The 57,671-nt window shown below is 73.0% G+C and carries 44 protein-coding genes and 1 riboswitch (2 of these 45 running past the window's edge); of the genes, 30 read left to right on the forward strand and 14 right to left on the reverse strand.

Going from position 1 to position 57,671, the window contains the following annotated elements; translation table 11 throughout:
* The 3 genes in view from ACIODU_RS06615 to ACIODU_RS06625 are tightly spaced (at most 59 nt apart) and all read left to right on the forward strand, a layout consistent with a single transcriptional unit that may run on beyond the window.
* Positions 1–1,282 carry the 3' portion of a bifunctional aldolase/short-chain dehydrogenase gene (locus tag ACIODU_RS06615; RefSeq protein ID WP_401764649.1) on the forward strand. Its footprint begins 770 nt before the window's first position, so 1,282 of the gene's 2,052 nt are visible here — the last part of the coding sequence; its start codon lies off the left edge, out of view; its stop codon occupies positions 1,280–1,282.
* Positions 1,283–1,303: 21 nt separating this feature from the next.
* Positions 1,304–2,815, forward strand: a complete 1,512-nt coding sequence (locus ACIODU_RS06620) for a rhamnulokinase family protein (RefSeq protein ID WP_401764651.1) — start codon at positions 1,304–1,306, stop codon at positions 2,813–2,815.
* A 59-nt stretch (positions 2,816–2,874) separates the two neighbouring features.
* Positions 2,875–3,897: a LacI family DNA-binding transcriptional regulator gene (locus ACIODU_RS06625; protein ID WP_356419979.1), complete on the forward strand. Its 1,023-nt coding sequence runs from the start codon at positions 2,875–2,877 to the stop codon at positions 3,895–3,897.
* 53 nt (positions 3,898–3,950) lie between these two features.
* Here ACIODU_RS06625 and ACIODU_RS06630 read toward each other — a convergent pair whose 3' ends face one another.
* Complete coding sequence (locus ACIODU_RS06630; protein ID WP_401764653.1) at positions 3,951–6,290, reverse strand: SpoIIE family protein phosphatase; 2,340 nt, start codon at positions 6,288–6,290, stop codon at positions 3,951–3,953.
* 364 nt (positions 6,291–6,654) lie between these two features.
* A complete protein-coding gene (locus ACIODU_RS06635) occupies positions 6,655–7,302 on the reverse strand; it encodes a nitroreductase family protein (protein ID WP_401764656.1) in 648 nt (215 codons plus the stop codon).
* Between the two features lie 158 nt (positions 7,303–7,460).
* On the opposite strand from ACIODU_RS06635, the gene ACIODU_RS06640 reads away from it, so the two are divergent.
* From ACIODU_RS06640 to ACIODU_RS06655, 4 genes are all read left to right on the forward strand, one after another.
* A complete protein-coding gene (locus tag ACIODU_RS06640) occupies positions 7,461–7,955 on the forward strand; it encodes a MarR family winged helix-turn-helix transcriptional regulator (protein ID WP_401764658.1) in 495 nt (164 codons plus the stop codon).
* 134 nt (positions 7,956–8,089) lie between these two features.
* Positions 8,090–9,457, forward strand: a complete 1,368-nt coding sequence (locus ACIODU_RS06645) for a ferric reductase-like transmembrane domain-containing protein (RefSeq protein ID WP_401764959.1) — start codon at positions 8,090–8,092, stop codon at positions 9,455–9,457.
* 10 nt (positions 9,458–9,467) lie between these two features.
* On the forward strand, positions 9,468–10,076 hold the full coding sequence (locus ACIODU_RS06650) for an FMN-binding protein (RefSeq protein ID WP_401764661.1): 609 nt from the start codon (positions 9,468–9,470) through the stop codon (positions 10,074–10,076).
* Entirely contained in the window at positions 10,076–10,870 is a 795-nt protein-coding gene (locus ACIODU_RS06655; protein WP_401764664.1) for an FAD:protein FMN transferase, read from the forward strand. Before ACIODU_RS06650 ends, ACIODU_RS06655 begins: the two co-directional genes overlap by 1 nt.
* A gap of 45 nt (positions 10,871–10,915) precedes the next feature.
* Here ACIODU_RS06655 and ACIODU_RS06660 read toward each other — a convergent pair whose 3' ends face one another.
* Positions 10,916–11,869, reverse strand: a complete 954-nt coding sequence (locus ACIODU_RS06660; protein WP_356419961.1) for a helix-turn-helix domain-containing protein — start codon at positions 11,867–11,869, stop codon at positions 10,916–10,918.
* Between the two features lie 205 nt (positions 11,870–12,074).
* Here ACIODU_RS06660 and ACIODU_RS06665 point away from each other — a divergent pair, with 205 nt between their 5' ends.
* Positions 12,075–12,572 (forward strand): DUF2269 family protein, encoded by a 498-nt coding sequence (locus ACIODU_RS06665; protein WP_401764667.1) that lies wholly within the window; start codon positions 12,075–12,077, stop codon positions 12,570–12,572.
* A gap of 44 nt (positions 12,573–12,616) precedes the next feature.
* Here the strand turns inward: ACIODU_RS06665 and bla are convergent, their stop codons facing one another.
* From bla to ACIODU_RS06680, 3 genes are all read right to left on the reverse strand, one after another.
* Positions 12,617–13,498: a class A beta-lactamase gene (gene bla, locus ACIODU_RS06670; RefSeq protein WP_401764962.1), complete on the reverse strand. Its 882-nt coding sequence runs from the start codon at positions 13,496–13,498 to the stop codon at positions 12,617–12,619.
* A 66-nt stretch (positions 13,499–13,564) separates the two neighbouring features.
* On the reverse strand, positions 13,565–14,605 hold the full coding sequence (locus ACIODU_RS06675; protein WP_401764670.1) for an LLM class flavin-dependent oxidoreductase: 1,041 nt from the start codon (positions 14,603–14,605) through the stop codon (positions 13,565–13,567).
* Between the two features lie 99 nt (positions 14,606–14,704).
* Complete coding sequence (locus ACIODU_RS06680) at positions 14,705–15,610, reverse strand: aldo/keto reductase (protein ID WP_401764673.1); 906 nt, start codon at positions 15,608–15,610, stop codon at positions 14,705–14,707.
* Positions 15,611–15,755: 145 nt separating this feature from the next.
* On the opposite strand from ACIODU_RS06680, the gene ACIODU_RS06685 reads away from it, so the two are divergent.
* The 3 genes from ACIODU_RS06685 to ACIODU_RS06695 all read left to right on the forward strand — a co-directional run bounded on the left by ACIODU_RS06685 (position 15,756) and on the right by ACIODU_RS06695 (position 18,355).
* Entirely contained in the window at positions 15,756–16,568 is an 813-nt protein-coding gene (locus ACIODU_RS06685; RefSeq protein ID WP_401764676.1) for an aminoglycoside N(3)-acetyltransferase, read from the forward strand.
* A 153-nt stretch (positions 16,569–16,721) separates the two neighbouring features.
* Positions 16,722–17,549, forward strand: coding sequence for an alpha/beta fold hydrolase (locus tag ACIODU_RS06690; RefSeq protein ID WP_401764677.1), 828 nt, complete (start codon positions 16,722–16,724; stop codon positions 17,547–17,549).
* A 221-nt stretch (positions 17,550–17,770) separates the two neighbouring features.
* A complete protein-coding gene (locus ACIODU_RS06695) occupies positions 17,771–18,355 on the forward strand; it encodes a hypothetical protein (RefSeq protein WP_401764679.1) in 585 nt (194 codons plus the stop codon).
* Positions 18,356–18,646: 291 nt separating this feature from the next.
* Here the strand turns inward: ACIODU_RS06695 and ACIODU_RS06700 are convergent, their stop codons facing one another.
* Positions 18,647–20,332: a SpoIIE family protein phosphatase gene (locus tag ACIODU_RS06700; protein WP_401764682.1), complete on the reverse strand. Its 1,686-nt coding sequence runs from the start codon at positions 20,330–20,332 to the stop codon at positions 18,647–18,649.
* 186 nt (positions 20,333–20,518) lie between these two features.
* Between ACIODU_RS06700 and ACIODU_RS06705 the strand changes: the two genes are divergently transcribed.
* The 3 genes from ACIODU_RS06705 to ACIODU_RS06715 all read left to right on the forward strand — a co-directional run bounded on the left by ACIODU_RS06705 (position 20,519) and on the right by ACIODU_RS06715 (position 26,615).
* Positions 20,519–21,481 carry an ATP-dependent DNA ligase gene (locus tag ACIODU_RS06705; protein ID WP_401764684.1) on the forward strand — a complete coding sequence of 321 codons (963 nt, stop codon included), beginning with the start codon at positions 20,519–20,521 and terminating at the stop codon, positions 21,479–21,481.
* Between the two features lie 196 nt (positions 21,482–21,677).
* The gene (locus ACIODU_RS06710; RefSeq protein WP_401764965.1) at positions 21,678–25,460 is read left to right on the forward strand and encodes a S8 family peptidase; all 3,783 of its coding nucleotides are present in this window, start codon (positions 21,678–21,680) and stop codon (positions 25,458–25,460) included.
* A 135-nt stretch (positions 25,461–25,595) separates the two neighbouring features.
* Positions 25,596–26,615 carry a LuxR C-terminal-related transcriptional regulator gene (locus ACIODU_RS06715; RefSeq protein WP_401764687.1) on the forward strand — a complete coding sequence of 340 codons (1,020 nt, stop codon included), beginning with the start codon at positions 25,596–25,598 and terminating at the stop codon, positions 26,613–26,615.
* A gap of 7 nt (positions 26,616–26,622) precedes the next feature.
* On the opposite strand, the gene ACIODU_RS06720 is transcribed toward ACIODU_RS06715, so the two are convergent.
* The 3 genes from ACIODU_RS06720 to ACIODU_RS06730 form a co-directional block, all read right to left on the reverse strand.
* Positions 26,623–29,055 carry a SpoIIE family protein phosphatase gene (locus ACIODU_RS06720; RefSeq protein WP_401764690.1) on the reverse strand — a complete coding sequence of 811 codons (2,433 nt, stop codon included), beginning with the start codon at positions 29,053–29,055 and terminating at the stop codon, positions 26,623–26,625.
* 184 nt (positions 29,056–29,239) lie between these two features.
* The gene (locus tag ACIODU_RS06725) at positions 29,240–29,368 is read right to left on the reverse strand and encodes a hypothetical protein (RefSeq protein ID WP_401764693.1); all 129 of its coding nucleotides are present in this window, start codon (positions 29,366–29,368) and stop codon (positions 29,240–29,242) included.
* 23 nt (positions 29,369–29,391) lie between these two features.
* Positions 29,392–30,381, reverse strand: a complete 990-nt coding sequence (locus ACIODU_RS06730; protein WP_401764696.1) for a lytic polysaccharide monooxygenase — start codon at positions 30,379–30,381, stop codon at positions 29,392–29,394.
* A gap of 258 nt (positions 30,382–30,639) precedes the next feature.
* On the opposite strand from ACIODU_RS06730, the gene ACIODU_RS06735 reads away from it, so the two are divergent.
* Entirely contained in the window at positions 30,640–30,999 is a 360-nt protein-coding gene (locus tag ACIODU_RS06735) for a PRC-barrel domain containing protein (protein ID WP_356419924.1), read from the forward strand.
* Positions 31,000–31,177: 178 nt separating this feature from the next.
* Positions 31,178–31,693, forward strand: coding sequence for a hypothetical protein (locus ACIODU_RS06740; protein ID WP_401764699.1), 516 nt, complete (start codon positions 31,178–31,180; stop codon positions 31,691–31,693).
* Positions 31,694–31,768: 75 nt separating this feature from the next.
* On the opposite strand, the gene ACIODU_RS06745 is transcribed toward ACIODU_RS06740, so the two are convergent.
* Positions 31,769–32,797 carry a LacI family DNA-binding transcriptional regulator gene (locus ACIODU_RS06745; RefSeq protein ID WP_356419921.1) on the reverse strand — a complete coding sequence of 343 codons (1,029 nt, stop codon included), beginning with the start codon at positions 32,795–32,797 and terminating at the stop codon, positions 31,769–31,771.
* Positions 32,798–33,059: 262 nt separating this feature from the next.
* Between ACIODU_RS06745 and ACIODU_RS06750 the strand changes: the two genes are divergently transcribed.
* The 4 genes from ACIODU_RS06750 to ACIODU_RS06765 are packed head-to-tail and all read left to right on the forward strand — an operon-like array spanning position 33,060 to position 38,778.
* A complete protein-coding gene (locus tag ACIODU_RS06750; protein WP_401764702.1) occupies positions 33,060–34,334 on the forward strand; it encodes an ABC transporter substrate-binding protein in 1,275 nt (424 codons plus the stop codon).
* 42 nt (positions 34,335–34,376) lie between these two features.
* Positions 34,377–35,267 carry a sugar ABC transporter permease gene (locus tag ACIODU_RS06755; RefSeq protein ID WP_345943824.1) on the forward strand — a complete coding sequence of 297 codons (891 nt, stop codon included), beginning with the start codon at positions 34,377–34,379 and terminating at the stop codon, positions 35,265–35,267.
* Positions 35,264–36,109: a carbohydrate ABC transporter permease gene (locus ACIODU_RS06760; protein ID WP_356419912.1), complete on the forward strand. Its 846-nt coding sequence runs from the start codon at positions 35,264–35,266 to the stop codon at positions 36,107–36,109. The genes ACIODU_RS06755 and ACIODU_RS06760 overlap by 4 nt, the downstream gene beginning before the upstream one ends.
* Positions 36,106–38,778 (forward strand): laminin G domain-containing protein, encoded by a 2,673-nt coding sequence (locus ACIODU_RS06765; protein WP_401764706.1) that lies wholly within the window; start codon positions 36,106–36,108, stop codon positions 38,776–38,778. The genes ACIODU_RS06760 and ACIODU_RS06765 overlap by 4 nt, the downstream gene beginning before the upstream one ends.
* 46 nt (positions 38,779–38,824) lie before the next feature.
* Here ACIODU_RS06765 and ACIODU_RS06770 read toward each other — a convergent pair whose 3' ends face one another.
* A complete protein-coding gene (locus ACIODU_RS06770) occupies positions 38,825–39,376 on the reverse strand; it encodes an RNA polymerase sigma factor (protein WP_356419907.1) in 552 nt (183 codons plus the stop codon).
* 43 nt (positions 39,377–39,419) lie between these two features.
* Between ACIODU_RS06770 and ACIODU_RS06775 the strand changes: the two genes are divergently transcribed.
* Positions 39,420–40,808 carry a serine/threonine-protein kinase gene (locus ACIODU_RS06775; protein WP_356419904.1) on the forward strand — a complete coding sequence of 463 codons (1,389 nt, stop codon included), beginning with the start codon at positions 39,420–39,422 and terminating at the stop codon, positions 40,806–40,808.
* Between the two features lie 175 nt (positions 40,809–40,983).
* Positions 40,984–41,757 (forward strand): DUF4232 domain-containing protein, encoded by a 774-nt coding sequence (locus ACIODU_RS06780; RefSeq protein WP_401764710.1) that lies wholly within the window; start codon positions 40,984–40,986, stop codon positions 41,755–41,757.
* Positions 41,758–41,869: 112 nt separating this feature from the next.
* Here ACIODU_RS06780 and ACIODU_RS06785 read toward each other — a convergent pair whose 3' ends face one another.
* Positions 41,870–45,940: a discoidin domain-containing protein gene (locus tag ACIODU_RS06785; RefSeq protein ID WP_401764712.1), complete on the reverse strand. Its 4,071-nt coding sequence runs from the start codon at positions 45,938–45,940 to the stop codon at positions 41,870–41,872.
* Between the two features lie 272 nt (positions 45,941–46,212).
* Here ACIODU_RS06785 and ACIODU_RS06790 point away from each other — a divergent pair, with 272 nt between their 5' ends.
* From ACIODU_RS06790 to ACIODU_RS06800, 3 genes are all read left to right on the forward strand, one after another.
* A complete protein-coding gene (locus tag ACIODU_RS06790; RefSeq protein WP_401764715.1) occupies positions 46,213–48,558 on the forward strand; it encodes a serine/threonine-protein kinase in 2,346 nt (781 codons plus the stop codon).
* Between the two features lie 151 nt (positions 48,559–48,709).
* Positions 48,710–49,867 carry a S1 family peptidase gene (locus ACIODU_RS06795; RefSeq protein WP_401764717.1) on the forward strand — a complete coding sequence of 386 codons (1,158 nt, stop codon included), beginning with the start codon at positions 48,710–48,712 and terminating at the stop codon, positions 49,865–49,867.
* 116 nt (positions 49,868–49,983) lie between these two features.
* Complete coding sequence (locus tag ACIODU_RS06800; protein WP_401764720.1) at positions 49,984–50,769, forward strand: DUF427 domain-containing protein; 786 nt, start codon at positions 49,984–49,986, stop codon at positions 50,767–50,769.
* 257 nt (positions 50,770–51,026) lie between these two features.
* Here ACIODU_RS06800 and ACIODU_RS06805 read toward each other — a convergent pair whose 3' ends face one another.
* Positions 51,027–52,238 (reverse strand): S8 family peptidase, encoded by a 1,212-nt coding sequence (locus ACIODU_RS06805; protein WP_401764722.1) that lies wholly within the window; start codon positions 52,236–52,238, stop codon positions 51,027–51,029.
* Positions 52,239–52,646: 408 nt separating this feature from the next.
* Positions 52,647–52,760, forward strand: a riboswitch (SAM riboswitch).
* 103 nt (positions 52,761–52,863) lie between these two features.
* On the opposite strand from ACIODU_RS06805, the gene ACIODU_RS06810 reads away from it, so the two are divergent.
* The 5 genes from ACIODU_RS06810 to ACIODU_RS06830 all read left to right on the forward strand — a co-directional run.
* Positions 52,864–52,953, forward strand: coding sequence for a putative leader peptide (locus tag ACIODU_RS06810; RefSeq protein ID WP_356420398.1), 90 nt, complete (start codon positions 52,864–52,866; stop codon positions 52,951–52,953).
* A gap of 205 nt (positions 52,954–53,158) precedes the next feature.
* Positions 53,159–54,364, forward strand: a complete 1,206-nt coding sequence (locus tag ACIODU_RS06815; protein WP_401764724.1) for an LLM class flavin-dependent oxidoreductase — start codon at positions 53,159–53,161, stop codon at positions 54,362–54,364.
* Positions 54,365–54,425: 61 nt separating this feature from the next.
* Positions 54,426–55,820, forward strand: a complete 1,395-nt coding sequence (locus ACIODU_RS06820) for an NtaA/DmoA family FMN-dependent monooxygenase (protein ID WP_401764726.1) — start codon at positions 54,426–54,428, stop codon at positions 55,818–55,820.
* Positions 55,817–56,983 carry an LLM class flavin-dependent oxidoreductase gene (locus tag ACIODU_RS06825; RefSeq protein ID WP_401764729.1) on the forward strand — a complete coding sequence of 389 codons (1,167 nt, stop codon included), beginning with the start codon at positions 55,817–55,819 and terminating at the stop codon, positions 56,981–56,983. The genes ACIODU_RS06820 and ACIODU_RS06825 overlap by 4 nt, the downstream gene beginning before the upstream one ends.
* A 15-nt stretch (positions 56,984–56,998) precedes the next feature.
* Positions 56,999–57,671, forward strand: the 5' portion of a protein-coding gene (locus ACIODU_RS06830) for an LLM class flavin-dependent oxidoreductase (RefSeq protein WP_401764732.1). 461 nt of this gene lie beyond the right edge of the window; the window shows 673 of its 1,134 coding nt (coding positions 1–673); its start codon is at positions 56,999–57,001; its stop codon lies off the right edge, out of view.

Below are 57,671 nucleotides of genomic sequence, written 5' to 3' on the forward strand. Positions count from 1 at the left end.
CCGGCCGCAGGTCGCCCATTACACGGCGACGGACACCGTCCTCGACTTCCTCGCCCGCGCCGAACACCCGAGGCTGGCGGCCCTGGGCACTTCCTGCCCCGACCACTTCCTGCGGACCAAGATCCGCCCGCTCGTCCTCGACCTCCCCGCCGCGACACCGCTGGAACAGGTCAAGGAGCGGCTGACCGCCCTGCACACCGCCTACCGCGAGGAGTACCGGGCGTACTACGAACGGCACGCCACCCCCGCCTCACCGCCCCTGCGCGGCGCCGACCCGGCGATCGTCCTGGTGCCCGGCGTCGGCATGTTCTCCTTCGGCAAGGACAAGCAGACCGCCCGGGTCGCCGGGGAGTTCTACGTCAACGCCATCAACGTGATGCGCGGCGCCGAGTCCGTGTCCTCGTACGCGCCCATCGAGGAGGCCGAGAAGTTCCGCATCGAGTACTGGGAGCTGGAGGAGGCCAAACTGCGCCGGATGCCCCCGCCGAAGCCGCTGGCCGCGCGGGTCGCCCTGGTCACCGGCGCGGGGTCGGGGATCGGCCGGGCCATCGCCCACCGGCTGGTCGCGGAAGGCGCCTGTGTGGTGGTCGCCGACCTGAACGCGGAGGGAGCCGCGACGGTCGCCGGGGAACTGGGCGGCCCCGACCGGGCCGTCGCCGTCACGGTCGACGTCACCGACGAGGAGCAGATCAAGGCGGCCTTCGCCGCCACCGCGCTCGCCTTCGGCGGAGCCGACCTCGTCGTCAACAACGCCGGCATCTCCCTCTCCAAACCACTGCTGGAGACGACCGCGGGGGACTGGGACATCCAGCACGCCATCATGGCGCGCGGCTCCTTCCTCGTCTCCCGCGAAGCGGCGCGGATGATGACGGAACAGGGCCTCGGCGGTGACATCGTCTACATCACCTCCAAGAACGCGGTGTTCGCGGGACCCGACAACATCGCCTACTCCGCGACCAAGGCCGACCAGGCCCACCAGGTCCGGCTGCTCGCCGCCGAACTGGGCGGGCTGGGCATCCGCGTCAACGGCGTCAACCCCGACGGGGTGGTGCGCGGTTCCGGCATCTTCGCGGGCGGCTGGGGGGCCCAGCGCGCGGCGGTCTACGGCGTGCCGGAGGACGAGCTCGGCGAGTTCTACGCCCAGCGCACCCTGCTCAAGCGGGAAGTCCTGCCCGAGCACGTGGCCAACGCGGTCTTCGCGCTGACCGGGGGCGACCTGAGCCACACCACGGGGCTGCACATCCCGGTCGACGCCGGGGTCGCGGCGGCCTTCCTGCGCTGACGTACCAGGAGAGGCCGGCCCGTGCCCGCACCAGAACCGCCCACCTTCGCGGCCGTCGACCTCGGCGCCTCCAGCGGCCGGGTCATGGCCGCCCAGGTCTCCGACCGGGGCGCGGGCACCCTGCGCCTCCACGAGGTCCACCGCTTCCCCAACCGCCCGGTGCGGACGGGGGACACGCTGCACTGGGACATCCTGTCCCTGTACGGCGGTGTGCTGGACGGGCTCCGGTCGGTGGGCGCCCGGACATCGGGCCCCCTCGCGAGTGTCGGCGTCGACTCCTGGGCCGTCGACTACGGCCTCCTCGACGCGTCCGGCGCGCTGCTCGGCAATCCCGTCCACTACCGCGACCCCCGGACCGAAGGCGAGGCGGCGAAGCTCGCGGCCGTCCTCCCGCCCCGCGACCTGTACGAGGCGACCGGCCTGCAACACCTCCCCTTCAACACCGTCTACCAACTCACCGCCGCCCGTGGCAGTTCCGCCCTCGCAGCCGCGCACCGGCTGCTCCTGATCCCGGACCTCGTCGCCTACTGGCTCACCGGTCTGGCCGGCACCGAGATCACCAACGCCTCCACCACCCAGCTCATCGACCCTCGCACCCGCGACTGGTCCCGGCGGGTCGCCGACGCGGCGGGGATCGACCTGGCGCTCTTCGCGCCCCTGCGCGAACCCGGCGACCCGGCGGGGGAGTTGGCGCCCCACGTCCTGGCCGGGACCGGTCTGGCGGGGCCCGTACCGGTGACCGCCGTCGGCTCGCACGACACCGCCTCCGCCGTCGTCGCCGTCCCCGCGTCCGGCGAACGGTTCGCCTACCTCGCCACCGGCACCTGGTCGCTCGCGGGCCTGGAACTGCGTGCCCCGGTGCTCACCGAGGAGAGCCGACAAGCCAACTTCACCAACGAGTTGGGCGTCGACGGCACGGTCCGCTACCTCCGCAACATCATGGGGCTGTGGCTGCTCCAGGAGTGTCTTCGTACGTGGGAGGCCCAGGGAACACCGCAGCGGTTGGACCGCCTTCTGGCCGAGGCGGCCGAAGTCCCCGGGCTGCGCACGCTCGTGGACGCCGGCGACCCGGCGTTCCTCGCCCCCGGTGACATGCCCCGCCGTATCGCCGACGCCTGCCGCCGCGCGGGCGCGCCCGTGCCGGTGACCCCCGCCGAGACCACCCGCTGCGTGCTCGACTCCCTCGCCTACGCCCACCGGCGCGCCCTTGACGACGCCCAGCGGCTCTCGGGCCGTACGGTGGACACGGCGCACCTCGTCGGCGGCGGCGCGCACAACACCCTGCTGTGCCAACTCACCGCGGACGCCTGTGGGTTGCCCGTCGTCGCGGGGCCGGCCGAAGCCGCCGCCCTCGGCAACGTCCTCGTCCAGGCCCGTGCCGCCGGTGCCGTACGGGGCGACCTCACCGACCTGCGGGCCCTGCTGCGCGGGACCCTGGAACCGCGCCGGTACGAGCCGTCCGGCGACCGGGCTGCCTGGGACGACGCCGCACGGCGCTTCCTCGCCGGAGTGCCGCATCTCCCCGCCCCATAGGATGCGAGGCCCCGCCGAGGTTTTGACGAGGTTCCGACGAGACATCCAGGACAGGACACGTGGCCCAGACCGTAGGTATCAAGGACGTGGCCCGCCGGGCCGGGGTCTCGGTGGGTACGGTGTCGAACGTCCTCAACCGCCCCGAGAAGGTGGCGGAGCCGACGCGCGTACGGGTACGGGCCGTCATCGACGAACTCGGCTTCGTCCGCAGCGAGTCCGCCCGGCAGCTCAGGGTCGGCACCAGCCGGATACTGGCGGTCCTGGTCCTCGACATGACCAACCCGTTCTTCGTCGCCATGGCCAGGGGCGCGGAGCGCGCCGCGCGCGAGGCGGGCCTCGGGGTGATGCTCTGCAACAGCGCCGGCAGCGCCTCCGAGGAGGCGGAGTACCTGTCGCTCTTCGCCGAGCAGCGGGTGCGCGGCGTACTGCTGACCCCCGCCGACGCCACCGGGCGCAACGTGCGCGAGTTCGCCCGCCGGCACATCCCCTACGTGCACGTCGACCGTGCCGTGCCCACGGCGGAGGGCTGCTCCGTCTCGGTAGACGACGTGACCGGCGGGGCGCTCGCGGTCCGCCATCTGCTCGCGGCGGGCCACCGCTCGGTGACGTACGTCAGCGGACCCATGGACCTCCCGCAGTGCCGGGACCGCCGCACCGGCGCGCTGGCCGCCCTGCGCGAGGCGGGCCTCCCCGGCGACGCCCTGGGCCATCTGGAGACGGCCCGGCTCGACGTGGCGTCGGGGATCGACGCGGGGGCCCGGCTGCTGGGGCTCGCGGTGCGGCCGACCGCCGTGTTCTGCGCCAACGACCTGCTGGCGCTGGGGGTGCTCCAGGCGATGTACGGGGCCGGGGTGAACGTCCCCGGCGACATGTCGATCGTGGGGTACGACGACATCGAGTTCGCGGCGGCGGCGGTCGTCCCGCTCACGTCCGTACGGCAGCCGGCCGAGCGGATGGGCCGTACGGCGGCGGAGATGCTGCTGGACGAGACCGAGCCGGACCGGGAACACCACACCCACCGGTCGGTCGTGCTCCAGCCGGAACTGGTGGTACGGGGCTCGACGCGACCGCTCGCCCGCTGACGGCCCCGGGACCGGCGGGGTGAGGGCGGCAGGGGGGTGGTTCGCCGGCCCGGTCAGTCGGGCGGCAGGGTCTGCTCCGCCCAGATGGTCTTGCCGCCGCCCGTCTGCCGGCTGCCCCAGCGCCGCGTCAGCTGCGCGACGAGCAGCAGTCCCCGGCCACCCTCGTCGTAGGCGTGGGCGCGCCGCAGGTGGGGCGAGGTGGAACTGGCGTCGGACACCTCGCAGATGAGGGCGTGGTCGCGGATGAGGCGGAGCCGGATGGGGGCCTCGCCGTAGCGGATGGCGTTGGTGACCAGTTCGCTGACGACCAGTTCGGTGATGAAGGAGACCGCGGTCAGGTCCCACGCGGCCAGTTGGTCGGTCGCCGCCTGCCGGGCGGTCGCCACGCTGGCCGGGTCGGCGGGGACCTCCCAGGTGGCGACCCGGTCGGTGCCGAGCACCTGCGTCCTGGCGAGGAGCAGGACCACGTCGTCGCCGGGCTGCTCGGGAAGCACGTCGCGCAGGACGGTGTCGCAGAGGGTGTCCAGGTCGCCGGCCGGGGCCGACAGGGCCGCGCTGAGCTGCGCGGTCGCTTCGTCCAGGTCCCGGTCGGGGCCCTCGATGAGCCCGTTCGTGTACAGGGCGAGGAGCGAGTCCTCGGGGAGGAGGACCTCGGCCGATTCGAAGGGCAGGCCGCCGATGCCGAGGGGCGGCCCGGTCGTGACCTGGACGAGGCGGCCGGCGCGGCCCGGCCGTACGAGCACGGGTGGCGGATGCCCGGCCGAGGCCAGGGTCAGACGCCGGGCCACCGGGTCGTAGACGGCGTACAGGCAGGTCGCGCCGAGTTCGGCGATCTCGGCGCTGTGTTCGTCGGCGGCCAGATGGGTGACGAGGTCGTCGAGGTGGGTGAGCAGTTCGTCCGGCGGCAGATCGACGTCCGCGAGGGTCCGTACGGCGGTCCGCAGCCGCCCCATGGTGGCCGAGGACTGGATGCCGTGGCCCACGACGTCACCGACCACGAGGGCGACGCGGCTGCCGGAGAGCGGGATGACGTCGAACCAGTCGCCGCCGATGCCGGCCGCCGACCGGGAGGGCAGATAGCGGTGCGCGACCGTGACCGCCGCCTGGTCGCCGGAGGCCTTGGGGAGCAGGCTCTGCTGGAGGGTCAGCGCGGTCGAGCGCTCACGCGAGTACCGGCGGGCGTTGTCCACGCACACCGCCGCCCGGCTCGCCAGCTCCTCCGCCAGGTCCATGTCGTCGGCGGTGTACGCGTCCGGGCGGGTGAGGCGGGAGAAGATCGCGACGCCCAGCGTCGTGCCGCGGGCCCGCAGGGGCACGACCAGCAGGGAGCGGATCCTGTCGCGGAGGGCGCGCCCGGCCGGATGGCGCGTGTTGGTGTACTCCATCCACTGGGCGAAGCCCGGATCCCCCGCGTTCACCAGCATCCCCCGCCCCTCGGCGAGCGCCCTGGCCGTCGGGGAGAAGGGCGGATGGACGCTCGTCGCACCCAGCTTGAGGCCCGGCGGGGGTGCCTCCTTCATGCTGGAGGTGTACGCGGCCCGGCGCAGGGTGACACCCTCGGCCGTCGGGGCGGACGGTTCGCCCGGTCCCAGCACCCAGTCGAGCAGGTCGACGCTGGCGAAGTCCGCGAACCGGGGCACCACCAGCGCGGTCAGCTCCTCGGCGGTGCGCACCACGTCCAGGGTGGTGCCGATCCGGGTCGCCGCCTCGTTCAGCAGGGCCAGCCGGCGGCGGAGGCCGCGCTGCTCGGTGCGGTCGAACGCCACCATGGCCACCGCCGACACGTCACCGGCCGGATCCAGGACCGGCCACATGTCGACGCTCCAGGCCCGGTCCCTGCCGTCGGACGGGGCGGGGGCGTCCACGTCGTATCGGAGGGAGACTCCGGTACGAGTGACCTTGACGAGGTTGTCCCGCAGGTTCTTGCCGCCCTCGTCGTCCGGCACGACGTCCGCCGAGAGGCGCCCGCGCACCTCGCTCTCGGTGACGCCCAGCACCTCGCCGGCGGCCCCGTTCACCAGGAGGAAGCGCTGGTCCGTGTCGAACACGCACATCGCGACCGACGCCTGCCGGAAGGCGCGCGCGGCCAGCGCGGACTCGGGGGCGCCCGTCGGCACGCCCCCGACCAGATATCCCAGCGGCTCCCCGGCGGCGCCCGTCACGGGCGACGCGGTGAGGGTCAGCCGCAGCGCGTGCCCGTCCCGGTGCCGGAGGAGGACCTGGCCGGTCAGCGCGGCCACCGCGGCGGCCGGGGCGTCCTCGGCGAGCAGCTCCCGGGCGGGCCGGCCCACGACCTCCCCGGCGGTGTGGCCCGTGAGCAGCCGCGCCCCCTCGCTCCACCCGGTCAAGGTGCCCTGGGGATCGATGATCGCAGCGGCGCCGGCATGGTCCATACGCCCAGGGTGCTGCCTCGGCGTCCCGCCCTCAACTCCGGAACCGCCGGTGACGGGCCTTCTCGCGGTCCCGTGTCCACCGCTGTGCGTCCACCGGCCCGGGCGGCCGTGGCGCGGCGCACTCGATTCGTACGCTAATATTGATCATGTGCTCGCGACCGGAACTCCGGTGGTGGGGCCTCGCGTTGGTGGTCCAAGGAAAGACGCCCCGCTTCCTGCGGGGAAATGCAGGTGCAAGGCCTGCCCAGCGCTCCACGGGAAAGCCCCGGACTCGTTCGCCGAGTCCGGGGCTTTCCGCTGTACGGAGTGTCGGACGCCGGTACGGAGGACACCGGCTCCGGCTCTGGGCCGCCGGCCCTCCCGCTCACCACCCCTCCCAGTGGAGGACTTCCTCGCGAGGGATCCGGCGGGCGGGCCTGAAGTCCGTGCCGACGGTGAAGGCGAGCGGCAGGAACGCGGCGAGCATGACCTCGTCGTACGGCACACCCAGCACACCGGCCAGCTCGCGTTCGAGGGGTCCCTGGGCCGTGGTCCACACCGTTCCCAGCCCGCGGGCGCGGGCGGCGAGCATGAAGCTCCACACGGCGGGCAGGATCGACCCCCAGGTCATGGACTGATCGAGCACGGAGGCCCCGTCCGTACGCCCCTCGACCGCCGGGACGACGAAGGCGGGCACGCGGTCGATGTTCTCGTACAGGTACCGGAAGCCGTCGGAAACGCGTTCCATGGAGCCCGCGTGGGCGTACATGCGCCGCAGGTCCCGCTCGGTGGGTTCCCGGCCGCCCCCGGTCGTCACCGCCCGGCGGTAGACGTCGGCCACCGTCCGCCTCAGCTCCGGCTCGGTGACGACGAGGAAGTGCCAGCGCTGCCGGTTGCGGCCGGTCGGCGCCTGCGTGGCCAGGTCCACGCACTCCTCGATCAGGGCGCGGGGGACGGGGCGGGTCAGGTCGAGGCGTTTGCGTACCGCCCGGGTCGTGGACAGCAACTCGTCGGGGGTCGAGGGAAGGGTCACAGGGCCGTCCTCGGGATCACGGGCTCTCCTTGTGGATGGGGGTCCGAAGATAATCTGTGAACAGATTATCGGCGAGCGTACGATGAGCTGCTGTTTGCGGTCAAACAATCTGGGCGAAGACGATTCTGTTACGGTCGTGCCGAGACGAAGGAGGCCCCATGACGGCCAGGAGCACCACGAGCCGGCGCGGCGCGGCCTACTTCCCGCGGCTCGCGGCGGAACGTCCCGACATCGCGCTGTGCCGGGCGTCGGCGGCCGTCGCGCGGGCCGCGGACGCCCGCGCGGCCGGGCTGGGAACCGGGGTCGGCCAGCACCTGGTGCTCAAGATGCTGGCGGCCGTCGGCCCCAGCTCGCAGCGGCTCCTCGGTGAGGAGCTGCGCATCGACCGCTCCGTGATGGTCGGCATCTGCGACAGCCTGGAGCGCGCCGGGCACGTGCGCCGTGAGCCCGCCCCCGGCGACCGGCGCGCCTACGCCGTCACCCTCACCGACTCCGGGCGGGCGCTCCTCGCCCGGGCCGAGGAGGCGACCCCCGCGTTCCTGGACGAGGTGTTCGACGGCCTCACCGCCGAGGAGCGCGACCAACTCTCCTTCCTCCTCGGAAAGTTGCTGGACGGCGGCGCGCGCCGCCCGGGTGAGGACGTACAGCCGTAAATCCGCACAGGTGGTCCGTGAGGAACCACCGACGTGCGAAGTCGCCCGCTCCGGGCCGCTCTCCGATTGAACTCGCCGCCGCCTAAATCCGTATGGGCTGGCACGTGGGCGAATCGAGGAGCATTCCCTTGGCGATGATGCACAACGGCCGGGCCGCGCGACGGCAGACCATGCGCGCGATCCGTCCTCAACGGTCGGGCGCGCGAACCCTGTTGGCGGCGTGCTGGGCCGGCGCCGTGGCCGTCATGGCGCTGTGGTGGCAGAACACCCCGGTCGTCCACGTGGACCTGGCCGAGTGGCTGATCGGAGGGGGCCGCCTCACCGGACTGCTCGGCGGCTACACGATCGCGATCGTCGTCCTGCTGATGGCCCGGGTGCCCGCGCTGGAACGGCGGGTGGGCTCCGACCGGGTGACCCGCTGGCACGCCATGAGCGGCCGGTACGCGGTCAGTCTCGTCCTCGCCCACCTCCTGCTGACCATCGGCGGATACTCCGTCCAGGCCAACACCGGCTTCGTGGAACAGACCGTCATCCTCGTCGCCGACTTCCCGCGCATGATCGAGGCGACGATCGGCACCGCCGTCCTCCTGCTGATCGGCTTCGTCTCGGCGCGGGCGGTACGGCGCAGGATGCGCTACGAGACCTGGTACTACCTGCACCTCCTCACCTATGTCGCGGTCTACCTGACCTTCTGGCACCAACTGGCCGCCGGAGCCGAGTTCGTGGCCAACCCGATGGCCCGCACCGCCTGGTACGCGCTGTACGGCGCGGCCGGGCTCCTGCTGCTCTGGTACCGCGTCCTCGCTCCGATCCGGCTCAACCGGCGCCACCGGATGCGGGTCGAGAAGACCGTGTACGAGTCACCCGGCGTGGTCTCCGTCCTGATCACCGGGCGCCGGCTGCACCGGCTCGGCGCGCAGCCGGGACAGTTCTTCCGCTGGCGGTTCCTCACGGACGGACTGCGCTGGAGCTCCAATCCGTACTCCCTGTCCGCGCCGCCGCGCCCCGACCTCCTCCGCATCACCGTCAAGGCGAACGGCGAGCACAGCGAGGCCGTGGCCGGGCTGCGGCCCGGCACCCGGGTCTGGGCCGAGGGTCCTTACGGGGCGATGACGGCGGCCCGGCGCAGCCAGGAGAAGGTCCTGATGATCGCGGGCGGCGCCGGAATCACCCCGATGCGGGCGCTGTTCGAGACGCTGCCCGGCGAACCCGGCGACCTGACCCTGCTCTACCGGGCCAGCAAGACCGAAGACCTGGCGCTCTGGGGCGAGTTGCGGCGGATCGCGTCCGCGCGCGGCGCGCGGCTCCTGTACGCGGTCAACGGTCCCGACGGCGTCAGGCCGGAGATCACGCCGCAGCGGTTGCGCGAACTGCTGCCGGACATCGACGACCACGACGTCTACGTCTGCGGTCCCACCGGGCTGGCCCGCCAGTCCTACGAGGCCCTGCGCGCGGCGGGCGTGCCCGCCCGCCGCATCCACCACGAATCCTTCGAGATGTGAGGCACCCCCTGTGAAGAGGAGACATCCGCTGCGGCGGATCATGATCGGTGTCGCCGCGACCGCGTCGGGCGTGGTCCTGCTGCTCGCGCTCAAGCAGCCCGGCGGATCGTCGGTGGCGGTGGCGACCGTGCCGCCCGGCGGCGTGGCCCCGCCCCCGGCGGGGGCCCCGCGGGCGACGGGCGACCCGGCCGCCGACGCGCCCGCCGCCGATGCCCCGGCCGCCGGTGCTCCTTCGGCCGGTGCGCGGGACGCCGGTGCCGAGGACGCGGGCGCGCAGGACGCCGCCGTACCGGCTCCGAAGGCCCCTGCCGCGAGCCGCCCGGCCCGGCCCGCTGCGCCGCGTGTGCGGACGGTGCTCGGTGACGCGGTCGACACCCAGTACGGACCCGTACAGGTGCAGTTGACCCTCAGCGGCACCAAGATCGTCAAGGCGGCGGCGGTCCAGGCGCCCGGTTCCGACGCGCAGAGCAAGTCGGTCACGGCCAACGCCGTACCGCAGCTCAACCAGGCAGCCGTCACGGCGCAGAGTGCGGGCATCGACGCCGTCTCGGGCGCCAGTTACACCAGCAAGGGCTACCGGGACTCGCTCCAGAGCGCCCTCGACAAGGCCGGGGTCTGATGGAGGCGGACGGCGAACGCCTGCGCCACGTCGAGGAGTCGATGGGGACGGTCTTCTCGTTCGACGTCCGGGGCGTGCGCGACGGGACCCGCGTCCGCGCCGCGCTGCGCGCCGCCGTCGCCTCGCTCCACCGCGCCGACGAGATCTTCTCGACGTACCGCCGGGACAGCGAGATCACCCGTCTCGCCCGGGGCGACCTGGCGGAGTCCGACTGCGATCCCGACGTCCCCGAGGTGCTGGCGCTGTGCGCGGCGGCCGAGCGGGAGAGCGGGGGATGGTTCACGACCGGTTACGCGGGCGGGCTCGATCCGACCGGGCTGGTGAAGGGCTGGGCGGTGGAGCGCGCGGCCAGAACGGTCGCCGGGGCCGGGGCGGACGCGGTCTGCCTCAACGGCGGCGGCGACGTCCAACTGCTGGGCGGGCCCTGGCGGGTGGGCGTCGCCGACCCGCTGCGGCCGGGCGCGCTCGCCGTGGTCGTCGAGGCTGGGGACGACCTGGGGGTGGCCACCTCGGGGCCCGCCGAGCGCGGCTGCCACATCATCGACCCCCGTACGGGCGAGGCCCCGGCCGGCGGCCTCGCGTCGCTCACGGTGGTGTGCCGGGCGGGGCTGACGACCGCGGACGTACGGGCGACCGCCGCGTACGCCATGGGCGGCCTGGCCCGCGACTGGCTGGAGGCCCTGCCGGACACGGAGGGGTTCGCGGTCGCCGCCGACGGCACCACCTGGACGACCAGCGGGTTCCACCACCACGTCGCCGGGCGGCCGCCGGAGGTCATGTCCGTCGGCGCATGACCGCACGGGGCTTACGACGGCACGGGGTTCACGACCGTACGAGGCTCATGACCGTACGGGGCTGTGGAAGGAGGCCCGGTAGGCCTGCGGTGTGGTGCCCGCGACCCGTTTGAAGCGCTCACGGAACGCCGTGGGGGAGCCGAACCCGGCCTGTTCCGCGACCCGTTCGACGGAGTGCCCGGTGGTCTCCAGCAGGTACTGTGCCCGGCGGACGCGGGCCCGCAGCAGCCATTGCAGGGGAGTGGTCCCGGTCTGCTCGCGGAAGCGCCGGCTGAACGTCCGCTCGCTCATCCCGCACCGGGCGGCCATCGTGTCCAGCGTGAGGTCGTGGCCGAGGTTGTCCTCGATCCAGGACAGGACCGGTTCGAGCACCGACCCGCGCGGCACCGGCGGCTGCTCGTGCACGATGAACTGCGCCTGCCCGCCCTCCCGTTCCAGCGGCATCACCGACAGCCGCGCGGCGTCGGCCGCCACGGCGGAGCCGAGGTCGCGGCGGACCAGGTGCAGGCACAGGTCGAGCCCGGCCGCCGCCCCGGCGGAGGTCAGCAGCTGCCCGTTGTCGACGTAGAGCACATCGGGGCGCACGTCCACCGCCGGGTGCAGGCGCGCCAGCGCGTCGGTGGCGACCCAGTGGGTGGTCGCGCTCAGGCCGTCGAGGAGTCCGGCCGCGGCGAGGATGAACGTACCGGTGCAGATCGAGGCGATACGGGTACCCCGCGCGGCCGCCGTCCGCAGTGCCTCCAGGGCCTCCTCCGGAGGCGGCCCCGCGTGCTCGGAACAGCCCGGCACGATGATCGTGTCGGCGTCGGCCAGCGCCTCCGGGCCCCACGGCACGCGGAGCGAGAACGCGTCGCCCGCCACCTCCGGGGTCACCCCGCACACCCGCACCCGGTACGGGCGGCGGCCGTCGGGCAGGCGGACGCGCCCGAAGACGTCGATCGGGACGGCCATGTCGAAGGCCACCACATGGTCCAGGGCCAGCACCGCAACCGTATGCACGGAACCGACGATAGACGGATTCCCGCCGGGCCGGGTACCTGGGGTGTTCCTCACGAACCGCTGATCGCCCCAGCCCGGTACGGGTGGCGAGAATCCGTTGGCATCTGTCGTTCCAGCCCATGGAGGGAGGTGACCGGCCGGCCCTAGCGTGAGCGCGGTGGCCCTGACGATCACGGACCACACCACAGAAAGAGACGTTCTCCCGATGACCAAGTTCCTGCTCACCGTCCATGTGCTGGTCGCCATCGTCGCCATCGGTCCCGTGACCGTCGCGGCCAGCATGTTCCCCGCCGCGGCCCGGCGCGCGGCCGCCTCCCCGGACGCGGAGGGCCTGGCCACGGTGCGGGTGCTGCACCGCGTGTCCTACGTCTACGCGGGGGTGGGGCTGGCCGTGCCGCTGGCCGGGTTCGCGACGGCCCGTTCCATGCACGTCCTGGGCAGTCCGTGGCTGATCACGTCGATCGTGCTCACCGCCGCGGCCGCGATCATCCTCGGTCTGCTGATCCTGCCCTCCCAGGAGGCCGTCCTCGACACCCTCGCGGGCACGGGCACGGACACAGACACGGAGACGCGCACCGGGCGGGTGGCGGTCGACCGTGCCACGACCGCCCGGCTGGCGATGCTGACCGGCGTCTTCAACCTGCTCTGGGCGACGGTCACGGTCCTGATGATCGTCCGCCCCGGCTCGACCACGGGGGCATGACCACCGGGGCGTGACCCTCGTGACCAGGTGCGGGTGACCGGTCGTCAGGTGAGTGCCGCCGCCACGAACGCGGCTGTCCTGGCGACCAGTTGGTCGTCCGCCGGGGCGTCGGGGTCCCGCTTGGTGGACAGAATCGACAGGATGACGGGCCCCCGGCCGGGTGGCCAGGCGACGCCCACGTCGTTCGTGGTGCCGTAGTCGCCCGTTCCGGTCTTCTCGGCGACGGTCCAGTCGCCGGGGAGGCCCGCGCGCAGCCGCGCCCCGCCCGTGGTGCTGGCCAGCAGCCAGCCGGTCAGCCGCTCGCGGTCCGCGGGATCGAGGGCGTGGCCCAGGACCAGCCGCGCGTAGGTCCGGCCCACGGCGTACGGGGCGGTCGTGTCGGTCACCCGGTCCGGTTCCGCCGAGTTCAGCTCGGGCTCCCACCGGTCGAGCCGGGTCACGGTGTCCCCGACGGAGCGGCAGAAGCGGGTGACCGCCGCCGGTCCGCCGAGCTTCCCGAGCAGGAGGTTCGCGGCGGTGTTGTCGCTGTGGGTGATGCTCGCGGCGCACAGGGCCTCGACCGTCATGCCCTGGGCGAGGTGGGCCGGCAGGCCGGTGACCGGGGCGTACCCGGACCGTACGACATCCTGCTCGGTGTACCGCACCCGCCGGGACAGGAATTCACCGTCCCTGTCCAGGTCCCGCAGCACGGCCGCGACGGCGAGCGTCTTGAACACCGAGCAGACCGGGAAGCGTTCGTGTCCCCGGTGCAGGACGGTCCGGCCCGTCGCCACGTCGTGGGCGAACACCCCCAGCCGGGCGGACCGTTCCTCCTCAAGGGCGCGCAACTGCCGGGTGAGGGCGCTGTCCTGCCGACCGGAGGCGTACGCCGTCGTCCCCAGGGGCACGATGCCCGCCAGCGCGGTCCCGGTGGCGGCCGCCAGCATCACGCGGCGGGGCACGGCTGTTAAGTCGTTCGGCTCCACGATCCTTCTTCCCTTCCAGTCCTTCGGTCAGTCCTTGTCCGGCTGGTCCTTCTCCGCCGCCCGCCAGCCCAGCGCCGGGCCCAGCTTCGTGGCGATGTCGGTGAGGATCTGTACGTAGTCCTCGTGCCCGAAGGTGAAGGGCAGCGCGAACGCCACCTCATCGATCTCCCGGAACGCGACGTCGGCGTACAGCTGTTCGGCGATCTCCGCCGACGTGCCGACGAGGTCGCGCGCGAACAACATGCGCGCGGGACCCTGCGGCGAGGTCGTGCGCGGCGTCCTCTTCGCGACGAACTCCTCGTACCGCGCCCGCTGTTCGGACGTCGCGCTGTCCGTGGGGATCACGACGAGCCCCTGCGAGACGCGGGCCCGGTCTCCGTCCGGGTGGTGGGCGCGGAAGGCCCGGACGTGCGACAGCTGGATCTCGGCGAAGTCCTCCGACTCCTCCGCCTTCACGACGCTGCTGGTCAGGTAGTTCATCCCGTGCTCGCCGGCCCAGCGGGCGGACCGCAGGCTCCCCCCGCCGTACCACATGCGGCTGCCCAGCCCGGCGGCGTGCGGCTGGACGCGGTCGGAGAACACCTCGAAGCCCTCCGTACCGCTGAAGTCCGTGGCCGGTTCGCCCCGTACGAAACTCAGGAGCCGTTCCACCCGGGCGTAGCTGAAGTCCTCGGCCTCGGCGGTGTCCGGGTAGAGGGCCTCCTTCACCCGGTCGTAGTGCATCGGCGGACCGACGCTGATCCCGGGGTTGAGGCGGCCCCCCGACAGGATGTCGACCGTCGCCAGGTCCTCGGCCAGACGCAGCGGGTTCTCCCAGCCCAGGGGGATGACGGCGGTGCCCAGTTCGATACGGCTGGTGCGCTGCGAGGCGGCCGCGAGGACCGCGACGGGGGAGGAGATGCCGTACTGGAGGTGGCGGTGCCGCATCCACGCGCTGTCGAAACCGAGCCGCTCACCCAGTTCGATGATCTCCAGGGTCGATTCGTGGCCCCGGCGGGGGTCGGCGTCGTCGAAGAGCCCGATGGTCAGGAAGCCCAGCTTCCGCAGCGGCTCCGAAGTCAGCGGCACAGGATCCTCCGTGGTCCGCGGCATGCTCTGTCACACACCAGCGCTGCGCCAATTGTCGCAGGTGGCCCCTGTGCGGACCGGTGGGGAGCGGAGTTGAGGCTACGTCCACCGCAGCGTCGAGCGCCGGCTCCAGTACGTCTCCGGGTCGACCGCGAGCCCGGTGTGGCGGTCCGGGTCGGGGGCCGGGGCGGTGGCCGCCGTCAGGTTCGAACGCAGCTGGGCGACCGTCGTGGCACCGCAGAGGACGACGTCGGCCCACGGCTGGGCCAGGGCGGCGGCCAGCGCGGTGACGTCGGGGTGGTCCCCGAGCGCCTGTGTCGCGGGCCCCGGCACCGCGAGCAGCCCGTTGGCCAGCGGCTCCTTGACGATCACGGTCCACCCCGCCGCCCTGGCCTCGCCGAGCGCGGCGCCGGCGGAGGGCTCCAGCAGGTTCCAGGTGGCCTGTACGGCGGAGAACAGGGGCGCTCCGTCGACCCGGACCGTCAGGGCGCGGCGCAGGGTGTCGGCCTGGCCGGGACCGCTGAGGCTGAGGCCCACGGGTACGCCCAGCGCGGCGAGGTCCCGCAGCACGGCCCCGTCGTCGAGGATTCCCGACTCCAGCGTCGCCGAGTGGACCTGGTAGAGGCGCAGCCAGGGCCCGAGCAGCGCATCGGTCTGCGGCCACTGGCGGGCCAGTGCGGCGGCGGAGTGGTCCTTGACCTCCTGGACCTCGGCGTGCGGCCGCCAGTCGGCGGTGTACGTGTAACCCCACTTGGACGACACGGTGACGTCCTCGGCGGCCACGTCACGCCCGGTCAGCCACCCGGACAGGAACCGCTCGGCCAGGCCGTACGAGCGGGCGGCGTCGAACCACCGGATGCCGCCCGCCCACGCCGCGTCGCAGACCTGCTCGCAGCGCGCCCGGAGCGCGTCGACCGAGCGGTCGGCGCCGAGGGAGGCGCCATGACCGACCGTCAGGTACTCCGGGCGGCCCAGCGCCGCCAAACCCAGTCCGAGGACAGCCATGGCCGCATCGTAACCGCGTCTCCCGCCTGCGCCCGGCGGCCCGCCGCCGCTCGGTCGCGACGCTCACTCCGGATCCCGGCGCGGGATCCGTACCGAACAGGTGAACGGGTGGTGCGGGACCGTGGGCCGGGGCACACTCGGGAGCATGTCCCCACCGCCCCAGGCCGGTCCCCTGTGTACGCGCGGCTCGCTCACCGCCGCCCTGCGTGACCTGGGCCTGCGCCCCGGCGAGACCGTCCTCGTCCACTCCTCCCTCAGCTCGCTGGGCTGGGTCTGCGGCGGCGCGGAGACGGTCGTCCGGTCGCTGCTGGACACCCTGGGCGACGACGGGACCCTGGTGGTGCCGGCGCACTCCGGCGGCAACTCGGAACCGGCCGACTGGCACAACCCCCCGGTGCCCGAGGCCTGGTGGCCGGCGATCCGCGCGTGCATGCCCCCGTACGACCCCCGCGTCACGCCCGCGCGGGGCGTCGGTGTGATCCCGGAGACCGTACGGAACTGGCCCGGCGCCCTCCGCAGCGCCCACCCGCAGACCTCGTTCGCGGCCCTCGGCCCGCGCGCCGCCGGGATCGTGGACGGCCACGCCCTGGACTGCCAGCTGGGCGAGCGCAGCCCGCTCGCGCGGCTGGAGGAGGCCGGGGCGCGGATCCTTCTGCTGGGCACGGGCTTCGACACCTGTACGGCGTTCCACCTGGCCGAATACCGCGTCCCCGCGCCACGGGTCGTCGACAACTCCTTCGCGGTCATGACCCCGGGGGGCCGCCGCTGGAGCACCGTGCGCGACGTCGCGATCACCAGTGACGGCTTCGCGGAGCTGGGAGCGGCCTTCGAGAAGGAACACCCAGTGGTACGGGGCCGGGTGGGCGCGGCGCAGGCGCGGCTGTTCCCGCTGGCGGACGCGGTCGCCCACGCCGTGACCTGGCTGCGCGAGCACCGCCCGCTGTCCGTACCGGGGTGACGGCGCGGTGCGTCCCGGGGTGACGGCGCGCGGCGTCCCCGGGGTGACGGCGTGTACGGCGGCCCGCGGTGACGCGGTGACGGGGGCGCGGCGCCTGCGCGGCCCGCGTATTCCGGTTGTCCCGGCCCGGGCGTCGTTGACAGGATCCCCGCCATGCCCACCTTCTCCGCGCCCGACGGAACCCGCCTCGCCTACCGCACGACCGGAGACGGCGACCCGGTCATCTGCGTCCCGGGAGGCCCCGCCGACTCCGCCTACCTCGGCGACCTCGGCGGCCTGTCCGCCCACCGCCGGCTGATCTTCCTGGACCTCCGGGGCACCGGCGGGTCCGCGATTCCGGCGGACCCCTCCTCGTACCGCTGCGACCGTCTCGTGGACGACGTCGAAGCCCTGCGCGACCACCTCGGACTCGTCAGGCCCGACCTCCTCGGCCACTCCGGGGGCGCGAACATCGCGGTGCGGTATGCGGCCCGCCACCCGGAGAACATCGGCCGGCTGGCCCTGATCACCCCCGGCCCCGCCGCTGTCGGCATCACCGTCACGGGTGAGACGCGGCGCGCGCTCGCGCGGCTCCGCCAGGACGAACCGTGGTTCCCGGCGGCGTTCGCCGCCCTGGAGGCGATCACCGAAGGCACCGGCGGCGACTGGGACGCCATCGCCCCCTTCTTCAGCGGCCGGTGGGACGACGAGGCGCGCCGGCACCAGGCCGCGAGCCGGCCGGTCAACCAGGAGGCCGTCGCCCTCTTCGGGGCGGACGGCGCGTTCACCCCGGCGGCCACGCGTGCGGCGCTCGCCGTCCACAAGGGCCGAGTCCTGCTCCTCGCCGGGGAGTTCGACCTGAACACGCCCCCGTCGGCGGTGGCGGAGTACGCCGGACTGTTCCCCGCCGCCACCTGCGTCGTGCAGCCGGGGGCGGGCCACTACCCGTGGCTCGACGACGCCGAGGGGTTTGTCGCGACGACGGCCGCGTTCCTGCGCTGAGCGCGCGCCGGCCGCCCGCCCCGGCGCGGATCGCGCGCCGGCGTACCCGAGGTCGTTCATTGAGATTGCTTTAAGCCCCCGCCCGGTGGATCGTGCGCGCAACATTCGCGTGTTACGAAGGAGGGGGGACCCACGGCCCGCACACGCCCGGTCCGCCGCCCGCCGGAGCAACACGCCCCGGCGGGACGAGCCATGGGATGGGGAGAGGTGGGTACGCGCGGATGATGAGAGTCCTTCGCCCCCGGCCGGGACTGTGGTGGCGCTGGAGACGCAATCCGCTCCGGCGCCGCAGTGACGCCGTGGAGGCGTGGATGCTGCCGGCCGTGTGGGCGCTGGCCCTGACCGTGGCGGTGGTGGCCGGGCTGCTGGCCGCGCAGGGGGTACGGTCCGCGGCCGACGGGCACCGGGCGCTGCGGCACCACCTCCCGGCCGTCCTCCTCGCCGACACCCCCGTCTCACCCGCGTCGCCGGGCCGGCCGAACGGCGCGGTGCTGGCTCCCGTCCGGTGGAAGGGCCCCGAGGGCACGGTCCGTACGGGCCGGATCTCCGTGCCCGGCGGGCGGCCGGCCGGAAGCACGGTCCGGATCTGGACCGACGCCGCCGGCAGCCCTGCCCCGCCGCCCGCCACGCGCGACGAGGCGGCCTTCCACGGGGTGATCCTCGGCGGTCTGGCCGGCCTCGCGAGCGGCGGTACGGTCCTGGGCCTCGGGGCCCTGGCCCGGCACCGGCTGTACCGGCGGCGCATGCTGCGGTGGTCGCGGGAGTGGGACCGTATCGCCCCCGAGTGGAGCCGCGGGACGCTCTGACGGTCACGGGCGGGACGCTCCGACGGTCGCGGGGCGCTCTGTTGCGCGACGCTCCGACGGTTGTCCGTCCGCCTGTTGGGTAAGAAGCGTGGACCGGCACGCCCCGTCTCCCGGCGGTGCGAACGCCATCAGGCTTCCCCGGACGAGGAGACGACCGATGACGCGGATCAGAATCACCCCCCGTGCGCCGCGCCCTCAGCAGCCCCCGCCCCTCGACCTGCGGACTCCGTCCGGCCGCCCGCTGCCCTACTGAGCGGGTTCCGGCCCGGTACCTGTTACCGCTGGGGCCGGCTACCGCTCGGGTCGCGCGCCCGCCCGCGTGGCCAGGAGGAGGGCGACGTCGTCCTCCTGGCCCTGCCGGTCCTCGATGCTCGCGACGATGTGCTCCGCCATGGCGTCCAGGTCGAGGGGCCCGGTGTCCAGAAGTGCCTGGATCTGGCGCTCCCCCGACTCCATGTCGGTGTCGTGGAACTCCAGCAGCCCGTCGGTGCAGAGCAGAAGCGTCTCCTCGGGACCGAGGCGGAACCGGCCGGTGGGGTACGGCCCGTCGCTCAGGTCCGACAGCCCGAGGGGCAGGCCGCCCGCCAGATCCAGGAGCGCGCTCTCCCCCGCGGTCCTGAGATGGGGGGACGGGTGTCCGGCACGGACGGCCTCCGCCTCCCCGGTCGCCGGGTCAAGGCTGACGTACAGGCACGTGGCAAGGCGCTCGGTGTCGAGGTCGTGCAGGAACGCGGACGTCCGGGACATCAGCGCCGACGGCGCGTGCCCCTCGGCGGCGTAGGCGCGGAACACCGTCCGCAGCTGCCCCATGACGGCGGCGGCCTGGATGTCGTGCCCCTGCACGTCCCCCACCACCAGCCCGACCTTTCCGCCGGGGAGCGGCAGGACGTCGTACCAGTCGCCCCCCACCTGGTGGCCGGCGCGCGCCGGGCGGTAGCGCGCCGCGACCCGCAGCCCCGGCACGTCCTCGATCCTGGCGGGCAGCATCGCCTCCTGGAGGCCGACCGCCATCGCGTGCTCCTCGTCGTAGAGGAGGGCCCGCTGGAGCGACTGGGCGACGGTCGCCGAGAGAGCCAGCAGAAGATAGCGCTCCTCGGGGGAGAAATCGTCCTTCTCCTCGTAGAGAATCGCCAGTACGCCGGTGAGTCGGGCCTGTGCCATGAGAGGGAGGACCGCGGAGGCGGTGAAATCCGTGGTCTTGATGTACGGCCACAGCATCGGGTACGAGGCCTCGATCTCGGCCCGTGTGATGAACAGCGGATTCTTGTCCTGGAACACCGCGGCGATGGGCCGCTCGTCGTCGAGGCGGCCGAATTCCAGATCGCGGATGTAATCGGGCGGCATTCCGGCGGCGGCGAGCCGGCGCAGCCTGTTCTGTTCGAGAACCGTGAGCGAGATCCCCACGGCGCCCACCGGACCCAGGATCTCGTTGCTCGTCAGCGCCCGCAGGACGTCCTGCACGCTGAGCGCCTGGGACAGCGCGGTCGTCGTCGCCCGGACGACCCCGGCCTGGTGCCGCCGGTCGGACTCCAGGATGGCCTTGCGCTCCGCGTATTGCAGTTCGGTGCGGATCACACCGACCGCGCGGACGGCCTTCCCGGCGTCGTCCCGGCGGATGGCGGCCTGCGTGTGGACCCACCGGACGGTGCCGTCCGGGTGGCGGACGCGAAAGTAGCTGCCGTAACTCATGGAATACCGTGAGTCCGCGAAGACCTCGGCCGCCCGCTCCCTTATCTCGTCCAGTTCCTCCGGCATGATCCGTTCGTAGAGCGTGGTCATGAGTCCGTCGAACTCATTTTCCTTCAGGCCGAATATGGAGAGCGCACTGGAATCGAGAAGGATACGGCCGGACTCGAGGTCCCACGCGAATCCGCCGATGCCGTTCAGTTCCAGCGCCATCGACAATTCCGCCCGCAGGTCGGCTTCGAGTTCGCCGGACGACGCATGGCCCGGCGTCGGGTTCTTGTCGTGTTCCATGTGACCTCCGGTTGGTCCAGTGTAGTCCGGAGGCCAAAAGGGTCCCGCTGTGCCGGCGTACGGCTCTGACCAGCGGAAAGGCGGTCGGCAGCGGCCGTCCGGCCGCGTGGGGGAGCGGCGCGACCGTTCGGGGGAGATCGCCGCGGCGCGCGTGTGGACGCCCGGGGGCGTGTCGAGGGTAGGGCCATGACCCTGCCCCGATTCGCCCCCATGCTCGCGACGCCGGGCGGCCTGCCCCCGGCGGCCGAGGAACGCCTGTGGTCCGCGGAGACCAAGCACGACGGTCAGCGCGCGCTGATCTACCTGCCGGGCGACGGTTCCGTGGTGCTGCGGTCCCGGTCGGGCGCCGACATCACGCCCGCCTACCCCGAGCTGCGGGTGCTGGGCACCGCCCTCCCCACCGGTGTGGCGGCGGTGCTGGACGGGGAGATCGTGGCGCTGGACGACCAGGGGCGCCCGGACTTCGAACGCCTCCAGGCCCGGATGGGACTGGCCGGATCGCCCGCGAAGGCCGCGAGCCTGGCCCGTACCGTCCCCGCCCATCTCATGCTCTTCGACGCGCTCCACCTCGGCGGGCGTCCGCTCCTCCGCGTCCCGTACGCCGACCGGCGCCAGGAGTTGGAAGGGCTACGGCTCCTCGGGCCCTCCTGGTCGACGCCGGGTGCGATCGTCGGGCACAGCGCCCAGGCGCTGGAGACGACGCGCGAACACGGCCTGGAGGGCATCATCCGCAAGCGGCTCACCTCCGTGTACGAGCCCGGCGTGCGCTCCCGCGCGTGGATCAAGATCCGTAACGTACGGACGGTGGACGCGATCGTCGGCGGCTGGGTCCCCGGCCGCGGCCAGCTCGGCGGGCTCCCGGGAGCGGTCCTCGTGGGACGCAGGGAAGAGGGAGCCCTGCGGTACATGGGGAGCGTCGGCACCGGGTGGAGCGACCGCGAACGGACCACGCTCGCCCAGCTGTTGCACGCCGCGGAGATCGACCACTGCCCCTTCGACCGGGTGCCCCGCGTCGCGGGCGCCCGCTGGGTCCTGCCGCGCCTCGTCGGCGAGGTCACGTACAGCGTCCGCACCCGGGCCGGCCTCCTGCGCCAGCCGTCGTGGCACCGGCTGCGCCCCGACCTCGCGCCGGAGGACACCTCCGGCTGACGCGCCCGCCCGCCGCCCGCCCCCTCCCGTCGGCGTGCGGACGGCCGGAGGCCGCCTCCCTGTCGCTGTTGAGACATGTCGCAACAGCGACACCGGGAAGCCGTGACAGCCCTTTCCGCTCTACCGGATTCTGTCGTTCAGCGCGTGACAGCGGCGTCGGGCGAGCTGGAACGACCGGAACGAAAGGGCCCTGATGATGAGATGGATCCGCCTGTCGGCGGCTGTGTCGACCGCTCTGCTGGTGACCGGGGGGATCGTGACGCCGGTCTCGGCCCGGTCGGGACCCGCGGACGCGGCGGCGCCGGCCGCCGCCGGCCACCCCGCGCCATCTGCCGCCACCGTCCGTCTCGTCACCGGCGACCGGGTGACCGTCGGCGCGGGCACGGACGGCAAGCGCGTCGCGTCGGTGACACCCGGCCCCGGTCGCCGGGGCCTCCTCTTCCGCACGGTGGAGCAGGACGGCGGGCTGAGCGTGATCCCCTCCGACGCGGAGGCGGCACTCGCCGCCGGGCGGCTCGACCGCCGGCTGTTCGACGTGACGGCCCTCCTCGCGCAGGGATACGACGACGCGCGCACCGACGCGCTCCCCCTGATCGTCGCCGGCGCGCCCGGCGCGCGGGTCTCCTCCCTCGACGCGCTCACCGCCTTCCACGACACCAGCGCGCCCACCCACCGGCTGGGCAGCATCAACGCCCGGTCACTGCGCGTCGCCGACGCCGACCTCGGCCGCTTCTGGCAGCAACTCGCCCCCGCCGGGGACGGTTTCACCACCTCCGCCGCCGCCCCCACCGTGTGGCTCGACGGGCGGGTCAGCCCCGCCCTCGACCGCAGTACGGCCCAGATCAACGCCCCGGCCGCCTGGCAGGCGGGCTACCAGGGCCAGGGCGTCAAGGTCGCCGTCCTGGACACCGGCGCCGACCTCACCCACCCCGACCTGGCGGGACGGGCCACCGAGACCAAGGACTTCTCGGGCAGCGGCGGGACGAACGACGTCTTCGGCCACGGCACCCACGTCGCCTCCACCGTCGGCGGTACGGGAGCGGCCTCCGCCGGTCTCCGCAAAGGCGTCGCCCCCCGGTCCGACCTGCTGATCGGCAAGGTGCTCGGCGACGACGGCTACGGCAGCGAGTCCGCCGTCATCGAGGGCATGGAGTGGGCCACCGCCGAGGGCGCCCGCGTCGTCAGCATGAGCCTCGGGTCCGACGCGCCCAGCGACGGCACCGACCCGATGAGCCTCGCGGTCAACCGCCTCACCCGGGACAGCGGCGCGCTGTTCGTGGTCGCCGCGGGCAACGCGGGCGAGCAGGGCGACCAGACGATCGGTTCCCCCGGGGCGGCCGACGCCGCCCTCACCGTGGGCGCCGTGGACCGCGACGACTCCCTCGCCCCCTTCTCCAGCCGGGGCCCCCGACCCGGCGACAAGACCGTCAAACCCGACGTCACCGCGCCCGGCGTCGGCATCGTCGCCGCCCGCGCGGCCGGGACGGCCATGGGCGACATCGTCGACCCGTACTACGTCGCCGCGTCCGGCACCTCCATGGCCACCCCGCACGTCGCGGGCGCCGCCGCGCTCCTCGCCCAGGAACACCCCGACTGGGACGCGGGCCGCCTCAAGGACGCCCTGATCAGCACCGCCCGTACCGTTTCGGGCCAGGAAGCCACCGAGCAGGGCGGCGGCCGCGTCGACATCGCCGCCGCCGCGCTCGGCACGCTCACCGCGACCGGCACCCTCGCGCTCGGTCCCTTCCGGGCGGGCGACCCCTCGGGCCCCTCCCAGGACGCCACCATCCGCTACACCAACACCGGCCGTACGGACGCCACCCTCACGCTCGCGGCCCGGCTCGCCACCTCCGGCGGCCGCGAACTGCCCGCCGGCGCCCTGCGGTTGGGCTCGGGATCCGTGCGCGTCCCCGCCGGTGCCACCGCCGAGGTCCCGCTCCACGCGGAACCGTCCGCCGCCGCACGCGGCGACTACTACGGCTACGTCACCGCCACCACCGCCGACGGCAGAACGGTCGCGCACACCACGCTGAGCATGGGCGTGCACGGCCCGGTCCACCGCCTCACCGTCGTCAGCGTCGACCGCGACGGAAAGTGCGTCCCCGGCGCGCCGGCCATCTGGGGCCCCGACGGATTTGTCGGCTACGACAGCTACGAACCCGCCGTCGCCCAGGTCGAGGAGGGCACGTACCAGATCAGCTCGGCGTCGGTGAACGGCGCCGCCGACGGCGAGGAACTGCGCCAACTCGTCCTGCCCGAGGTGAAGGTCACCAAGGACACGACCGTCACCCTCGACGCCCGCAGGACCACCCGGGTCCAGATCCGCACCCCGCGACCCGCCGAACAGCGCGGCGTCATCAGCTTCCAGACGTACCGTCAGATCGACGGCCACGGGCTGATCCAGGGAATGATGTACTTCGACATCGCCAAGCGCCTCTACGTCAGCCCCACCGCGCGGGTCACCGACGGCGCGTTCGAGTTCGCCTCACGCTGGCAGCTCGTGGCGCCGCTCCTCACGGCGAAGGTCCCGGGCACCCCGCTGGACCTCGACCCCTCCTACACCCACGTGTCGGCGCTGTTCGACCCCAAGGGCGCCAGGCTCACGGCGGTGGACGCGGGCAGTACCGCCGCGCCCGACTTCCGCAAGGCGCGGGGGAAACTCGCGGTCGTACGGGACGACGCGTCGGGTGAACTGGACCTCCCCGCCAGAGCCGCGAAGGCCGGAGCCGCCGGACTCCTGCTCGTCTTCCCCTCCGACCTGTACGCCTGGACCCGCTGGACCCCCAACGGTGACCGCACGGCCGTCCCCACCCTGCGGGTCGACGCGGCCCAGGGAGCCGCCCTGTTGGAGCGGTTGAAGCGGCACACCGTGGCGGTCGAATTCTCCGGCACGGCGAACAGCCCCTACCTCTACGACGTCATGCAGGTGTCGGAACAGCAGGTCCCGGCCCTGGTGGTCCACACCGTCTCGGACCGCAACAGCGCGCGGATACACACCACGTACGCCGACAACGGCGGCCGGGCGTGGGCGGGCGAGCAGCGCTTCGGCCGGCGCCCCTACCAGGACACCTCCTGGAACCAGTACACCCGCGACGTGCCCACCGGCACCGAGCGCACCGAGTACGTCAGTTCGGGAACGACGTCGTGGCAGCACGTCGTGAACCACGCGCCCGTCCTCGACATCGACGTCCCCCTGAACGTCGGCATGCGGGACACGGCCCGTACGTACACCCCGGGGCAGCGCCTGGACGAGACGTGGTTCGGCGCTGTCGTACGGCCCTCGATCCCGCGCGGCACGGACACGCCGTCCGTCCGCACCGGTGACGTACTCGCCCTGCGCGTACCGGAGTTCACCGACTCCTCGGGCCACTGGTCCCGCCGGTCCGCCGGCGGGGAGGACGGCGGTATCGGTACGCGGACCCCCGCGCCCCCGGGGGACTCGGCGGCCGCCACCCTCTACCGCGACGGCGAGAAGGTCGCCGAACGGGCCGACGCCTGGGGCGACATCGAGGTGGCGCCGGGGAGGGCCGGCTACCGGCTCGACCTGACGACCTCCCGCGTCTCCGGCGAGTGGGCCTTCGGCACGCGCACCCGTACGTCCTGGGAGTTCCGCTCGGACACCACCGCCGCGAGGACCGCGCTCCCCCTCCTCCAACTCGACTACGACGTGCCCGTCGACGCGCACAACGTGGTCGGCGCGGGACGTACGCATGACATTGGCCTGACGGTCCGCGCCCAGGACGGCCTGCCGGCGCCGCGCGGGGTGTCGGCGACGGCCGACGTCTCCTACGACGACGGCCGGACCTGGACGAAGGCGTCCCGGGTCAGGGACCGGGGCGGCAACCGCTTCACCGTCACCGTCGAACGCCCCGACCGGATGCGGGCGGACACGTTCGTGACCCTGCGGGTGACGGCCGCCGACCGCGCGGGCGACACGGTCACCCAGACCGTGCACCGGGCGTACCTGCTGGACCAGTAGCGGCGGACCGGGTTCACGGCGGGTGCGGAGGGGTTCGACGCCTCCGCACCCGCCGCGTTTTCCCGCCGGAGAACCGGCCGTGACCTGGGCGTAGAGTGCGCTTGCCCAGAGTCGGCCCCGTTCTTCGGGAGGAACATGATGCTGGAGGCAGCGGGTCTCACCACCGGTGAGGAAACCGTCTACCGGCTGCTCGTCACAAGGTCCGCCGCGTCGGCGGACGAGCTGGCGGGGCCCGCGGGACTGACCCCGGGAGAGGCGGAGCGGGTACTGACGGCCCTCGCGGCCAAGGGGCTCGCCAGCGGAACGGACCGGGCCGCGCACGACCGCGCGCCGCGCAGCTTCGCCGCCACTCCTCCCGATGTCGCCCTGCTGCCGCACCTCCAGCGGCAGTCCGACTCCCTGGAGCAGGCCCGCGCGGCCGTCACCGATCTCCTGGAGACGTACCGCAGCACCCGGCGCCGCAGCGACCCCGACCAGCTCATCGAAGTGATCACCGGGGCGGAGGCGCTGCGCCAGCACCTGCGGCAGATCCAGGACAGCACCCGGCACGAGATGCTGTGGTTCTGCCGGGCGGGGCACGTGGCCATGCCGTCGGGCAGCAACAGCGCCGAGTTCGACGCGCTCGCGCGCGGGGTGCGCTACCGCGTCCTGTACGAGCAGGCGTTCTTCGACGACTCGGGCGCCGTCGACAACGTGGTCGAGGGGGTGCGCGCGGGGGAGATGGCCCGGGCCGTGCCGCACCTCCCGCTGCGGCTGGCGGTCGCCGACCGGGCCATCGCGATCTTCCCGCTGGTCCCCGGCGGCCCCAGCGGGAGTTCCGAGGAACCCACCACGGCGCTGGTACGGGGCAGCAGCCTCCTCGACGCCCTGGTCGCCCTGTTCGAGCGCTACTGGGAGGACGCCGTACCACTGCACGTCAGCGCGTCGGGCACGGTCAGCGGTACGGACGCGGCGGCCGGCGGAGGCGTACTGCCCCCGACGGACCGCCAGTTGCTGTCCCTGCTCGTCGCGGGCGTCGCCGACAAGGCGATAGCCAGTCAGCTGGGTCTGAGCAGGCGTACCGTACAGCGCCGGATCCAGTCGATGATGGCCCTCGCGGGGGCGACGACCCGGATGCAGCTGGCCTGGCAGGCGGCGCGCCGGGGATGGATGTGACGCGCTCTCACCCCGCGAGCGGGACCAGGGCGGGGTCGTCGTTCCCGGAGCGGGAGAAGAAGGGCTGCTCGGTCCAGATCGTCTTCCCGCTCCTGCCGTACCGACTGCCCCACCGTGTGGTGCAGTTGGCGACGATGAACAGGCCCCGGCCCCCTTCGTCCAGGTCGGTGGCGCGCAGGAGGCGCGGCTGGGTGTTGCTGGGGTCGGTCACCTCGCAGATCAGGACGTTCTCCCGGATGAGCCGCAGGCCCACCGGGCCGCCCGCGTGCCGGACGGCGTTGGTCACCAGCTCGCTGACGACCAGCTCGGTCGTGAGCGAGAGATCGTCCAGCCCCCACGCGGCCAGCTGCCGCATCGCCGCGGCCCGCGCGACGGCGACCGACGCGGGTCCGGCCGGGAACTCCCAGCTGGCGACGGAGCGGGCGGACAGCGTCCTGGTCCGGGCGAGCAGCACGGCGAGATCGTCCTGGGGAGGCTCGTCGCCGAAGTCCGCCAGCAGGGACCGGCCGACCTCTTCGAGCGAGGACCCCGGCCGGCACGTGCTGTCCAGACGGTGTCCGATCCGCGCCAGCGCGCGCTCCACGTCGAAGCCCTCCAGGCCGAACAGGCCGTCGGTGTAGAGCGCCAGGACGCTGTCCGGCTCCAGCCGTACGGTGACGGACTCGAAGGGCACCCCGCCCACCCCCAGCGGGGGACCGGGCGGCACGTCCAGGAACTCCGCCCCGCCGCCCGGCCGGACCAGGGCGGGCGGGGGCTGGCCCGCGCTGGCGAAGGTGCACAGGCCCGACACCGGGTCGTAGAGGGCGTACAGGCAGGTGGCACCGACCACGTCCCGCCGCCCCGCCGGCGCCTCGGCGGCCAGCCGCTGGACGAGGTCGTCCACCTGGGTGAGGACCTCCTCGGGAGGCAGCTCCATCCCGCCGAACGCCTGGATCGCGGTACGGAGCCGGCCCATCGTCGCCGTCGCGGGGAGGCCGTGGCCGATGACGTCACCGATGACCAGCGCCACCCGTGACGACGGCAGTGGAATGACGTCGAACCAGTCGCCGCTGATGCTCATCTCCCCCTCCGCCGGACGGTAGGTGCCCGCCGTCTCCACGGCCGGCAGATCGGTCACGGGCTGCGGGAGCAGCTGCTCCTGGAGGGCGACCGCCGCGCGGTGCTCGTGCGTGTAGCGGCGGGCGTTGTCGACGCCCAGGGCGGCCCGCGAGGCGATCTCCGCCAGGAGGAGCCGGTCGGACTCCTCGAATGCCTCCCGCCGCCGTTCCGTACGCCACACCGAGACCGTCCCGAGGCTGCGCCCCCGCGCCCGCAGGACGGCCACCAGGACCGAGTGCGCCCCGTCGGGGACGAGCAGCCCGGCCAGGTGGCCGTCGCCGCCCAGCGCGCCGAGCACCGTGTCGCGGGACGCCAGCAGGGTGGCCCCTTCCTGGATCCCGCGCAGTTCGTCACTGTCCGGCAGCGGGGGGTACGACTCTCCCGGCCCGAGCAGACCGGCCTGCCACCCGCCCCCGGCCGACGCGACCGCCACCCGCGCCAGGTGCTGGCGCCCGCCGCCGAGGACGAGCGGCGGTTCCTCCCCGGCGAGCACGGACTCGGAGAGGTCCACGGACACCAGGTCGCCGAGTGCCGGAACGACCACGTCGGCCAGGTCCTGCGCGGTCTCGACGACGTCGAGCGAGGAACCGATCCGGGCGGCGGACGTGTGGAGCAGCCCGATCTGCCGGCGGAGCGTCTCCTCGGCGGTGGTGTCGTTCACCGCCACGGCGACCCCGTCCGGGCGTCCGGACCGGTCCAGGAGCCGCAGCGCCGTCAGGGACATGACCCACTGCCGTCCCGACGGCTGCGGGGCCCGGATCAGGTGCGTGCTGCGGACGGCCGGCACGCCCGTCTCCAGCACCTCGCGCAGCACGCTCTCCACGGCCTCCGCGTCCTCGGCGTCCATCACGTCCCCCAGCCGGCTGCCGACCGGCAGGGGTGGGCCGTCGAACATCTCGGGGGTGATGTTGGTCCGTACGACGTTCAGATCCGTGTCGTGGATGCCGATGCCCAGGCGGGCCTGGGAGAACAGGGCACGCAGGAGGGCCAGCGCCTGCTCGGACTCCGCCGCGTCGGCCATGGGGACGGCCGTGAGCAGGTACTCGTCGGCGCCCTCCAGCGGGACCACGTGGTAGGCGACCTCGACGGTCCTCCCCGAGGAGTGGCGCAGCGCGGCCGCGCCGCCGCCGGAGCCGTACCGCCCTCTCTCGCGCGCCGCCCGGAGCGGCCGGACGAGCAGTTTCCGGACGGACCGGCCGCAGACGTCCTCCGCGCCCCGGCCGAGCAGGGACTCCGCGTCGGACGACCAGCGGATCACGGTGCCTTTCCGGTCCACGACCGCCGCCGCCACGGCGTCAAGGGGGATCCCTGACCTCGCGGGGGATTCCTCATCCGGGTGCATACCGCCTCCTGAACCGGGCACCGGCGGTGTCGCGCGCCTTCCGCACACCGTGTGACCTGGCCGTACAGCCGGTTGCGGCTTTCCGCCGACACCTACAGTCTGCTCGCGGAGAGGCCTTCCCACTCACCCACGGCGCGACTTCCCCGCCGGGAGACCGATGGGAGCGGTGTGACTCGCGGTGTGATCAGCCGGTGTAGGCGGCCGGCGCCCTGGTGAAGTCGAGCGCGCTCTGGCCGGCACCGCTGCCATCAGACCCGGCGTCCGTGGTGGAGCCACCGCAGGCGCGGTCCCGGTCGACGGCCCAGAAGCTCACGCGTCAGCGGCGGTAAGCGCCGGTCAGCGGCGGTGCCTGCGGGGCGGGCGTCCGGCGACGGCCGTACGGCGGCGGCGCAGAAGGAAGGCGCCCGTCGCCGCCACGGCCAGCGCGGCGGCCCCGGCGAGGGAGGCGGTGGTCGGGGTGAGCGGGGAGCCCGTGTCCGCCACGGGGGAGGCGTTCGCGGGATCGGCCGCCGTGGACGCCGGCACGGGGGACGGGGACGACGGCGTCGGGGTGGGGGCCGGGGAGGCGACGGCGGCGGGCTCCGGGGTCCGCTTCGGGGCGGGGGTCGAGGCCCGGGGTGACGGTGAGGCGGTACGGGTGGCCGGCGTGGCCGCCGCCCTGGCCTGCCCCGCGCTCCTGCCGGGGAAGACGACGTCGGAGCACGAGTAGTAGGTGTCCGGCGTGCTGGAGTTGCGCCAGACCGTGTACAACACGTGCCGGCCGGTCCGGCCGCCCGGAAGGCGGGCCGGGATGCGGTAGGCCCCGTTCTCCAGCGCCGGGTCCTTCGCGGTGAGGAAGGGCTCGGGGTCCAGGTCGTCCCACGTCAGCGGGGCGTCGGGGGAGTAGCCCTGCCGGGTGAGATAGAGGCTGAACGTCCCCTCGTGCGGGATGGAGGACCGGTACGTGAGGGTGAACCGGGCCCCCGGGACCAGCGTGGTGGCCGGCCAGTCGGAGCGCGGCAGGTCGAGTCCGGCGTACGCGGCGAGGCCCGCGCTGCACAGCTTCCCGTCCGGAATCACCTGCCGGTCCCTGCCTCCGACGTCCGCGACCCGCAGGTTGTCCCAACTGCCGAGCTGCTGGCCGCCGTTGGCGGCGACGGCCGCCCGGCACGCGGGCGAGCCGGCCAGCCCCTCCGACGCCAGGCCGCACGCCGCGACCCGGCTCACCGGATCGGTCGGCGCGCCGTGCGCGTACGCGGGACCCGCGGCCAGCAGCGCCGAACCCGCCAGCAGGAACGTGACGGCGCCGGCGAAGGCGGCCGGTGCGGAGGTGCGGTGACGGATCATCAGGTCAGGCTCCCTCGGCGGGCCCGGGGGCCCTGCGCGTAACAGTGTGCTGTCCATTACGGCCGGGGCGGCCGGGCCGTTCACCGGAGCCGTCGGCCGAGGGTCGCCGTTTCCCGGGGCGCGGAGGGAATCCGTCCTCGGCATCGGGGTGAATCTGCTCATGATCGCCGGTGAGCGGGGTACGTGTCGGTCACGCGATGGCAGCGGAATCGGGCCTGTACACGACGAGGCCCGGACACGACGAGGGGCGAGAAGGACATGGACAACATCTGGGAGTACGCGGCGGACTGCGGCTACGGGGAGGACCGGTCCCTGGTGGGCTACGAGGTGGAGGCGACCGACGGGGTCGTCGGCCAGGTGGAACGGCAGACGGACGTCGACGGCATGCGGCACCTGGTCGTCGACACCGGCATGTGGGTGTTCGGCACCAGCCTCCTGATCCCCGCGGGCCTCATCACCGGCATCGACTCAGAGACCCAGCGGGTCATCGTCGGCCGGGCCCGGGAGGAGATCAAGGGAGCGCCGCGCTTCGCCAGGGACAGCGAGACGACGGACGTGGCGTACCTGTCGGAGGTGGGCGCCTACTACCAGGCACTCGGCCCGGTCCCCGTCTCCTGACGCTCTCCTGACGGCCCGCCACGGGGCGACCTACGCCGTGCCGGGCCGGAACCCGGGCGGTGGCCCGTCGTGCCGGTGTCCCGGACCGGCCCGCGCCTTCCGCCGGGCCGGGCTACTCTGGAGTGACAGAAGGTCAGGTCACGCTCACCAGGATCGGGGAAGCCCCCGGGAGGCCGGCATGCGGTGGTCGGCGGTCCTCGGATACGGCCTGGGTCACGGTCTGGCGCTCAGCGTGCTGTTCACCGTGGGGGTGTTCGCCGGGGCGGCCGTGAGCAGGGACTTTCTGCTGAACGACTACCCGCCCGCGATCCAGCGCCGTTACGGCCGGCCCAAGAGCCGTCGCGGCCACCAAGTGGCGCTGCTCTTCAGCATGTTCGTCTGGGCCGTCTGCGGCCTTCCCCTCGTGGTCGGGGCAATGATCGGCCTGGACGGGGCACTGCCCGAGGGGCTGGACTTCCTGTCCGCCGCCGTGTGCGCGGCTCTCGTCTTCGCCACCCTGACCGTCTGGGACCTCGTCGTCCTCGACTGGATCGTGCTCGCCGGGCTGCGCCCCCGCCTGCTGGTCCTCCCCGGCACGGAGGACATGCCCGAGTACCGCGACCTCCGGTTCCACCTCGCCGCCGCGCTCAAAGGCAGCCCGCTGATCGTCGTGGTGGGACTGCTCACCGGAGGCATCGCCACCCTGATCGCCTGAGCCCGGAGCGGGGAGAGGACCTGGCCCCGCGATCCGGCCTCACGCGGCGATCCCGCCTCACCCGGCGCGACCGCCTCAGGCCCGGATCTCGCCCGAGCCGCGGGCGATGAGCGTGGGCGGGATCGTGATCGTGCGGACCGGCTGGGACGGGTCCGACAGGCGGGTGCGGAACAGCTCGATCGCCGTACGCCCTATCTCCTCGTCCCCCTGGGCGATCACCGTCAGCCCCGGACGCAGGAGGTCGGCCAGGGAGAAGTTGTCGAACCCCACCAGGGCCACCGTGCCCAGGTCCGCGCCGAGCGCGCGGATGACCCCGAGGGTGGTCGAGTAGTTGCCGGTGATGAGCGCCGTCGCGGGCGCCGTACCGCCGAGCAGGCGCGCCAGGGCCGCCGCGATACGGTCCTGCTCGACCGGGCCCGGATGCACCAGGCCGTCCAGGGGCTCGCCGATCCCGCGCAGGCAGTCGCGGAACGCCGCGGCCCGTTCGTGGCCCGTGTACACCCGCTCGTCGTCGCCGATGTAGCCGATCCTGCGGTGGCCGTGGCGGACGAGGTGCTCGAAGGCCATCCGGATGCCCGCGCGGTTGTCCGTGAGGACGGTGTCGACCGAGACGCCCGTCGCGGGCCGGTCGAACGCCACGACGGCGAGGCCGGAGTCGATCTCGGGCTGGAGGTACTGGTGGCCGTCGGCGATCGGCTCCAGGATGATGCCGTCCATGCGGCGCCCGCACATGGAGAGCACGGCCTCCCGCTCCCGTACCTCGTCGTCGTCCGTGGACATCGCGACGACGTTCAGACCCACACCGCGCGCGGTCGCCTCGATGGCCCGCAGGACGGGGTGTGCCTCCGCGATGTGCCGTACGGCCGCCCCGATCGTGCCCGTACGACCGCTGCGCAACTGCCGTGCCCGCTCGTCCGGTTGGTAGCCGAGCGTCTCGATCGCCCGGCGTACGCGCAGAGCCAGCGCCTCACCCACCGTCGCGTCGCCGTTCACCACCCGTGACACGGTGCGCAGCGCGACCTCCGCCTCCCGGGCGACGTCGACCATGGTCGGTCTGCGGGGGCGGGACGGGCCACGCTTTCCCGTGGCATCAGGACGAGGCACTGCGCTTCCTTTCGCTCAGGTCCGAGCATGATCGCATCGAAGCGCCGGCCGGAGGAGCGACCGACGCTCCGAGATCCGTCCGTGACGCTGGAGGGGTTGACTTGACGTCGCGGAAACATACTGTACTTCCAAGACAACGTTATCTCGCTGTCGGGTGCACGATCCATCCCTGACGAGGGGTGCAAAGACCCCCCGTTCCACCGAACGGTTCCGGGCCCGGTCGCGCCAACTGCCCACTCGTCAAGGAGAAGAAGAAGAAAGAATGAAACGCGCACGCACGCTGTTCGCGACCGCGGTGGGGCTCGCCGCCGCGCTGTCGCTCACGGCCTGTTCCACCAGCGCGGGCACCGGGTCCGGGGCCACCGCCCTGACGTTCATGACGTTCGAGACCCCCGCCCTCACCGCCGGCTTCTGGGACACGTCCATATCCGACGCGCGGAAGCAGGTCCCCGGCGTCTCCGTGAAGAAGATCGTCTCTCCGGACGCCGACCGGGACAAGTACGCCAAGCAGCTCCAGGCCTCGGGGCAGTTCCCCGACATCCTCTCCTCGATCACGCCCAAGGACTTCCTCGGCGCGGGCCTCCTCCAGCCGTACGACCAGAAGTGGCTGGACGACCACTTCACGGACCCCGACGGCAACGCGATCCAGGGCAAGAGCTACATCCCGCCCACCAACTCGCAGATCGTCCCCATGATCTTCTACAACAAGAAGATCTTCGCGGCCCACCACCTGGAGGTCCCGACGACCTGGGACCAGTTCATGACCGTCGTGAAGACGCTCAGGAAGGCCGGCATCACCCCGCTCCAGATGGCCGGCGCCGAGCCCTGGGCGGCGGCCTACCCGCTGTCGGGGCTCATCACCGCCGATGTGCTCGGCAAGAACCCCGACTGGGTTCAGGACCGGTACGCGGGAAAGGTGAGGTTCACGGACGCGAACGTGGTGGCCGCGGTGGGCAAATACCGTGCACTCGTCACCGCGGGCGGCTTTGACAAGGGCGCGCTCGGCGTGAACTACAACGACGCCAACACCCAGTTCCTCGCCGGGAAGTCGGCGATGTACCCGATGGGCAGCTGGCTCATCGGCCTCATCCCGCCGGCCGACGCGGCGGACTTCGGCACGTTCCTGCTGCCGAGTGCCGGGGGCGGCACGGTCGTTCCGTTCAACACCGGCGGTACGACGTCCGTCAGCGCCAAGTCCGCCGACGTCCCCAAGGCGATGGACTTCGCGAAGGCCTGGTCGCTGTCCCGGACCAATCTGAAGACACTGATCGAGACCGACGGCGCCTTCCCCATGCTGAAGGACGTGCCCTTCGACTCCTTCGGCGCGAAGGTCACCCCGGTCTACACCGAGGCCTACGCGTACGTGACGGGCGACGCCCGCAAGGTCAGCGCGTTCGGCGAGGTCAACAACGACGACGCGCTTCCCGCCGGTCTGGTCGACCAGTTCAACGCCCTGGCGCAGAAGCTGTTCACCGACTCGGACGTCAAGGGACTGCTGGCCGCCTTCGACACGGCCTGGGACAAAGCCGCCAAGTGACCGGCGGTGTGAGTGTGAGGAACCAGGAAAGGATCTCCCGCAGTGCCAAGTCGCACGCCCCGCGGCGGCCGGAGTCTCGGTCTCGCGCCCCTCGCGTGGATAGCCGTCGCTCTCTACGCCATGTTTCTGCTGTTCCCGCTCTTCCAGAGTCTGTTCTGGAGTTTCACGGACAAGAGCCCGCTCCAGGGCAGGAGTGACTTCGTCGGCCTCGCCAACTACACCGACCTCTTCTCCGACGACCTGTTCCTGCACAGCCTGCTCTTCACCGGCATCGTCGTCGTCTCCGTCACCGTCGTCGCCAACACGGTCGGTCTGCTGCTCGCGATGCTCCTCAACAAGTCGACCGCCAACTACCGGGTGATGCGCACCCTCATCTTCATCCCACAGGTTCTCTCCGGGGTCATCGTCGCCTTCATCTGGCGCAGCATCCTCACGCAGAACGGCCTGCTCAACGTCTTCCTGGTCAAGGTGGGCCTGGTCGAGGAACCGGTCGCCTGGCTGGGCAGCTCGGGGCTCGCCACGTTCTCGATCTGCGTCGTCGTCAGCTGGATCACCATCGCCTTCGCCACCGTCGTGTACACCGCCTCCCTCCAGTCGGTGCCCGCCGAGCTGTACGAGGCGGCCCGCGTCGACGGCGCCGGGTTCCTCGGCCGCTTCCGGCACGTCACCCTCCCCATGATCGCGCCCGGCATGACGATCAGTGTGGTCCTCTGCCTGATCACCACACTGAAGCTGTACGACGTCATCGCCGTCCTGACCGGCGGCGGGCCGGCCAACGCCACCCAGTCGACCGCGTACTACCTGGTGACCGCGGCCTTCACGGACAACCGGTTCGGCTACGCCTCGTCCATCGCCATGGTCCTGCTCGTCCTGACCGCCCTGGTCTCCTACTCGGCCACCCACGTCCTGCGGAAGAGGGAAGCGGACCTGTGACTCTCCCCGGATTCCTCCGCCTGTCCCGCCTGGCCGGGCGCGCCACCGCCGCGTGGCTCGTCACCCTGGCGTTCATCCTGCCCGTGTACATCGCGTTCGTCAGCGCGTTCAAGCACCAGGACCAGATCCTGTCCAACCCGGCCGCGCCGCCGTCGCCGTTCACCTTCGACAACATCCTCAACGCGCTGCGCCGCCCGGACCACCTGGTGCAGGCCGGCCTGCTCAACTCGGTCCTGGTGACCGTGGTGAGCGTGGTGGTCCTCGTCCCGCTCGGCTCGGTGGTCGGCTTCTACGTCTCCGAGCGGTCCCCGCGGATCAAGTCCCTCCTGCTCGCCCTCTTCGCGCTGGGCCTGATGGTCCCGCCGCAGGTCGTCCTGCTGCCGGTCGTCATCATGCTCCAGTGGATCGGCCTGGCGCACAGCTACCCGGGCCTCATCCTCTCCAACGTCGGCGGCGGCTACCTCTCCTTCGCGGTCTTCGTGTACGTGGGATTCCTCCGCACGATCCCCCGCGAGATCATCGAGGCCGCCCGCGTCGACGGGGCGGGTGACCTGCGGATCTGGTGGAAGATCATCTTCCCGGTCGTCAGGCCGGCCACCGCCACCGTCGCGATCTTCCTGGGGCTGTGGGTGTGGAACGACTTCCTCAACCCGCAGTTCATCCTCGGCCCGCTCCAGGGCCAGACCATCACCACCGGAATCTACGTGTCCCTCGGTGCCTATTCGACGGACTACAGCCAGCTGTTCGGGATCATGTTCCTCGCGGCGATCATCCCCCTGGTGGGATACCTGGTCAGCCAGCGGGAGTTCATCCACGGCCTGATGTCGGGAGCCTCCAAATGACCAGCCGCCACGCGACCCCCACGACCGACGGCGTCCCGGCCCTCGACACGCTCGCCGGACCCTGGACGGACCGGGCGGACCTGGCCCACCTCCCCTCGCTGCGCAACCAGGCGGGCCAGGGGCATGTGAACGGGGACCTGACCTCCCTGTCCTGGCTCGCCTTCCCGCCGTACAGCGGCGGCTACCACACCGGCGTCCTGCGGATCGACGGGACGCCGCTGCCCGCCCGGCGGCTGCGCTGGTCCCCGTGGGGGGTGGAGCGGGAGGGTGGCGGGGACGGGCTGACCGTGCACACCGACGTACGGATGGGTTACGAACGCAGCCGCGTCCTCTGGCGGTTGACCCTGCGCAACTCCTCCACGGAGACCCGGACCGTGACCGTCGAGCAGGAACTGCTCGCCATGTTCGCCCGGTCGGACGTGGACTGGGGCTGGCTGTACGGGTGCCCCTGGAACGCCGGGCACCACCACGACTTCTACGCCACCGAGCGACTGCGCTCCGAGGTCACCGCGCCCCGCCCCCGTCAGGTGCAGCTGCTGCCGGTGGGCGCGCGCCGGATCCGTCTCGGCAGCCCCCGGATCCCCGGCATCCAGCGGGACGAGGACTCCGCGCCGATGCTGCTGGAGTCCGAACTCCCCGACCACAGCACACCGGACTCCGGCCGGGTCCGGGCCCCCGGGGTCGCCTGCGCGCTGCGGGAGGTCGCGTTGACACGGGCCGGCGGGACGCCGGTGCCGCTGGGGGAGCCGGGCGCCCGCCACGACATCCGGCCCGACACCGACCGGTACCTCGGCGCGGTGGAGATCGGGGAGGGGGACACACTCCACTTCGAGGTACGGCTGGACGGCCCCGCGGGCACGGACCGTACCGGAGTGATCCTCACCCACGGCAACCACCCCGACTCGCTGCAAGTCGCGCTGGACGACGGGCGGTTGTCCCTGACCATCGGTGGCGAGCGGGTGACGGCGGCGGTACCCCTGCTGCCGGACACCTGGCACACGGTGGCGGTACGGGTCGACGCCGAGGCCGCCGAACTGTCCCTGGACGGCGGGGTGGTGGCCCGCACCGGCCCGTGGTGGGGCGGCCAGCGGTGGACCGCGCGGGTACGGCACGGCGGGGTGACCGTCGAGGACTCGGGCAGCCCGGCGGTGTCGTCGTACGCCTTCTCCGTTCCGCCCACCACCCTGGAGGCGGACGGGGCGCGGGGCCTGGCCCGGTGGGACGTCACACTCGACCCGGGGGACAACGTTGTCATCGGCTGGGTGCTCGACGTCGGCGAGTCGGCCGACGGGACGCGGGAGGCCGCCGCGTCCGCCGCCGCGTCGTTCGACCCGTCCTTCGACGCGGTCGCGGACCGCTGGCGCCGCACGTGGCGGAGCGCCTTCGAACCGGGCAACGACGAATTCTCCGGCCACCTGCCGACGCTGTCCGGGGCGGACCCGGACCTGGCCAGGACGTACTACACGGGCGCCCTTCTCGCGGTCTACCTGCGCAACACCCGCTCCGGCCGCCCCGGGCCGGTGTTCCTGACGGGCGGGCCCCGGCTGGGGCCGACCACGACGTTCTTCTGGGACCAGTCCGAGTGGGGGAGGACCGCCGCCCTGCTGGAGCCGGCGGGCGTACGGGCCTGGCTGCTGGCCGCGCTCGGCCAGCCGTACGACAGCTGCCACTCCTTCGACACCCGGAACCTGCTTCCGGTCGGAAATCACTACGCCGCCAACGACCACGCGCTGTTCCGGTCCGTCCAGTCCTATGTGGGGGTCACCGGCGATCTCACGCTGCTCGGCGAAGTCACCGGCGGGCGCACGGTGTTGGACCACCTGCGGGCCATGGCCTACCGGCCGAGAGGGCGGCGGGCCTCCTTCGGCTCCGGGGTGCTGGTCGACTTCGGCGACGACGCCTGGGAGTTGCTGGAATGCGTGCCCAACTACCGGCACGCCGTGGTGTCGTTGAACGCCGGGTATGTCGGCATGATGCGGTCGCTCGCCACCCTCCTGCGGTTCATGGGGGAGCGGGAAGAGGCCGAGGCGGCGGAGGCCGAGGCGGGACAGCTGTCGGCGGCGGTGCTGAAGCAGTACGCCGGGGACGGGCGGTGGGCGGTCTCGCACCCGGACGGGAGCGAACCCATCGGCCACTGCCTCGACTTCGCGCTGGTGGCGGGCGACATGTCCGAGGACCTCACGGCGGAACAGCGCGAGGAGATGGTCCGGTTCGTCACCGGCCACCTGGTCGACGGTGACTGGATGCGCGCCCTCGATCCCGGCGACCCGATCGCGCCCCTCTCCGACCGGCCGGACCACGGCGCGGCCGGCGCCTTCGCGGCGTGGCCCGGGGCGACCGCGTACGGGCTGTGCCGCCTGGGCCGCCCGGAGACGGCGGCGGCCATGCTGCGGCGGGCCCATCGCACCACGTCGGGGGGCCTGTGGGGGCAGGCCATGGAGGTGACCCCCGACGGGAGCTACCGCGTGGCGGAACGGGGGGTGTCCAACCGGGAGAGCAACGCGGCGGTCGCCGTCACGGAGGCGGTCCTCGCGGGGCTGTTCGGCATCCGGAGCGGATTCACCAGCCTCACCCGCGACCAGGGTGCGGCGCGGAGCCCGTACGGCCGGCTGGAGAACATCCGGGCGCTGGGCTTCGACCTCCGGCGGGACCACCAGGACACGGTGTAGGACGGCGGTGGGTGGGCGGCGGCGTACCGTCGCCCTCCCGGCCGGGTCAGGAGTTCTCCGCCAGCCACGGTCTGACCTGGCGGCGGGCGTGGTGCAGCCGGGACTTCACCGTGCCCAGCGGGATGCCCATCCGCTCCACGATCTCCGCGTACTCCATCTGACAGATGTCGCGGTAGACCAGCGGCTCCACCAGGTGCGGGCTGTCCCGTTCGAGCCGTTCCAGCGCCTCCAGCAGGTCCACGCGGGACCCGGCGATCACACTGGTCGTCCGGGGATCCGCGCGGCCCGTCACCTCGGAGGACAGGGGCGTCTCGCCGGCCCGGCGCTTCAGCTCGCGGTACTTCTGCCGGGCGCAGTTGGCCACCACCGTGTAGAGCCACGTGCTGAACCGGCTGCGGCCCTCGAAGCGGTGGATGTGGCGCGAGACCTGGAGCAGGACGTCCTGCGCGGCCTCCTCGGCGTCCTCCCGGAAGAGCAGGAACCGGCCGCAGCGCCGGACCGTCTCGGGCCAGATCTCCCGCAGGAGCTGGTCCAGCGCCGCCGGGTCCCCGGCCGCGGCGCGGGCCGCCAGGGCCTCGGTGTCGGGTGTCCAGCTCATGGGGTATGCGTGCAGAGTGAAATCACCCAGGCATGATAATCACATGTCTTCACCTCAGTGGATCGGTCGCTACCGCGTCGAGCGACGCCTGGGCACGGGCGCCTTCGGTGTCGTGTGGCTGGCCCACGACGACCGGCTCCAGGCGCCCGTCGCCATCAAGGTCATGGCGGAGAACTGGGCGTACCGGCTCGACATCCGGGAGCGGTTCCTGTCGGAGGCACGGCTGCTGCGCCGCGCCGCCTCCGACGGACTCGTCCAGGTCTTCGACATCGGCGAGCACTCCGAGGACCGGCCCTACTTCGTCATGGAGTACGCGGACCGGGGCACCCTGGAGGACCGCCTCGCGGCCGGGCCGCTGCCGGTGGCGGAGGCGCTGCGGCTCACCGCCGCGGCCACCAGGGGAGCGGCCGCGCTGCACCGCGCCGGGGCCGTACACCGGGACATCAAACCGTCGAACGTGCTGGTCGCGACCGCCCCGGACGGCGGGGAGCGGGTACTGGTCGCGGACCTCGGCCTCGCCAAGAGCCTGGCGCAGGCCTCCGGGCTGACCCTGACCGTCGGGTCCGCGGGCTACGCCGCGCCGGAACAGCTCGACCAGAGCGACGGCATCGACGCGCGCGCCGACGTCTACAGCCTGGGGGCGCTGCTCCACCACCTGCTGACCGGTGTGGTCCCGGGCCCGCCGGGGAAGATCGTGCCGCCGGACCGGCTGCGGCCCGGGCTGCCTCCGGCGGTCCGGCGGGCCGTCCTCCGGGCCCTGGAGAGCGACCGCGAGCGGCGCTGGCCGACGGCCGAGGCGTTCGCGCGCGAACTGGAACGGCTGGCCGCACCGGCCGACGGCCACCCGGCCGGCCGGAGACCGCGCCGGGCCCGCCCGGGGCGGCTGCTCGCCGCCGTGGCCACCCTGGCCGTCGTCGCGCTCGGCGCGGTCGCCGCCGTACGGTGGCAGACCGATCCCCCGACGCCCGCCGTGCAGCGCGTGAGCGACGCCACCGGCCGTATCCAGGTGGACGTGCCCGCCGCCTGGGCCGGGCAGCTGGCCGGTTCCGGCTGGACGCCCGAGGCGCTCGGACTGCCGGACCACCACGCCCCCGGGCTGACCGTCGCCGGGGATGTGCGACGCTGGCCCGACCTCGGCGCGGAGGTCAGCGGGGTGTTCGTGGGGCTCGGCGCCGACCGTGACCTGGCGGACCGGGTCGACGCGATCAGCCACCGCGCCTGCCGGTACGACGGCAGCCGTACGTTCTCGGACGCCTCCTGGCACGGTCGCATACGGACCTGGTCCTCCTGCGGCACGGCCGGGCGGTCGCTGGAGGAGGTCGCGCTCACACCGGTACGGGACGGCGCCCCGCAGGCGTACGTCCAGATCAGACGGGGTGCGGGCGACGACCCGACCGACCGGATCCTGCGCAGCCTGCGGGTCTCGGGCTGAGACCCCGCGCGGGGCCGCCGGAAGTTTTCGGGAACGGGCGTGAACTTTCGCGCCGGGCCCGTCATCGAACCGGGGTGGAGCGCACCGCGGCGCCGGGCCGCACCGGCCCGAACGCCGGGTGGTGCGGGAATGACGGTCCGGAAGGACCTCGTACGGAGAAGGAGTGACGGCAGACATGACCGAGAACGAGGAGACGTTCCCCGTACGACCCCGGTCCCCGCTCGCACGGCGGCGGGCCATCCGGCTCGCGGCGGGCGGCGCCCTGGTGGTCGCGGCCGCCGCGCTGCTGACGGGCTGCGGGGGCAAGGACGATCCCGCGGCCTCGGCCCCGCACACCGTCGGCGGACCCGCCGTCCCGGTGGGCGGCGACCCGTCCGGTACGGCGACGCCCGACCCGGACCCCACGGCGTCCGGCACCACCTCCGCCCCTACTTCTTCCCCGTCCACCGGCTCCGCCGGCTCGGGCACGAAGAGCGGCGGGACGTCCGGCTCGTCCACGCACAGCGGTGGCACGAGCACGTCCGCGGGCGGCGAACGCTGCCACACGCCGGACGTCAAGGCGTCCGTCGGCCCCAACCGCCCGGGAGCCGGCCAGGAGAACTTCGCCCTCGTCCTGACCAACACGTCCGGCCACACCTGCACCGTCGACGGCTTTCCCGGGCTCGCGTTCCTGAACAAGGCCGGACAGCAGGTCTCGGTGGACCCCGAGCGCGCCAAGGTGACCGGCACCCTTGTCAAGCTCGCCCCCGGCCGCAGCGCGTGGGCGCCCATGACCTTCGGCAACCCCGAGATCACCGGGGTCACGACGGTCACCCCGGCGTCGGTGCTCATCACCCCGCCCGACGAGAAGGACGCGCTGAAGGTCGCCTGGACCGGGGGCAGTGTGACCAACACCGGCAAGGCGTCGGTGCCGACGATCGGTGTGTTCACCGCGGGCACGGGAGCCTGACACCCGGAGCCCGAACGCGGGTGCCGCGGCCGGCACCCGCGCGCGGCATCCGAACCGAAAGCGAGGGCCGGGGGGCGGCACTGCCCCCCGGCCCTCGCGGCATGGTCAGGGGTCAGGCGCGCGCCACCGACCGCGCCGCGTTGTACCCCTCGGTCCGCAGGGCGGGCCGCCCCGACGGCAGTGCCTCGGCGGGCCAGGAGAGCGTGACGCTCCGCGACTCACCGGGCAGCAGCCACACGTAGTTCTCGCTGTACAGCGTGGGCAGCACCCGCTCGCCGCTGGTGGCGTCGAGCAGCGAGAGCCGTACCATCGCGGCCACCGCGGAACCGCGGTTGTGGACGGTCGCCGTCAGCTCGCGGCGCGCCCCCGCCTTCGTCACCCGGCCGAGGTCGGCGGAGACCTTGACGGCCTTCGCGCGGTTGAGCGCCTTCATGTCGGCGGCCTCGCGGTAGCGCCAGTACGTGTTCTCCGACAGCGTCCTGCCCCGGCTGTCCTCCAGGCGCAGCCGCAGGAGGTGGAAGTCCGGCTGGTCCTTCGTCCAGCCGGCGGTGAACGCGTCCGCCGTGGTCGACGGGGCGACGTCCACCCGCGCCGTGCGGGTCGCGCCGAGCTGCCGTCCCGACAGGTCGAAGTACCGCGCGGAGACCGTCGCGCCCTTCAGTGCGTCGGGCGTGTGGTTGACCGCGATGACCTGCCAGCTCTGCGGATCGGCCTGGACGTGCACGGCCTCGCACGCCGCCCGCGCCCCGTAGTAGGTGCCGTTGACGTCGAAGTCGTAGTCGTACGTCTGCCACACCGTGCTGTGCCACGCCGGGTGGGACATCCACAGCATGAGTCCGCTGGCGTCCTTCCACAGGTGGGCGTTCCACGCCTCGAACATGGCGCGGGTGTTCTCGTAGTTGACGAACTGCGCCTTGCGCGCGAAGTCGTCCAGGTCGTGGGCCTTGTCGAGACGCGTCTCGATGGCGGCCTGGTAGTTCTGCGGCGCCTGGTTCCCCCGCGTGCTCCAGTCGTGGTAGTACCACGCACCGCCGATCGGCCACTCCGGCTCGTCGCCGACGAGGCTGCGCGTGCTCTCCGCCGTCGACACCACGGGCATGCCGATCTCGGTGTGGAAGCCGAAGCTGCCGCTGCCGTACGTGGACGGCGAGAAGTAGCGCTCGTGCTCGACCCAGCCGTACGGGCCGCCGCCGGTGACGATGCCGCCCGCCGAGTTGTTCTGGTAGAAGATGCCCGGCGCCGTGGACTCGACCGCGTCCCGCATCCCGTTGTCGATCGCCGCCGGCGGGTTGCCCTCGTTGGCGCCGCACCAGACCACCACGCTGGGGTGGATGCGGTAGCGCAGGACGGTGTCCCGCGCCAGGCCGTTGAACGCGTCGTGGTCCGGCGGGTCCATCGCCCAGGCGTTGGGGAAGTCGTTCCAGACGAGTATCCCGTGCTCGTCGCAACTGGCGAAGAACTCCTCGCGGTTGACCGACCCCACCCAGTTGCGGATCATCGTGAAGTTCATGTCGCGGTGCATCCGGACCGCCGCGTCCATCCGGGCGGCGGGCATCCGGCGCAGCAGCTCGTCCCAGCCCCAGTTGCCGCCCCGGCAGAAGACCCGTACCCCGTTCACACTGATCTTCAGCGGGTCCGGTGTGTTGTCGACGGACGTGATGTCCGTCCACGAGTCGCCGTTGTCGGAGACCTGGATCGTGTACGTCTTGGGGTAGGCCGCCTCCCACACGATGACCACGCGGTCGAAGGAGACGGAGGAGCCCAGGTCGACCTGGATCCACTGGTTGTCCTCGTAGGACGAGGACCAGCGGGAGCCGGGGTTGCCGTCGGTGGCGTTGGCGGCCTTGTTGGAGCCGTCCTCCGAGGACGCGGTCGCCGTCCTGTGCAGCGCGAGGTCCGTGCCCGGCGCGGCGGTGTCGATCACCGACAGCGTCCAGAGCGAGGAACCCCAGCTGGTCGCGCGGGCGCCGCCGTTGATCCGGACGTAACGGCCGGTCCTGGCGGCGAAGTCCACCGTCTGGAGGCTCGCGTTGCCGCTCTGGAACGGCAGCGGTACGGCGGAGTTGTCGACGGACTTCGCGTCCGTCCACGTGTCCCCGTCGGCGGAGATCTGCACGACGTACGTCTTCGCGTACGCCTGCTCCCAGGTGAGGTCCACCCGGTCGAAGGAGACGGACGCGCCCAGGTCGACCTGGATCCACTGGTCGTCCTCGAACGAGGAGGACCAGCGGGTCGCCGGGTCGCCGTCGGTGACGTGGGAGGCCGGGTTGCCCGACTCGTCCACGGAGGAGGCGGTGGCCGTCTTCCCCTTGGCGAGGTCCGTGCCGGGCACACCGCTGTCGAAGACCGACAGGGTCCACAGCGACGAGCCCCAACTCGTCGCGCGCGTCAGACACTTGATCCGTACGTACCGCGCCGTGCGGCTGCCCAGGTCCACGGACTGCGTGTACGCGTCGCTGCCGCCGGTGAAGGGCAGCTTCACGTCGAACTCGTAGCCGAACTGGCGGATGCCGAAACGGGTGGTGCGCCGGTCGCTCTCCGCGCCGCCGACGGACGCGACCAGGGTCAGGTCGTGCAGGTTCGGCTCGCCGTAGCCGTTGGGCCACCACAACTTGGGCTTGCGGAGGCGCAGCTGGCTGTAGTCGGCCGGGGCGAAGGTGACCTCGGCCGTGGCGCCGGCGGCCACCGTGACGCTCCGGGAGACCTTGACGCCGTCGAACGAGGCGGTGACGGTCACCTGCCGGTCGGCGGAGTCGGCGTTGCGGACCGGGACGACGATCGTCACCTCGGCGCTGCTCGTGTCGGGCAGGTCCGGCAGCTTGGTGTCCACCCGGGGGTCGCCGATGACGGCGTGGCCGGTCGAGCGCAGCCGTACGTGGTTCCAGATGCCGGAGACGCGGTCACGGACCGCCGGCATCCAGTCCCAGCCCGAGGAGGCCAGATACGTGGGGGAGTTGCGGTTCATCATGTTGGCGCCGGCGTCCACCCAGGATTCGCCGGCCGGGCCCTTGTCACCGGGGCTGCCGGGGAAGGGCATCGGCGAGATCTTCACGGCCAGCGCCTGCTCGCCCCGTACCAGCAGGTCCGTCACGTCGTGCGCGGAGCGGGCGAAGGGGAACGTCAGCCCGCCGACCTGCTTGCCGTTGAGCCACACGTCCGCCTTGTGGTTGACGCCGTCGAACTCCAGCCACACGTGCCGCCCCGCGCCGGTGCGCAGCCCCTTCGGCAGGCTGAAGCCGCGCCGGTACCACCAGGAGTGGCGGGACAGGGCCTCCGGGACGTGGAGGTTGTTCAGGCCGGCCACCGGGTCGGGCAGATGGCCCTGGTCGACCAGCGTCGCCAGGACGGTGCCGGGAACCGTCGCGGGCAGCCAGCGGCTCGTGTCCACCGCGGTACGGGACAGGTCGGCGCCCTCGCCGCCGGCCCAGTCGTCCATGGTCAGGGTCCACCCCGACTCCAGCGGTACGGTGCCGTCGTCGGCCACGTCGAGCGCGGGGGCCTTGTGGGTGTGGGTGCCCCAGTCGGTCCAGCCGGTGGCGGCGGGGCGGTGGCCCTTGGCCGTGCCGTACACCTCGAAGCCGTTGAGGCCCAGCGGGTTGGCGTTGGAGCGCTTGTTCACGGTGAGCCGTACCCACCGGGCGGCCACCGGCTTGGCCGGCTTGATCTCCACGAGCCCGCCCTGGCCCGAGGTCGTGCGGTGGACGGCGGTCCAGGTGCGGTGGTCCCGGGACGTCTCGACCACGAAGTCGACCGCGTAACTGGACAGGATCTCCTGACCGGTGGTGTCGGTGCGCGGGTTGCCGCTCGTGGGGGGCACGAACACCGGGTCGTTGGACGCCGCCTCGAAGGTGAGGGAGATGGAGTCCACGGTGCAGTCGGCCTGGAGGTCGACGGATATCCACTGCGGGTCGCCCGCCGCCGCGCGCCAGCCGGTGCCCCGTACACCGCCGGAGTTGAGCTTGTCCACGACGAACTCGGCCGGGGTGGGCGCGTAGTCGGTGGAGGAGACCGCGACGGGGCGGTAGGCGGCGAGTTCACCGCGCGCGGTGGCCGTACCCCCGGCGGTGGCGGTGGCGGCGCGGCTGGTGCCGGGCAGCGCGAGGCCGAGGCCGAGACCGGCGAGCAGGGTCGATCCCGTGGTGACGACAGTCCGACGGGAGGGGTGTGGCGACTGATTCGACATGTGCAAGACGTCCATTCCAGGTGGGCCCGCAGGAGCAGGCGACCTGGCTCAGCTCGCCTGACAACGTTGCCATAGGCTGTAATCCGCCGCCGTTTCTGTCAAGAGTCGGGGCGATTCCGACTCGGTGAACGGAGGTGGGGACCCGGAAGCCCCGGAGAAACCCGCGGCGAAAAACGGCTGTCCGCGTGACGGAGATCGCGGCGCCCGGCAGACTGCTGCCCAGGTGACGGCTGACCGCGTCGCCGCGGTGGGTGGGGGAAGGACGTGGACGGGTGCCGCTGAGCGCGGTGGATCCGGAGTCGATCGGCGGCTACCGGCTGCTGGACCGGCTCGGCTCCGGGGGCATGGGCGTGGTCTATCTGGCGAGTTCGGCGTCCGGCATGCGGGTGGCGGTGAAGGTGGTGCATGCCCAACTGGCCGGGGACGACGAGTTCAGGACCCGGTTCCGGCAGGAAGTGGCCGCCGCCCGACGGGTCAGCGGCGCGTTCACCGCGTCGGTGGTGGACGCCGATCCCGACGCCGTCCAGCCCTGGATGGCCACGCTCTACATGCCGGGGCCCACCCTGTCGCACCGGGTGGGCGGGGAAGGCCCGCTGCCGCCCGCCGAGTTACGGCGGCTCGCCCTGGGGCTGGTGGAGGCGCTCGACGACATCCACCGCGCCGACGTGGTGCACCGCGACCTCAAACCGGCGAACGTGCTGATGGCGCGGGACGGGCCGCGCGTCATCGACTTCGGCATCTCCCGCGCGGCCGACCACCAGTCGTACACCACCACCGGACGGGTCCTGGGCACACCGCCGTTCATGTCGCCGGAACAGCTGAACCGCCCCCGCGAGGTGACCGCCGCCTCGGACGTCTTCTCGCTCGGCGCGCTGCTCATGTACGCGGCCACCGGGCGGGGGCCCTTCGACGACGAGAATCCGTACCTCACGATGTACCGGGTGGTGCACGAACAGCCCGTCCTGGACGGCGTGGCGGCGCCGCTGCGCCGGATCGTCGAACGGTGCCTGGCGAAGGAGCCGGCGGAGCGGCCGGGGCTGGGTGAACTGGCCAAGATGCTGGAGGAGTTGCCCGAGGACGGCGCGTGGGAGGTGCCGGCCGATCCGGCCCCGGGGGCGGGGGCCGTCGCCCCGGTCACGACCGACCCGACGCCCGCCGCCGTCCCCTCGCCGGCGGCCGCTCCGGCCTCCACGGCCGACCCCGCGGCCCCGGCCTCCACGGCCGACCCCACGCCCGCGGCCGGCACGGCGCCCGCGGCCGGCCCGACATCCATGACCGCCTCCACCGGGACGGCCGGCTCCACCCCGACGGCAGACTCCACGCCCGGTCCGGCCCCCACGGCCGGCGCCGGGGAGCGGCCGGGCCGGTCCTTCCTGCGCCGTGTCTCGCTCGCCGCGGCGGCCGCGTTCACCGTGGCGGGCCTCGGCGCCGGAGCGGCGCTGCTGACCAACGGCTCCGGGGACGAGCGGGGTCCGGCCGGTGGCAGCCAGGCGCCCGCCGGGACCGCCTCCGCCCGCCCGCCCCTGCTGGAGGCGGCTCTGCCCACGGGGTGGAGACCCTGGTACCTGACGCTGCCGAGCTCGAACGGGAACGGCCCCTTCGCCGCCGTCGAGGGCTGCCGGCCGTACGAACTCGCCCTCTACTGCTGGGGGGACGGCTTCTCCGCCGCCCGCGTCGACGCGGCCTCGGGCAAGGTCGTCTGGCGGGTTCCGTACACGGACGTGGGGACCCCGAGCGCGATCGACGTACGGTCCGGTCAGGTGCTCGTGGTCGGCCCGGCTTCGGGGGACGGACTGCGGGCCGATCTGATCGTCCTGGACCGGGAGTCGGGGAAACCGCTCTGGACGAAGCGCGTCGCCAACCGACCTGCGGTGTTCTTCGGCAGCGCGGTGCTGTCCAGCGACACCTACTCCGGCGGTGCGCTGGTCGCGCGCGACGCCGCGACCGGCGAACGGCTCTGGTCGGCGTCGGTGCCCGAGGGGGCGGACTGCGTACCGCTCGTGTCCGGCGCCGTGCCGTACGCCGTCTGCACGCCGGATTCCGAGGACCGCACGACGACGCTGCTGCGGCTCGACCCGGAGAAGGGCACGCCCGGGGAGGTGGCCCGGGTGAAGGGGGCCGACCACTCGATCGGGATCGTGGACGGCGCACTCCACCTCCTCGTACCGGACGACGGTCCCGAGATGTCGTACGCCTCGCTCGTGAAGGTCGATGTCCGTACGGGCGCCCGGCGGACGGTCGCGCTGGCCTCGCACCCGGAGGGCAGGCCGGCGTCGGCGGGCGGCCTCCTGGTGTTCGTCCAGCAGACCGGACGGGTCACGGCGGTCGATCCGGACACCGGTGACCGGGTGTGGAGCCGGGAGACCGGCGTGGACCTGCTGGGGCCGCCGACCGCCTCGGAGCGGGAGGGGGCGCTCTATCTGTCCAGCTACAGCGGGCGGTTGGTCGCCCTCGACCTGCGGACGGGCGCCAAGCGGTGGCAGACGGCCGCGATGGGGACGAGCACCTCGGGGATGCAGGAGGGGGTGGCCCCGATGCGGACGGGCGGCGCGATCGTCACGCTGGCGAACGGGTCCCTGCGCTCGGTCGACCCGCTGCGCCCGCACGCCGGGGAGTGAGCGGACCGGAGGGGGCGGAGCGGGGGAGTCCGGCGATTGGCATGGACCTGCCCATGAACCTCCGTTAGGCTCCGGCTGGCACGCCTGAGAGCGCTCTCAGGTGCCTGCTGTTCCACCCCCACGTCACTGGAACACAGAAGGGCCACTTCCCTTGAGACACAGCACTGTCATACGTACCGGCCTGTCCGCCCTCCTCCTGGTCGGCGCCTGGTCGACGGCCGGGTTCGCCCCGGCCACCGCCGCCCCCGCCGCTCCGTCCGCTCCGTCCGCCGAGGCTCCGGCCTCCGGGGGTCTGCTCACCGCCCTCCAGAAGGACCTCGGGCTGACGAAGGAACAGGCCACGGCCCGCCTCGCCGCCGAGAAGACGGCGACGGCGGTCGACACGAAGGCACAGCGCGTGGCGGGATCCTCCTACGCGGGTTCCTGGTTCGACCCCGCAGGCGGCACCCTGACCGTCGCGCTCGCCGGTGACGAGAAGGCCGCCGCCGTACGGGCCACCGGTGCGGCCGTCCGGCTGGTCCGCCACAGCGAGCGGCAGCTCGACGCGGCGAAGAAGCGGATCGACAAGCTCACCGCGCCGGCCGGCGTCAGCAGCTGGCAGGTCGACCCCAGGACCAACCAGGTCGTGGTCAACGTGGTCGCGGAGCGCAAGGACGACAACGATGTCCGCGCCTTCGTCGCCAAGGCCCTCAAGACCGGGCCGGTCACGGTCGCCGAGACCGCCGAGGCGCCGCGTACCACCGCCGCGGGCACGGTCGGCGGCGACCCGTACTACACGGGCAACGTGCGCTGTTCCATCGGCTTCTCCGTGTACGGCGGGTTCGTGACCGCCGGTCACTGCGGGGGCACGGGCGCCGCGGTCTACGGCTGGGACCGCTCGTACATCGGCAACTTCCAGGGCTCGACCTTCCCCGGCAACGACTACGCGTGGGTGAACGTCGGCAGCGGCTGGTGGACCGTCCCGGTCGTCCTCGGCTGGGGCACGGTCTCCGACCAGCTGGTCCGCGGCTCCAACGAGGCGCCCGTCGGTGCGTCGATCTGCCGCTCGGGCTCCACGACGCACTGGCGCTGCGGTGTCATCCAGGGCAAGAACATCACTGTCAACTACAGCCAGGGCGCGGTGTACGCGATGACCGGGACGAGCGTCTGCGTCGAGGGCGGTGACTCGGGAGGCTCGTACATCAGCGGCGACCAGGCCCAGGGCATCACCTCGGGCGGCTCGGGCAACTGCACCTCCGGTGGCCAGTCGTTCTACCAGCCGATCAATCCGGTGCTGAGCCGGTACGGCCTGACGCTGCACACGGCCTGACGGTCGGGGCCCGCTCGCCCCGCCCCGCCGGTTCGCCGGCGGGGCGGGGCGAGTGCAGGCTTGTGGGCGGCCGGGTCTGGATGCGGGCGGGCAGGCGCCGGTGGACAATGGTGATCATGACGGAAGCAGTGCCGAACCAGCCCCGAATGATCACACCGGCCGGCCACGTCGAGCCGGTGCCCCGCCGCATCCGCGGCTTTCTCGGCGGGCGCGCGGTGGTGGACACCCTGCGGGCGCGGTACGTGTGGGAGTGGCCCGGCTATCCGCAGTACACGGTCCCGGTCGGCGACCTGGTCGACTGCGAGCTGGTGGACGAGGACCGCGTCCTCAAGCTGGCGCCCGGACCCGCGCGGCGGCAGGCTCTGAAGGCGGGGGACCGGGTCGTCCCCGACGCCGGGTGGCTGTGGGCCGAGGGGGCGTCCGAGGGCCTGGAGGGGACGGTCAGGTTCCGCTGGGAGACGCTCGACGCGTGGTACGAGGAGGACGAGCAGGTCTTTGTCCACCCGAGGAGCCCGTACACCCGCGTGGACGCCCTGCGCTCCGGCCGTGAGATCCGGGTCGAACTCGACGGGGTCGTCCTGGCGGAGGCGGACACCTCGGTCATGGTGTTCGAGACGGGCCTGCCCACGCGGTACTACCTCGACCGTCTGAACGTCGACTTCACGCTCCTGCTGCCCACGGACACGGTGACCGCCTGCCCGTACAAGGGACGGACCAGCGGCTACTGGTCGGTCGAGACGCCCGCCGGTGTCCACGACGACCTGGTGTGGGCGTACGACTTCCCGACCCGTCAGCTCGCGCCGATCGCCGGACTGGTCGCCTTCTACAACGAGCGGGTCGACCTGTACCTGGACGGCGAACTCCAGCCCCGGCCGCCCACGGTGACGCGCGTGACGCACTAGGGCGTGTCCGCGAAGTGGGGTCGTCCGCCCGGAGGGCGGGGCTCGCGGTGTCTGGTGCGTGCGATCGCAAGGCGGAGGACCCACCCCGTACTGGACGTACGGGGTGGGTCCGACAACGCCGCGAGCGCGCGTGCCAGACGCCGCGAGCCAGACCCCACTTTGCGGACACGCCCTAGGGGTAGCGGCGCGGAAGTCCCGCCGCCCGGGGGCCGGGCGGCGGGACTCGCGGTGGTACGGGGACGTGTGGTGCGGGGACGTTACGGGACGAGCTTGAGGAGCTTGTTCGGCGAGCCGGTGCCTATGCCGGTCAGGACGTTGGACGTCGCGCCGTTCACCAGCGCGGCGGCCACGGTCGCCGGGGAGGCGCCGGGGTGGTTCGTCAGGTAGACCGCGGCGGCGCCCGCGACGTGCGGGGCGGCGAACGAGGTGCCGTCGCCGGTGTAGGTCGCGGTGTCGGAGCTGTTCCAGCCCGCCGTGATGGCCGAGCCGGGGGCGAAGAGGTCCACGGACGCGCCGTAGTTGGAGTACGAGGCCCTCGCGTCCGTCCTGGTGGTGGCGCCGACCGTGAGCGCGGTGGGCACGCGGGCGGGGGAGTAGTTGGCCGCCGGGGCACCGGCGTTGCCCGCCGCGATGGAGTACGTGACGCCGGAGGCGATCGAGTTCTTCACCGCGTTGTCGAGCGTGGTGCTGGCGCCGCCGCCGAGCGAGACGTTCGCGACGGAGGACGCCACGTGGTTGGCGGTGATCCAGTCCACGCCCGCGATGACGCCGGCCGTGGTGCCGGAGCCGTCGTTGCCGAGGACCCGGACCGCGACGATCTTCGCCTTCTTGGCGACGCCGTAGGTGGTGCCCGCGACGGTGGTGGCGACGTGCGTGCCGTGGCCGTAACCGTCCTGCGCGGTGGCGTCGTTGTCGACGAAGTCGTAGCCGTAGGAGGCGCGGCCCGCGATCTGCTGGTGGGTGATGCGCACCCCGGTGTCCAGGACGTAGACGGTCGTGTTGCCGCCCGCCGAGTCCGGGTAGGTGTACGTGCCGTTCAGCGGGAGGTTCGCCTGGTCGATGCGGTCCAGGCCCCAGGGGGCGTTGGTCTGGGTGGCCGTCGCGTACACCTTCTGGTCCTGCTCGACCGACTCGACGGCCGGGTCGGCGGCGAGCCGCGCGGCCTCGGTGCCGCTGAGGGAGGCCGCGTAGCCGTTGAGCGCGGAGGTGTACGTACGCGTCACCTTGCCGCCGTACCCGGCGATGAGCTGCTTGCCCTCGGTGGCCCTGGCCGAGAAGCCGGCCGTCTTCTTGAGCGTGACGATGTAGCTGCCGCTGACGGCGTCGGCGGAGCCGGCGTGCAGGACTCTGCCTTCGGCCGGGGCGGCCTGGGCCGGCAGGGCGGTGCCCGCTCCGAGGATCGCGGCCACGGTCGCCGCGGTGGCGATCGCGGTGGCGATACGCCGTTTGTTCGTACGCACTGCTGCCATGGGGGGTGTCCTTCGTGTCGGTGGCGCGGGGTGGTGCGCGCGCCTCAACCGGGGTACGGCGTACGGGAGTCGGACGCCGCCCAGTGACGATGCACCGGCCCGTTCCGGCGGGACAACCGTTTCCGGGAGATGTCATGGCCCCGACACGAGACGTTACGTACTGTCCGCACGCCGTCACAATCCGGCAATCCGGCGCAGCGTTTTGATGATCGTCCCGTTACAAATCCCCCGGGGCGCAGGGGGGTTGGCGGCGCCGGCCGGACGGAACGGCGGACACCGACCGGGACCGACCGCGCCCGCGCGCCGGTCACGCCCGGGCCGGTGCGGGCCCGGGGGCCGGTCCGTGGGCATCGAGGGTCATCGGGTGGGGATTGTGCCGGACACCGATGCGGAGTTACCGTTCACGCAGGTTATGAGTGTCAGCGACAAGCCCTGGTTGGCTGACCGGCAACCCTCCAGACGCGGCGGGGTGCTCCAGGTGACGACCCGGCGGCGCCGAAGACGGCAGCGCAAGCGCGAGAGCTCGGACCGGTACGAACGGTCGAGGCGGGAGGTGACGGCAGTGCGAGGACGGTACGGCACGCGCACGGCCTTCGCCGTCAGGAGCCACCCCCGCGCCGTCGGCATGTTCTCCCGGCGTCACATCGATCTCCAGCGTGTCGCCGGCGCCCTGTGTCCGGCGTACGTGAACGCCGCGCCGCGGCCCACCCCGTAGCGGCACCTTCTCCGCCGCACGGCCCCGACGTACAGCGCCCTCCGACGCACGTCCGCCGACCTCCGCCCGGGACAGACAGCCCCGGAGACGGAAGGCACCCGGCATGTCCAGGAGTTCCCCCGGTCCGGGTGAGCTCCGCGACCCCGTGACGTTCGGATCCACCTTTTCGAGTCCACGAGATTTCCGAGCGGGAAGCGATACCGCCATGCCTTCAGCACCCTCACCCCTCCATCTGGCCGTCGCCCTCGACGCCGCGGGCTGGCATCCCGCCGCCTGGCGCGAGCCGGGGGCCCGGCCCCGCGACCTGTTCACCGCGCGGTACTGGACCGACCTGGTGACCGAGGCCGAGCGGGGCCTGCTGGACTTCGTGACCATCGAGGACTCCCTGAGCCTCCAGTCGTCGTCCTCCGCCGGGCCCGACGGCCGTACCGATCAGGTACGGGGCCGGCTCGACGCGGTACTGGTCGCCGCCCGGGTCGCCCCGCTGACCCGGCACATCGGGCTGATCCCGACCGCCGTCGTCACGCACACCGAGCCGTTCCACGTCTCCAAGGCCATCGCCACCCTGGACCACGTCAGCGCCGGCCGGGCCGGCGTCCAGGTCAAGGTGTCCGGACGCGCCGACGAGGCCCCGCACTTCGGGCGCAGGCCGGCCGTCCGGCTGCGCGCCGACGAGCTGGACTCGCCCGCGGGCCTGGCCCTCCTCAAGGAGCTGTTCGACGAGGCGGGCGACTACGTCGAAGTGCTGCGCAGGCTGTGGGACAGCTGGGAGGACGACGCGGAGATCCGCGACGCCGCCACCGGCCGCTTCATCGACCGCGACAAGCTCCACTACATCGACTTCACGGGGGAGCGGTTCAGCGTCAAGGGCCCCTCCATCACCCCGCGCCCGCCGCAGGGACAGCCGGTCGTCGCCGCCCTCGCCCACCGTGCGGAACCGTTCCGCCTCGTCGCCACCTCGGCCGACGTCGGCTTCATCACGCCGCGCGACACCGGGGACATCCGGGCGATCCTCACCGAGATCCGCGCCGCGCAGGCGACCGCCGGCCGCGACCGTGAGACCGTCCACGTCTTCGGCGACCTGGTCGTCTTCCTCGACGACGACCCGGCGGCCGCCGCCGACCGCCGGGCGCGCCTGGAGGAGCGCGCGGGCGCCCCGTACACCAGTGACGCCCGGATCTTCACCGGTACGCCCGCCGAGCTGGCCGACCTGCTCCTCGAAGGCCAGGAGGCCGGCCTGACCGGGTTCCGCCTGCGGCCCGCCGTCCTGCCCCACGACCTGGAGCGGATCACCCGGGGCCTGGTGCCGGAACTCCAGCGGCGCGGTGCGTTCCGTACCGCCTACGAGGCGGCCACCCTGCGGGGCCTGCTCGGCCTGCCCCGCCCCGCGAACCGGTACGCCGCGCTCTGAGCGCGCCCCGGCCTCGCCCGCTCGGAAGAGAGCTCCGAAGACACGTAAGGACGCACCCCGCATGAGCAAGCCCGTCAAGCAGATCCACCTCGCCGCCCACTTCCCCGGCGTGAACAACAGCACGGTGTGGAGCGACCCCGCCGCCGGCAGCCAGATCGACTTCAGCTCCTTCGCGCACCTCGCCAGGACGGCGGAGCGCGCCAAGTTCGACTTTCTCTTCCTGGCCGAGGGGCTGCGGCTGCGCGAGCAGAACGGGGAGATTTACGACCTCGACGTCGTCGGCCGCCCCGACACCTTCACCGTCCTGACCGCCCTGGCCGCCGTCACCGACAAGCTCGGCCTCGCCGGGACGATCAACTCCACGTTCAACGAACCGTACGAAGTGGCCCGGCAGTTCGCCACACTCGACCACCTGTCCGCGGGCCGGGCCGCCTGGAACGTCGTCACCTCCTGGGACGAGTTCACCGGGCAGAACTTCCGGCGCGGCGGCTTCCTGGCCCAGGAGGACCGCTACCTGCGCGCCCGGCAGTTCCTCGCCGCGACCTGGGAGCTGTTCGACTCCTGGCGCGGGGACGAGATAGCCGCCGACCAGGACGCCGGGGTCTTCCTCACCGATCCGGCGCCCGGCCGGTTCGACCACCACGTCGACCAGTTCGGCATCAGCGGCCACTTCAACGTGCCCCGCAGCCCGCAGGGCCGTCCCGTCATCTTCCAGGCGGGCGACTCCGAGGAGGGCAGGGAGTTCGCGGCCTCGGGCGCGGACGCCATCTTCACCCGGCACGGCACCCTGGAGGACGGCCAGGCCTTCTACACCGACGTCAAGCGGCGCCTCGCCCGGTACGGCCGCGCCCACGACGACCTGAAGATCCTGCCCGGCGTCACCTTCGTGCTCGGGGACACCGACGCCGACGCCAGGGAGAAGGCGGACGTCATCCGCCACCAGCAGGTCAGCGGCCCCACCGCGATCAAACTGCTCGAACAGCTCTGGAACCGCGACCTCGGTTCGTACGACCCCGACGGGCCGCTGCCCACCGTCGACCCGCTCGTCGGCGAGAACACGGTCGCCCGCGGCCGGGCCTCCGTACGGATGCACCGCGATCCGCTGGCCACCGCCGCCCGGTGGCGCGCCCTCGCCGAGGAGAAGGACCTCTCGATCCGCGAGCTGATCATCGCGGTGACCGGGCGGCAGTCCTTCATCGGCTCCCCGGCGACCGTCGCGGACGCGCTCGACCACTTCGTCCAGTCGGACGCGAGCGACGGATTCATCCTCACCCCGCACCTGACCCCCGGCGGCCTGGACGAATTCGCCGACACCGTCGTACCGCTGCTCCAGGAGAGGGGCGTCTTCCGGACCGAGTACGAAGGCGACACCCTGCGCGAGCACTTGGGGCTCGGCGCGGCCGGCGCGGTGCGGTCCGACCGGGCCGGAGCCGCCAACCGGAAGGCCGCGTCGTGAAGTTCCTCGCCATCACCCTGATCGTGCACGCGCCCGACCCGGTCACCCGCGTCCGGAAATCGACCCACGACCGCTTCCGGGAGGTGATCGACAACGCCCTGCTCGCCGAGGAGTTGGGCTTCGACGGCTTCGGGGTGGGCGAGCGCCACGAGCGCCCCTTCATCTCCTCGTCGCCGCCGGTCGTGCTGAGCCATCTCGCCGCGCTCACCAGCAGGATCCGGCTGTTCACGGCGGTGACCACCCTGAGCCTGCTCGACCCGGTCCGCGCCTACGAGGACTACGCGACGCTCGACCACCTGTCCGAGGGCCGTCTGGAACTGATCATCGGCAAGGGCAACGGAGCCGCCCAGCGCGAGCTGTACCACGTCACCGCCGAGGACCAGTGGGAGCGCAACGCAGAGTCGTACGAACTGTTCCGGCAGATCTGGCGCAACGACAAGGTCACCGCCTCGCCCGCGTTCCGGGGGGAGTTGAAGGACGCCGAGGTCTGGCCCCGGCCGTACCAGCGGCCCGTCCGCGTCTGGCACGGCAGCGCGACCAGCAGGGAGTCGGTGGACCTGGCGGCCCGTTACGGCGACCCGCTGTTCTCCGCCAACGTGACCAACCCGATCGAGCCGTACGCGGAACTGGTCCGCCACTACCGCGAACGGTGGGAGCACTACGGCCACGACCCTGCCCTCGCCACCGTCGGCGCGGGGTCCGCCGGGTTCTGCACCGCCCGCACGTCGCAGGAGGCGGTGGCGGCCTACCGGCCCGTCTTCGAAGGGCAGTTGGCGTTCCAGAAGCGGCTCGGACTTGAGCCGGTCTTCCCCACCCTGGAGGACTTCGTCGCCCGCAGCTCCGCCCTCATCGGCAGCCCGCAGCAGGTGATCGAGAAGGTGCACCGCTACCACGAACAGTTCGGGCACAGCGTGCTGCACCTGCACGCCGACGCCTCGGGGCTGACCCCGGCCCGGCACCGGGCGAGCCTGGAGCTGTTCCAGGCCGAGATCGCCCCCACCCTGCGCCGGGACCTCCCCGACCCGCCCTGGACGTGGGGACCGGTCGCGCCCGCCGACGGGACGACGGACGACGCCGGCGCCCCCGCCCGTACGGACCCCTCCGCCTCCGGTACGGCCTCCGGTACGGACGACACCGCCGCGCCCGCACCCACCCCGCGCTGACAAGGAGCGATCATCATGGCCCCCCGTCGCACCCCGCTGGCGGTCCTGGACCTCGTCCCGATCTCCTCCGGGTCCACCGCGGCCCAGGCGCTGCGCAACAGCGTCGACCTCGCCCGGCACGCCGAACGCCTCGGCTACGCCCGGTACTGGTTCGCCGAGCACCATCTCAACCCCGGGGTCGCGGGCACCTCCCCGGCCGTCGTCCTCGCCCTCACCGCCGCCGCGACCTCCACCATCCGGCTCGGGTCCGGCGCCGTCCAGCTGGGACACCGCACCGCCCTGTCCACCGTCGAGGAGTTCGGCCTCCTCGACACGGTGTACCCGGGCCGGTTCGACCTCGGCCTCGGCCGCTCCGGCGGCAGCGCCCTCCCCGCCAAGGACGCTCCGCCGGTCGCGTCGACCCCCGTCGTCGACGGCCGCACGCCGAACGGGCTGCGGATCCCCGCCCCGTTCTCCTTCGAACACCTCCTGCGTTCCCCGCTCTTCGCCCTGCACAAGCAGCTGCTCCAGCAGCCGGGCGCCGAATCCCAGCCGTACGACGAGCAGATCGCCGACATCCTCGCCCTGCTCGGCGGCACGTACGCCACCGGCGGGGGCGTCGAGGCCCACATTGTGCCCGGCGAGGGGGCCGACCTCCAGGTCTGGATCCTCGGTACGAGCGCGGGCATCAGCGCCCAGGTCGCGGGCG

The sequence above is a fragment of the Streptomyces sp. NPDC088261 genome (assembly GCF_044740805.1).
GTDB lineage: Bacteria > Actinomycetota > Actinomycetes > Streptomycetales > Streptomycetaceae > Streptomyces.

Excerpts from the sequence above, each read along its gene's own strand:
- ACIODU_RS06630 (WP_401764653.1), bottom strand. The coding sequence starts at position 6,290 with ATGGACCATGCCGGCGCCGCTGCGATCATCGATCCCCAGGGCACCTTG.
- ACIODU_RS06640 (WP_401764658.1), top strand. The coding sequence starts at position 7,461 with ATGACGGCCAGGAGCACCACGAGCCGGCGCGGCGCGGCCTACTTCCCG.
- ACIODU_RS06645 (WP_401764959.1), top strand. The coding sequence starts at position 8,090 with ATGATGCACAACGGCCGGGCCGCGCGACGGCAGACCATGCGCGCGATC.
- ACIODU_RS06655 (WP_401764664.1), top strand. The coding sequence starts at position 10,076 with ATGGAGGCGGACGGCGAACGCCTGCGCCACGTCGAGGAGTCGATGGGG.
- ACIODU_RS06665 (WP_401764667.1), top strand. The coding sequence starts at position 12,075 with ATGACCAAGTTCCTGCTCACCGTCCATGTGCTGGTCGCCATCGTCGCC.
- bla (WP_401764962.1), bottom strand. The coding sequence starts at position 13,498 with ATGCTGGCGGCCGCCACCGGGACCGCGCTGGCGGGCATCGTGCCCCTG.
- ACIODU_RS06680 (WP_401764673.1), bottom strand. The coding sequence starts at position 15,610 with ATGGCTGTCCTCGGACTGGGTTTGGCGGCGCTGGGCCGCCCGGAGTAC.
- ACIODU_RS06685 (WP_401764676.1), top strand. The coding sequence starts at position 15,756 with ATGTCCCCACCGCCCCAGGCCGGTCCCCTGTGTACGCGCGGCTCGCTC.
- ACIODU_RS06690 (WP_401764677.1), top strand. The coding sequence starts at position 16,722 with ATGCCCACCTTCTCCGCGCCCGACGGAACCCGCCTCGCCTACCGCACG.
- ACIODU_RS06695 (WP_401764679.1), top strand. The coding sequence starts at position 17,771 with ATGATGAGAGTCCTTCGCCCCCGGCCGGGACTGTGGTGGCGCTGGAGA.
- ACIODU_RS06700 (WP_401764682.1), bottom strand. The coding sequence starts at position 20,332 with ATGGAACACGACAAGAACCCGACGCCGGGCCATGCGTCGTCCGGCGAA.
- ACIODU_RS06705 (WP_401764684.1), top strand. The coding sequence starts at position 20,519 with ATGACCCTGCCCCGATTCGCCCCCATGCTCGCGACGCCGGGCGGCCTG.
- ACIODU_RS06710 (WP_401764965.1), top strand. The coding sequence starts at position 21,678 with ATGAGATGGATCCGCCTGTCGGCGGCTGTGTCGACCGCTCTGCTGGTG.
- ACIODU_RS06715 (WP_401764687.1), top strand. The coding sequence starts at position 25,596 with ATGATGCTGGAGGCAGCGGGTCTCACCACCGGTGAGGAAACCGTCTAC.
- ACIODU_RS06720 (WP_401764690.1), bottom strand. The coding sequence starts at position 29,055 with ATGCACCCGGATGAGGAATCCCCCGCGAGGTCAGGGATCCCCCTTGAC.
- ACIODU_RS06730 (WP_401764696.1), bottom strand. The coding sequence starts at position 30,381 with ATGATCCGTCACCGCACCTCCGCACCGGCCGCCTTCGCCGGCGCCGTC.
- ACIODU_RS06735 (WP_356419924.1), top strand. The coding sequence starts at position 30,640 with ATGGACAACATCTGGGAGTACGCGGCGGACTGCGGCTACGGGGAGGAC.
- ACIODU_RS06740 (WP_401764699.1), top strand. The coding sequence starts at position 31,178 with ATGCGGTGGTCGGCGGTCCTCGGATACGGCCTGGGTCACGGTCTGGCG.
- ACIODU_RS06750 (WP_401764702.1), top strand. The coding sequence starts at position 33,060 with ATGAAACGCGCACGCACGCTGTTCGCGACCGCGGTGGGGCTCGCCGCC.
- ACIODU_RS06765 (WP_401764706.1), top strand. The coding sequence starts at position 36,106 with ATGACCAGCCGCCACGCGACCCCCACGACCGACGGCGTCCCGGCCCTC.
- ACIODU_RS06770 (WP_356419907.1), bottom strand. The coding sequence starts at position 39,376 with ATGAGCTGGACACCCGACACCGAGGCCCTGGCGGCCCGCGCCGCGGCC.
- ACIODU_RS06775 (WP_356419904.1), top strand. The coding sequence starts at position 39,420 with ATGTCTTCACCTCAGTGGATCGGTCGCTACCGCGTCGAGCGACGCCTG.
- ACIODU_RS06780 (WP_401764710.1), top strand. The coding sequence starts at position 40,984 with ATGACCGAGAACGAGGAGACGTTCCCCGTACGACCCCGGTCCCCGCTC.
- ACIODU_RS06785 (WP_401764712.1), bottom strand. The coding sequence starts at position 45,940 with ATGTCGAATCAGTCGCCACACCCCTCCCGTCGGACTGTCGTCACCACG.
- ACIODU_RS06800 (WP_401764720.1), top strand. The coding sequence starts at position 49,984 with ATGACGGAAGCAGTGCCGAACCAGCCCCGAATGATCACACCGGCCGGC.
- ACIODU_RS06805 (WP_401764722.1), bottom strand. The coding sequence starts at position 52,238 with ATGGCAGCAGTGCGTACGAACAAACGGCGTATCGCCACCGCGATCGCC.
- ACIODU_RS06810 (WP_356420398.1), top strand. The coding sequence starts at position 52,864 with ATGTTCTCCCGGCGTCACATCGATCTCCAGCGTGTCGCCGGCGCCCTG.
- ACIODU_RS06815 (WP_401764724.1), top strand. The coding sequence starts at position 53,159 with ATGCCTTCAGCACCCTCACCCCTCCATCTGGCCGTCGCCCTCGACGCC.
- ACIODU_RS06820 (WP_401764726.1), top strand. The coding sequence starts at position 54,426 with ATGAGCAAGCCCGTCAAGCAGATCCACCTCGCCGCCCACTTCCCCGGC.